This is a genomic window from Coprococcus aceti, assembly GCF_025567285.1.
Taxonomy (GTDB): domain Bacteria; phylum Bacillota; class Clostridia; order Lachnospirales; family Lachnospiraceae; genus Coprococcus; species Coprococcus aceti.
The window spans coordinates 1-57,671 of sequence record NZ_JAOQJT010000001.1 but is presented as its reverse complement, the minus strand read 5'-3'; the positions used below and the strand labels follow the sequence as shown (position 1 = coordinate 57,671).

47 protein-coding genes and 1 pseudogene (1 of these 48 running past the window's edge) are annotated in these 57,671 nt (G+C 44.2%); 33 read left to right on the top strand and 15 right to left on the bottom strand.

The features are described 5' to 3' along the window. The 3 genes from OCV54_RS00240 to OCV54_RS00230 all read left to right on the top strand — a co-directional run. A protein-coding gene (locus OCV54_RS00240) for a diguanylate cyclase (protein ID WP_055222260.1) crosses the window boundary here: on the top strand, positions 1 to 824 show its final stretch. Its footprint begins 1,246 nt before the window's first position; the window shows 824 of its 2,070 coding nt (coding positions 1,247-2,070); the start codon falls outside the window, past its left edge; it ends in the stop codon at positions 822 to 824. Between the two features lie 189 nt (positions 825 to 1,013). Then, the gene (locus OCV54_RS00235) at positions 1,014 to 2,171 is read left to right on the top strand and encodes an FprA family A-type flavoprotein (RefSeq protein ID WP_022217048.1); all 1,158 of its coding nucleotides are present in this window, start codon (positions 1,014 to 1,016) and stop codon (positions 2,169 to 2,171) included. 294 nt (positions 2,172 to 2,465) lie between these two features. Beyond that, complete coding sequence (locus tag OCV54_RS00230; protein ID WP_055222259.1) at positions 2,466 to 3,815, top strand: MATE family efflux transporter; 1,350 nt, start codon at positions 2,466 to 2,468, stop codon at positions 3,813 to 3,815. Positions 3,816 to 3,906: 91 nt separating this feature from the next. On the opposite strand, the gene OCV54_RS00225 is transcribed toward OCV54_RS00230, so the two are convergent. Together OCV54_RS00225 and OCV54_RS00220 are read right to left on the bottom strand one after the other, a co-directional pair. Continuing rightward, positions 3,907 to 4,809: a BRO-N domain-containing protein gene (locus OCV54_RS00225; RefSeq protein WP_082419705.1), complete on the bottom strand. Its 903-nt coding sequence runs from the start codon at positions 4,807 to 4,809 to the stop codon at positions 3,907 to 3,909. An 18-nt stretch (positions 4,810 to 4,827) separates the two neighbouring features. Next, the gene (locus tag OCV54_RS00220) at positions 4,828 to 5,478 is read right to left on the bottom strand and encodes a LexA family protein (protein ID WP_082431222.1); all 651 of its coding nucleotides are present in this window, start codon (positions 5,476 to 5,478) and stop codon (positions 4,828 to 4,830) included. 213 nt (positions 5,479 to 5,691) lie between these two features. Between OCV54_RS00220 and OCV54_RS00215 the strand changes: the two genes are divergently transcribed. The 3 genes from OCV54_RS00215 to OCV54_RS00205 all read left to right on the top strand — a co-directional run bounded on the left by OCV54_RS00215 (position 5,692) and on the right by OCV54_RS00205 (position 8,753). Then, on the top strand, positions 5,692 to 6,315 hold the full coding sequence (locus OCV54_RS00215) for a UBA domain-containing protein (protein ID WP_055222258.1): 624 nt from the start codon (positions 5,692 to 5,694) through the stop codon (positions 6,313 to 6,315). Between the two features lie 420 nt (positions 6,316 to 6,735). Next, positions 6,736 to 7,413, top strand: coding sequence for a response regulator transcription factor (locus OCV54_RS00210; RefSeq protein WP_055222256.1), 678 nt, complete (start codon positions 6,736 to 6,738; stop codon positions 7,411 to 7,413). 86 nt (positions 7,414 to 7,499) lie between these two features. Next, positions 7,500 to 8,753, top strand: coding sequence for a sensor histidine kinase (locus OCV54_RS00205; RefSeq protein WP_055222255.1), 1,254 nt, complete (start codon positions 7,500 to 7,502; stop codon positions 8,751 to 8,753). Between the two features lie 19 nt (positions 8,754 to 8,772). Here the strand turns inward: OCV54_RS00205 and OCV54_RS00200 are convergent, their stop codons facing one another. The 3 genes from OCV54_RS00200 to OCV54_RS00190 are packed head-to-tail and all read right to left on the bottom strand — an operon-like array spanning position 8,773 to position 11,957. Further along, the gene (locus tag OCV54_RS00200; RefSeq protein WP_015534560.1) at positions 8,773 to 9,402 is read right to left on the bottom strand and encodes a hypothetical protein; all 630 of its coding nucleotides are present in this window, start codon (positions 9,400 to 9,402) and stop codon (positions 8,773 to 8,775) included. 2 nt (positions 9,403 to 9,404) lie between these two features. Then, entirely contained in the window at positions 9,405 to 10,163 is a 759-nt protein-coding gene (locus OCV54_RS00195; protein ID WP_055222254.1) for an ATP-binding cassette domain-containing protein, read from the bottom strand. Positions 10,164 to 10,199: 36 nt separating this feature from the next. Beyond that, positions 10,200 to 11,957, bottom strand: coding sequence for a hypothetical protein (locus OCV54_RS00190; RefSeq protein WP_055222253.1), 1,758 nt, complete (start codon positions 11,955 to 11,957; stop codon positions 10,200 to 10,202). Between the two features lie 96 nt (positions 11,958 to 12,053). Between OCV54_RS00190 and OCV54_RS00185 the strand changes: the two genes are divergently transcribed. The 5 genes from OCV54_RS00185 to OCV54_RS00165 all read left to right on the top strand — a co-directional run bounded on the left by OCV54_RS00185 (position 12,054) and on the right by OCV54_RS00165 (position 17,289). Next, positions 12,054 to 12,797, top strand: a complete 744-nt coding sequence (locus tag OCV54_RS00185) for a LytR/AlgR family response regulator transcription factor (RefSeq protein WP_055222252.1) — start codon at positions 12,054 to 12,056, stop codon at positions 12,795 to 12,797. 3 nt (positions 12,798 to 12,800) lie between these two features. Further along, positions 12,801 to 14,090 (top strand): sensor histidine kinase, encoded by a 1,290-nt coding sequence (locus tag OCV54_RS00180; RefSeq protein WP_147341846.1) that lies wholly within the window; start codon positions 12,801 to 12,803, stop codon positions 14,088 to 14,090. 62 nt (positions 14,091 to 14,152) lie between these two features. Next, complete coding sequence (spoIIID, locus tag OCV54_RS00175; RefSeq protein ID WP_055222251.1) at positions 14,153 to 14,410, top strand: sporulation transcriptional regulator SpoIIID; 258 nt, start codon at positions 14,153 to 14,155, stop codon at positions 14,408 to 14,410. A 117-nt stretch (positions 14,411 to 14,527) separates the two neighbouring features. Continuing rightward, positions 14,528 to 15,580 (top strand): metallophosphoesterase family protein, encoded by a 1,053-nt coding sequence (locus OCV54_RS00170; RefSeq protein ID WP_055222250.1) that lies wholly within the window; start codon positions 14,528 to 14,530, stop codon positions 15,578 to 15,580. Next, positions 15,580 to 17,289, top strand: a complete 1,710-nt coding sequence (locus tag OCV54_RS00165) for an ATP-binding protein (protein WP_015534564.1) — start codon at positions 15,580 to 15,582, stop codon at positions 17,287 to 17,289. The genes OCV54_RS00170 and OCV54_RS00165 overlap by 1 nt, the downstream gene beginning before the upstream one ends. A gap of 105 nt (positions 17,290 to 17,394) precedes the next feature. On the opposite strand, the gene OCV54_RS00160 is transcribed toward OCV54_RS00165, so the two are convergent. From OCV54_RS00160 to murC, 4 genes are all read right to left on the bottom strand, one after another. Then, on the bottom strand, positions 17,395 to 18,594 hold the full coding sequence (locus tag OCV54_RS00160) for a ribose-phosphate pyrophosphokinase (protein ID WP_015534565.1): 1,200 nt from the start codon (positions 18,592 to 18,594) through the stop codon (positions 17,395 to 17,397). Positions 18,595 to 18,625: 31 nt separating this feature from the next. Continuing rightward, positions 18,626 to 19,627 carry an ATP-binding protein gene (locus OCV54_RS00155; protein WP_055222249.1) on the bottom strand — a complete coding sequence of 334 codons (1,002 nt, stop codon included), beginning with the start codon at positions 19,625 to 19,627 and terminating at the stop codon, positions 18,626 to 18,628. 12 nt (positions 19,628 to 19,639) lie between these two features. Further along, entirely contained in the window at positions 19,640 to 20,779 is a 1,140-nt protein-coding gene (locus OCV54_RS00150; RefSeq protein ID WP_055222474.1) for a DnaD domain protein, read from the bottom strand. 281 nt (positions 20,780 to 21,060) lie between these two features. Beyond that, complete coding sequence (gene murC / locus OCV54_RS00145) at positions 21,061 to 22,443, bottom strand: UDP-N-acetylmuramate--L-alanine ligase (RefSeq protein ID WP_055222248.1); 1,383 nt, start codon at positions 22,441 to 22,443, stop codon at positions 21,061 to 21,063. 201 nt (positions 22,444 to 22,644) lie between these two features. On the opposite strand from murC, the pseudogene OCV54_RS00140 reads away from it, so the two are divergent. The 12 genes and pseudogenes from OCV54_RS00140 (at position 22,645) to hydE (ending at position 39,734) form a co-directional block, all read left to right on the top strand. Then, a pseudogene (locus OCV54_RS00140) lies at positions 22,645 to 22,913 on the top strand (hypothetical protein). Between the two features lie 61 nt (positions 22,914 to 22,974). Then, positions 22,975 to 24,429 (top strand): 4Fe-4S dicluster domain-containing protein, encoded by a 1,455-nt coding sequence (locus tag OCV54_RS00135; RefSeq protein ID WP_015534570.1) that lies wholly within the window; start codon positions 22,975 to 22,977, stop codon positions 24,427 to 24,429. Between the two features lie 18 nt (positions 24,430 to 24,447). Beyond that, the gene (locus tag OCV54_RS00130) at positions 24,448 to 24,606 is read left to right on the top strand and encodes a hypothetical protein (protein ID WP_165852775.1); all 159 of its coding nucleotides are present in this window, start codon (positions 24,448 to 24,450) and stop codon (positions 24,604 to 24,606) included. 427 nt (positions 24,607 to 25,033) lie between these two features. Further along, positions 25,034 to 26,710: an AMP-binding protein gene (locus tag OCV54_RS00125; RefSeq protein ID WP_015534572.1), complete on the top strand. Its 1,677-nt coding sequence runs from the start codon at positions 25,034 to 25,036 to the stop codon at positions 26,708 to 26,710. Positions 26,711 to 26,732: 22 nt separating this feature from the next. Continuing rightward, positions 26,733 to 27,185 carry an acyl-CoA thioesterase gene (locus OCV54_RS00120; protein ID WP_055222247.1) on the top strand — a complete coding sequence of 151 codons (453 nt, stop codon included), beginning with the start codon at positions 26,733 to 26,735 and terminating at the stop codon, positions 27,183 to 27,185. Between the two features lie 221 nt (positions 27,186 to 27,406). Continuing rightward, positions 27,407 to 30,418 (top strand): bifunctional diguanylate cyclase/phosphodiesterase, encoded by a 3,012-nt coding sequence (locus tag OCV54_RS00115; protein WP_156327878.1) that lies wholly within the window; start codon positions 27,407 to 27,409, stop codon positions 30,416 to 30,418. A 694-nt stretch (positions 30,419 to 31,112) separates the two neighbouring features. Next, positions 31,113 to 33,086 (top strand): fibronectin type III domain-containing protein, encoded by a 1,974-nt coding sequence (locus OCV54_RS00110; protein WP_055222245.1) that lies wholly within the window; start codon positions 31,113 to 31,115, stop codon positions 33,084 to 33,086. A 4-nt stretch (positions 33,087 to 33,090) separates the two neighbouring features. Then, the gene (locus OCV54_RS00105; protein WP_055147424.1) at positions 33,091 to 34,044 is read left to right on the top strand and encodes a DUF4430 domain-containing protein; all 954 of its coding nucleotides are present in this window, start codon (positions 33,091 to 33,093) and stop codon (positions 34,042 to 34,044) included. A 59-nt stretch (positions 34,045 to 34,103) separates the two neighbouring features. Beyond that, entirely contained in the window at positions 34,104 to 34,985 is an 882-nt protein-coding gene (locus OCV54_RS00100) for an energy-coupling factor transporter transmembrane component T (RefSeq protein ID WP_242859614.1), read from the top strand. 13 nt (positions 34,986 to 34,998) lie between these two features. Continuing rightward, the gene (locus tag OCV54_RS00095; protein WP_055222244.1) at positions 34,999 to 37,836 is read left to right on the top strand and encodes an ATP-binding cassette domain-containing protein; all 2,838 of its coding nucleotides are present in this window, start codon (positions 34,999 to 35,001) and stop codon (positions 37,834 to 37,836) included. A 31-nt stretch (positions 37,837 to 37,867) separates the two neighbouring features. Next, positions 37,868 to 38,542: a YkgJ family cysteine cluster protein gene (locus tag OCV54_RS00090; protein WP_055222243.1), complete on the top strand. Its 675-nt coding sequence runs from the start codon at positions 37,868 to 37,870 to the stop codon at positions 38,540 to 38,542. A 103-nt stretch (positions 38,543 to 38,645) separates the two neighbouring features. After that, on the top strand, positions 38,646 to 39,734 hold the full coding sequence (gene hydE / locus OCV54_RS00085; protein ID WP_055222242.1) for a [FeFe] hydrogenase H-cluster radical SAM maturase HydE: 1,089 nt from the start codon (positions 38,646 to 38,648) through the stop codon (positions 39,732 to 39,734). 38 nt (positions 39,735 to 39,772) lie between these two features. Here hydE and OCV54_RS00080 read toward each other — a convergent pair whose 3' ends face one another. The 3 genes from OCV54_RS00080 to OCV54_RS00070 all read right to left on the bottom strand — a co-directional run bounded on the left by OCV54_RS00080 (position 39,773) and on the right by OCV54_RS00070 (position 42,644). Continuing rightward, positions 39,773 to 40,444 carry a YoaK family protein gene (locus tag OCV54_RS00080; protein WP_015534577.1) on the bottom strand — a complete coding sequence of 224 codons (672 nt, stop codon included), beginning with the start codon at positions 40,442 to 40,444 and terminating at the stop codon, positions 39,773 to 39,775. 84 nt (positions 40,445 to 40,528) lie between these two features. Next, the gene (locus OCV54_RS00075) at positions 40,529 to 41,896 is read right to left on the bottom strand and encodes a threonine/serine exporter family protein (RefSeq protein ID WP_055147433.1); all 1,368 of its coding nucleotides are present in this window, start codon (positions 41,894 to 41,896) and stop codon (positions 40,529 to 40,531) included. After that, on the bottom strand, positions 41,883 to 42,644 hold the full coding sequence (locus OCV54_RS00070; RefSeq protein WP_055147436.1) for a DUF4866 domain-containing protein: 762 nt from the start codon (positions 42,642 to 42,644) through the stop codon (positions 41,883 to 41,885). The genes OCV54_RS00075 and OCV54_RS00070 overlap by 14 nt, the downstream gene beginning before the upstream one ends. Positions 42,645 to 42,847: 203 nt before the next feature. Here OCV54_RS00070 and OCV54_RS00065 point away from each other — a divergent pair, with 203 nt between their 5' ends. The 6 genes from OCV54_RS00065 to OCV54_RS00040 all read left to right on the top strand — a co-directional run bounded on the left by OCV54_RS00065 (position 42,848) and on the right by OCV54_RS00040 (position 50,138). Continuing rightward, on the top strand, positions 42,848 to 43,738 hold the full coding sequence (locus tag OCV54_RS00065) for a LysR family transcriptional regulator (protein ID WP_055222241.1): 891 nt from the start codon (positions 42,848 to 42,850) through the stop codon (positions 43,736 to 43,738). Positions 43,739 to 43,742: 4 nt separating this feature from the next. After that, positions 43,743 to 44,795 (top strand): LysR family transcriptional regulator, encoded by a 1,053-nt coding sequence (locus OCV54_RS00060; RefSeq protein WP_055222240.1) that lies wholly within the window; start codon positions 43,743 to 43,745, stop codon positions 44,793 to 44,795. Positions 44,796 to 44,963: 168 nt separating this feature from the next. Then, entirely contained in the window at positions 44,964 to 47,228 is a 2,265-nt protein-coding gene (gene metE / locus OCV54_RS00055; protein ID WP_055222239.1) for a 5-methyltetrahydropteroyltriglutamate--homocysteine S-methyltransferase, read from the top strand. A gap of 254 nt (positions 47,229 to 47,482) precedes the next feature. Beyond that, positions 47,483 to 47,902, top strand: a complete 420-nt coding sequence (locus tag OCV54_RS00050; protein WP_308936791.1) for a GNAT family N-acetyltransferase — start codon at positions 47,483 to 47,485, stop codon at positions 47,900 to 47,902. Between the two features lie 175 nt (positions 47,903 to 48,077). Further along, entirely contained in the window at positions 48,078 to 49,442 is a 1,365-nt protein-coding gene (locus tag OCV54_RS00045; RefSeq protein WP_055222238.1) for an ATP-binding protein, read from the top strand. A 51-nt stretch (positions 49,443 to 49,493) separates the two neighbouring features. Next, the gene (locus tag OCV54_RS00040; RefSeq protein WP_015534583.1) at positions 49,494 to 50,138 is read left to right on the top strand and encodes a phosphoribosylanthranilate isomerase; all 645 of its coding nucleotides are present in this window, start codon (positions 49,494 to 49,496) and stop codon (positions 50,136 to 50,138) included. Positions 50,139 to 50,275: 137 nt separating this feature from the next. Here OCV54_RS00040 and OCV54_RS00035 read toward each other — a convergent pair whose 3' ends face one another. Next, a complete protein-coding gene (locus OCV54_RS00035; protein WP_055222237.1) occupies positions 50,276 to 53,644 on the bottom strand; it encodes a glycoside hydrolase family 2 TIM barrel-domain containing protein in 3,369 nt (1,122 codons plus the stop codon). 292 nt (positions 53,645 to 53,936) lie between these two features. Here OCV54_RS00035 and OCV54_RS00030 point away from each other — a divergent pair, with 292 nt between their 5' ends. After that, positions 53,937 to 54,791, top strand: a complete 855-nt coding sequence (locus OCV54_RS00030; RefSeq protein WP_055222236.1) for a helix-turn-helix domain-containing protein — start codon at positions 53,937 to 53,939, stop codon at positions 54,789 to 54,791. A 331-nt stretch (positions 54,792 to 55,122) separates the two neighbouring features. After that, positions 55,123 to 55,743, top strand: coding sequence for a flavodoxin family protein (locus tag OCV54_RS00025; protein WP_015534585.1), 621 nt, complete (start codon positions 55,123 to 55,125; stop codon positions 55,741 to 55,743). Between the two features lie 321 nt (positions 55,744 to 56,064). Here OCV54_RS00025 and OCV54_RS00020 read toward each other — a convergent pair whose 3' ends face one another. Then, complete coding sequence (locus OCV54_RS00020) at positions 56,065 to 56,406, bottom strand: helix-turn-helix domain-containing protein (protein ID WP_022217016.1); 342 nt, start codon at positions 56,404 to 56,406, stop codon at positions 56,065 to 56,067. Positions 56,407 to 56,694: 288 nt separating this feature from the next. On the opposite strand from OCV54_RS00020, the gene OCV54_RS00015 reads away from it, so the two are divergent. Next, the gene (locus tag OCV54_RS00015; protein WP_158564584.1) at positions 56,695 to 56,940 is read left to right on the top strand and encodes a hypothetical protein; all 246 of its coding nucleotides are present in this window, start codon (positions 56,695 to 56,697) and stop codon (positions 56,938 to 56,940) included. A gap of 13 nt (positions 56,941 to 56,953) precedes the next feature. Then, positions 56,954 to 57,205: a hypothetical protein gene (locus tag OCV54_RS00010; RefSeq protein WP_055222234.1), complete on the top strand. Its 252-nt coding sequence runs from the start codon at positions 56,954 to 56,956 to the stop codon at positions 57,203 to 57,205. 185 nt (positions 57,206 to 57,390) lie between these two features. Here the strand turns inward: OCV54_RS00010 and OCV54_RS00005 are convergent. After that, positions 57,391 to 57,671 (bottom strand): helix-turn-helix domain-containing protein (locus OCV54_RS00005; protein ID WP_156327877.1); only part of this gene is annotated, 281 nt, incomplete at its 5' end.

The window sequence follows — 57,671 nt, the reverse complement described above, 5'->3', positions numbered from 1 at the left end:
GAGCCGGCTCGACTCTCTCAGCAGCATACGATGAGGATGTATTTGCTGTGAAAGGCTATCCTCAGAGAATGCAGATCGTGTACAAGCAAGGCGTAGCGGATGATGGTGACGATACATACCATAGTATGTTTCCTCTTCTGGATGATGAGGCAGGCGGCAATATATTTTTATTTGCGCCATTTCATTTTGGAGAAAAGGCAGTTGGGTTCTGCTGTGTCGAAAATGGATATTACCTCATGGATAAGCAGCTTTGGTCAACTGTAATGAGCGAAGTGAATGTAGCCATGATAAACCTGTTCAACAAATGGAGGCTAGAGCAGATCAATCAGGAGCTTACGGCGATATCCATAAAGGATCCACTTACCCAGATATATAACAGGGAAGGTATGAGACAGATCGCCGCAAAGGCATTTGACAAGGCTGCGGGTCAGGGCAGGGCACTTCTCATAATGTTTGCCGATATGGACAAGCTCAAATATATAAATGACACTTATGGTCACGAGTACGGAGACAAAGCTATAAGGAGTGCCGCAAGAGCCATAGCAGGTGGAGGCGGAATAAGCAGTATTCCGGTTCGATACGGCGGAGATGAATTCGTATCCATATCTATATATGATGAGACGGAATCTCCTGAGGAAAGAAAGACGGCGATCCTTGAGAAAGCCAGGGAGATAGCTGCACAGGAGAAGCTTCCATTTGCCTTGGAGTTTAGTATAGGTTATGTTATAACAGCCCCGGATGGTGATAAAACCCTTGAGGAGTATGTGAGGGAAGCGGATCACAGCATGTATCAGGAGAAGATACAGAGAAGGGTAAGCAGATAATAATAAAAAATTATCAAAAAATGGAGAACCAGGTTTTATGTGCTGATTCTCTATTTTCATTTAGTATGTTATAATTAACTGTCATTATGATAGTTTGCGCAAGCACAGCTGTCGCAATGCTCATTTTATCATGTGGACACAACGTGGATTATTTATATTAGATAATTAGGATCAAAAGGAGGATATACAATGCTTAAGAATGTAACAGACACAGTATTTTATGTGGGTGTGGATGACAAGAACATAGACCTGTTCGAGAATCAGTACATCGTGCCAAACGGAATAGCGTACAACTCATATGTCATCATGGACGAGAAGATCGCTATCATGGACATGGTGGATGCAAAGTGTGCAGACCAGTGGTTTGCAAATGTGGCAGAGGTGCTTGGCGACAGAAAGCCGGATTATCTCATCATATCCCATCTTGAGCCGGATCATTCCGCCAATCTTGGTGATGTGCTTGCGAAGTATCCGGATATCAAGATCGTATCAAATGCCAAGCTTTTCGGAATGCTTCCAAATTTCTTCGAGGTTCCTGTGGCTGACAGAAGCGTGACAGTTGCGGAGGGACAGACACTCTCACTTGGAAGCCATACGCTCCAGTTCTTCATGGCTCCTATGGTCCACTGGCCTGAGGTTATGGTCACATATGAACAGAGTGAGAAGATACTCTTCTCAGCGGATGCATTTGGCAAGTTCGGCACTCTGGATACCGACGAGGACTGGGCATGCGAGGCGAGAAGATATTACTTCAATATAGTAGGAAAGTATGGAATGCCTGTACAGGCACTTCTGAAGAAGGCAGCAGGACTGGATATCCAGAAGATATGTGCACTCCACGGACCAATCCTCACAGAGAATCTTGAATATTACATCGGAAAATATCAGTTGTGGTCAACATACACACCTGAGGATGAGGGAATCTTCATCGCATACTGCAGTCTCCATGGCAACACAGAGAAGGCTGCAAAGAAACTGGCGGAGATACTTGAGGCAAAGGGTGCGCCAAAGGTTGCGATATCAGACCTCTCAAGGGATGATATGGCAGAGTGTATAGAGGATGCGTTCAGATACGACAGACTGGTTCTGGCAGCCCCAACATATGATGGCGGTGTGATGCCTGTCATGGCGGATTTCATCAACCACCTGAAGATGAAGGCGTACCAGAAGAGAAAAGTGGCATTCATTGAGAATGGTTCGTGGGCTCCAATGGCAGCCAAGCTCATGAAGGAACAGATGTCAGCGATGAAGGATATAGAGATCGTGGACGAGCACGTGACCATAAGGTCTGCGTTCAAGCAGTCGGATGTGGCAGCACTCGAGGCTTTGGCTGGAAAACTGTTATAAGAGATAAGGATAATAAACATAAAGTAAGTCTGAAACCGACTTACATACGTAGTTATTATTCATCTAACAGGTGAGTTGTCACAATAAAGTTGTTACACAGAGTTGCTATACATATCGTGAGCAGGGAATTTGAACCCGCCGGTCCTTAGGTGGCGCTGTGAGGCGGCACCTTAGTACCGCTGCAGGGCGAAATAAGCGGAAGCGACCCAGCGAATGATATGTATAGTAGCTCTGTGTTCAAAGATAGAATTGGCAACTCACCGTCCTATCAATAATGTAAGGAAGGTGTAAGACATGGCTAAGTCCATGGTTTCCGGTAAGCCCCTCAGTCTGATGCTGCAGTTTGCCACCCCGCTCTTGCTCGGCAATCTGCTCCAGCAGACGTACAACATAATAGATGCGGCTATTGTGGGGCAGATACTGGGAGATAAGGCTCTGGCGGGAGTTGGAGCAAGCAGCAGTATACAGTTTCTGGTTCTGGGATTCTGTATGGGCTGTTGCACAGGATTTGGTGTTCCTGTTGCAAAGTTTTTTGGTGCAAATAATCTGCACAAGATGAGAAAGTATATATTTAACGGCGCGGTGCTGACGGGCATCATAGCGTTGATGGTCACGATTGTATGTTCGGTGTGCTGTAATCAGATACTTCATCTGCTTTCGGTTCCGCAGGATATATATGACAAGGCATATGCTTATCTTATAGTTATATTCCTGGGAATTCCGTTCACACTCATGTACAACTATCTGTCAAGTGTGCTCAGGTCTCTGGGAGACAGCAGAACGCCGTTCATGTTTCTGGCGTTCTCGGCAATACTCAACATATTCCTTGACCTGTTCTGTATAGTTGTCCTCAAATGGGACTGCGCCGGTGCGGCTATAGCAACCATCACGGCACAGGCGGTGAGTGGAATATTGTGTCTTGTATATATCTTCAAGAAGGTTCAGATCATGCATCTTGAGGCGGAGGACAGGGAGATAAAGGGATCTGCAGTGAAGGAACTTCTCGTCATGGGAATTCCGACAGGCCTGCAGTTCTCTATAACAGCCATAGGAAGTATGGTCATGCAGTCCGCAAATAACAAGCTGGGCAGCGTGTACGTATCAGGCTTTACAGCCGGTATGAGGATAAAGCAGTTCACTATGTGTCCATTTGATGCATTTGCAACGGCGGCATCTGTGTTCTGCAGCCAGAACCTTGGCGCCGGACAGGCAAAGCGTATAAAGCAGGGCTTGTGGCAGGCGATTGCTGTTGCAGTTGGATACGGTATAGTCGCAGGACTTGTGATGATAATATTTGGAAGACCGCTCTCCATGATATTTGTCAAGAAGAGCGCAGTGGATGTGCTTGACGCATCTGCCAAGTATCTCAGATGTATGGGCTGCTTCTACTGGAGCCTTGGAATACTGAATGTTGCACGAATGGTGACACAGGGCCTGGGATATTCCGGCCGTGCCATATTCTCCGGCGTCACGGAGATGCTGGCAAGGATCATAGTCAGCCTTGGATTTGCCGGAACATTTGGATTCACGGCCATCTGTTTTGCTGACCAGACGGCGTGGGTCACGGCGACCATCTACATATTGCCGACATGTCTCTACTGCGTGAAGAAGTCCACGGCGAAGATTGCTGCGGGAACGGTGTGATATGGAAAAGATAAAAATGCGTATGAATAACCGAGACTGTTGTCTGAGGATTCATACGCATTTTATAGTTGTGACATATTCGGGTTATATATTACTTTTCCTTGCTGTCATCAAGCAGCTTGGGAGTGTTGGAGTTTAATGGGGATAGTATGCTGCGCCCTATCTGCTTTTCAAGGGATTCACGGGCATTTCTGGCAATATTGCCACCTTGGATGGTAGCATCTGTGGCCTCGGTTATACCTTGAGGATTAGTTGCCTTTGATATCTCAGTTGTTGATATTTCTGCAAGAGCATTCAGGACAAGCTCTGTGTTAGTCATATTGTCTCTGAGATTTTCTTTTTTCAGTCCCTTAAACTTTTTATATTCCTTCACTGTCTTTCCTGACCATGCGGCAGTAAGTATGTTTGTAAGAGAAGCATACTGTCTGGAATCGGTAATGCCGGCACGTCTCCACTCATTGGTCATATCTTTACGAATCTCTATCCCACGCATACGCTGGGCTATCCATTCTTCAGAATATCCTTTGTTGCGGTATGATTCTATAGCACGATCTATAGCAATCTGAGGATCAACTTCCTCGTCCAGACGTTGTTTGCCTACCATTGCCAGCCATTGCTTGAATGGCTCAGCCTTTTTTGACGGAATGGACTGGATAATTCTCAATAGCCCATGTGTGTTGGTTGCTTGGATTTTACGCATTTTACCATCAGCGGCTATCATTTGAATAGGGGTACAAATTGTACCCCAGTTAGCTGATAATTCTGGGTCGCGGGATCGTAACTTTTTTACATATTGTTTTGGGTCGGAACTATCGGTCAAAACGTCAATTACATCAATTATGGAAAAATACCATTCCTCCTCCTGTGAGTGCCATACTTTTCTGACTTTATCATCATATATAAATTCAAGTTCCTGTTCGCTTAACTCTGGTATATCTGATACCTCAACAGGAACAGTCGAGGAAGTATTCTCATCATATACATAAAAAAGCATAATAATCACTCCAATCCATTAAAATTTTGCCCTTAACTCCACTACCTTACCAATGATCTTGACAGGTTTATTTTTTATGGTTTCATCGTCAAAATAGAGCGGTGCATAGCTGGGGTTGGTGGAAATCAGTTCCAGTCCTTCTTTATATTTTCTCAGGCGTTTGCACACGGCGTATTCACCAGCTATTGTAGCAATAACAGTGTCCCCTGTGTCTGCATCATCCTGTTGACGGACAATTACAACGTCGCCGCTGCTGATCTTGGGTTCCATGCTATCCCCCTTTATTCTAAGAGCGTAGAATTCGCCAGTTTTAGCAAGACTTTCGGGTATTTCTTCTGTATCAATAATCTTTTCGGTTGAACAAAATGTTTTGTCACATGATATATAATCAAATACAGGAATTACATATGCCTCTGATTTCTTTTGGCTTCTTATGATATCTTTTTCTTCCAGAAGATCAGACCTAGAGCAATTGAAAATAGCACACATGTGGTCAATTTTGTCCATTCGGGGAGACTTTAGCCCGTTACACCAATTTGACACAGTTGCAGTGCTGACATTCATCTGCTTAGCAAAGGCAGCTTGAGTATATTGATATTTATTAAGAAAAAAGAAAAGATTCTTTGCAAATTGGTCATTCATTCTTCTTTCAAATTCTATATCGGACATAGTAATCAACCTCCTTTTGAACAAATTATACACTTAAAGCTAATTTAATACAATACAAAATAACTATAAGTTAACTTATAGTAAAAAATAACAGCGAGATAAAAAGGGGAACAAACTTTGACATATCCTTCTATTCATTATAAAATTAATCTGATTTTAATGTTTCTCATATCTTGGTTTAATCATCGATTAGTATAGTAACAACATCAGTTGATGATATCAGCAACAAGCAATCAGAAAGACGACAGATCGTCGGAAGATGATGTAACCAAGATAAAGAGAAAGGGTGTAATGATTATGGATAAACTTGAAAAGGTAGAAAAGTTAAGAGAAAAGACAGGCGTCAGCTATGAGGATGCGAAGAACGCTCTGGAGGCATGTGATTATGACCTGCTGGATGCGATCATTTATTTGGAGAAGCTGGACAAGGTGAAAGCTCCTGAGGTGGAGAGCTTCACCACGGGTGCAGAGCAGCAGAGCTCAACAGAGTTCGAGCAGGCACAGCAGACATATACAAATGACTGCAATAAAGTGACGTTTGGACAGATGATGGACAAATTTTTCAAATGGTGCGGCAAGGTGTTAAAGAAGAGTGTGGATAGCACATTCATAGTAGAACGCAGAGGCCAGACCATGATAAACGTTCCGGTGCTGGTGCTTGTGATCGCACTTATACTTGCATTCTGGGTAGTGCTTCCACTTCTTGTGGTAGGTCTCTTCTGTGAGTGCAGGTACCATTTTGAAGGAATCGGCGACATCAACGTAAACCTTAATAGCGCATGTGACAAAATGGCAGACTCAGTTGACAACCTTAAGTCCGACGTCAACAACAAGTAATCAGAAAGATATATAAAAACAATATCAACACAGAATAAAAAGCTATATGTAATAAAAACAACATATATATCAAGTTGGTATAAACTGAAAAAGAAAAATATTAAAAGTAAAAACAGACATAAAAAAGATGAAAACAGGAATATCTTTTACCGATATTCTGTTAATTACCAGCTGATATAGTTTGGTTTTGAGAATGTAATGTCTGTGAAATATACCTCTGCAATGGGTAGCTGTGGCGACTGAGCTTTGGTGCTTCTTGCCGAGGCAGAGACCACAAACGTCCTTATCGCGGTCGGCGCCGAGTGCAGATAGAAGCAAGCCAAAGCGAAGAAAGATAGGCGTAATTGCAGAGGTATATTTCACAGGCTTACTTAAAAACCAAACTATATCAGCGTCCGTCATAAAAGAAAGGAAAAAGATATGGCACAGAAGATTCTCATTGTGGAGGATGAAGAGAAAATTGCAAGATTTGTGGAGCTGGAGCTGCTGCATGAGGGATACGAGGCGGAGAAGGTATTTGATGGAAGAACAGGGTTGGACAAAGCTCTGTCCGGTGGCTTCGACCTCGTGGTGCTGGATGTGATGCTTCCGGGACTCAACGGTCTGGAGGTGCTTCGAAGAATCCGCAAGGAGAGTGATGTGCCGGTCATCATGCTGACCGCGAGAGATGCGGTCATGGACAAGGTATCTGGTCTTGATGCCGGTGCAGACGATTATCTCACCAAGCCATTTGCCATAGAGGAGCTGCTTGCCAGGATAAGGGTTGCGTTGAAGAGACGCGGAGTTGCGGAGGTTCACACACACAGGATAGAGATCCGTGGAGTGTGCATGGACACCGACAGGCATGAGGTTACAGTGTGCGGCGAGATAGTTGAGCTGACAAACAGGGAATTTGAGCTGCTGAGAACACTCATGGAGAACAAGGACATCGTTATGGACAGGGAAAAGCTGCTGAATGCGGTGTGCGGATATGATTATCTGGGAGAGACCAATATCATAGATGTGTATGTGAGGTATCTGAGAACAAAGATAGATGACAGATTTGGAGTTAAGCTGATCACCACTGTCAGAGGTGTCGGATATGTTATCAAAGAATGACCATTTTGGATGCCAGGATAGAGCAGATAGATATGTGACAAGCCAGCAACGCATGACACGGATACGCATAGATAGAGAGAAAATACATGGGAAAGAAAACTAACGAAAACAAAAGAATGTCATCGATAGCCAGAAGGATAAATATGAGCTTCTGGCTAAAAGAACTGGGCAATGTGATACTTATAGATATCGTCATTGCCTTTCTTATTGTAAGCGCATTTGCCGTGTGGGGAAGAAAGCAGCTTCCACAGGGCGTGGGCGGAATGAGATATTACGTTGAGAAAAATGAAGATGGCGGAGCGTATGAATATATAATAGAAGGGTCAGATGAGAAGAAGTACAGATATGACGTTAAGATCTTTTGGGATATCATAGAGCTTCCGGGCATTATATTGCTGGGGATGGAGACTATAGTGTTGTTTGTTGCGTTGTTCAGGACAGCGGATGTCAGAAGGAGATTAAAGCCGTTGAACGATCTGGCAGTTACGGCGGAAAAGCTCAGCAAAGAGCCGATGGATCACAATAAGATAGACGATCTGGAGAAGGCCATATCACACCTGTCTGCGGATGATGACGAGCAGGTTATACACACCGGAGACAAGGATCTCCAGAGCATAGAGATCGCGCTCAACAATCTGCTCAGAAATATGAAGGAAAATGAGAAACGTCAGATGAGATTCGTGTCGGATGCTTCCCACGAGCTCAGGACGCCTATTGCGGTGATCCAGGGATATGTGAATATGCTCGACCGATGGGGTAAGGAGGACGAACAGGTTCTGGAAGAGTCCATAGAGGCGCTGAAAAATGAATCCCAGCACATGAAGGAGCTTGTGGAACAGTTGTTATTCCTTGCAAGGGGCGACAGTGGAAGGCAGCACCTGAACATGGAGAAAACCGATCTCAACCGCATGGTAAGTGAAGTGTGGGAGGAGTCCATGATGATAGACGAGAGCCACAGATATGAGTTCCGTGGTACTGAGAATGAGGCGTGTGTGCTCGGCGATGTGGCGATGATCAAGCAGTCCGTCAGGATATTTGTCCAGAACGCGGCGAAGTATTCTGAACCCGGCACGGCCATAATACTTGGTGTAAAAGAGGAGCCCGGTTATGTCAGTTATATGATAGAGGACGAGGGAACCGGAATGAATCCGGGCGATCTGGCTCATATATTTGACAGATTTTACCGCTCGGATGAGGCCCGGAATAATGAGACCGGAGGCTCAGGTCTTGGCTTGTCCATCGCTAAATGGATAGTTGATGCCCACGGAGGTACCATACAAGTCATATCCAGAGCGGATATAGGATCAAGATTTGTTGTGAGATTCCCTAAAATTGCTTAAAAAGAGAGGTTGCATATATTTATTGGTAATCTGAGTATCTGTGGTTGCTGAACAATCCCAGAATACAGCCTGCACTTCCTAAAATTATGTATTCTTTCATAAAAGAGGCGAGAGTCTTAACTGAGTGAACATCAATATACCATGGTATGATAGCATTAAAGAGATTTCCTCCGCTAAGAGACAGGATGATCAGTGTAAATGATAAAATGATGGCTATGGTGATGTTCTTCGCTGTATATACTGTGCCGTAATATAAACCGCAGAAGCAATATATTATAATAAGATTTTTGGCTATAAATCTTTCTGGGTAGAGAATTGTCCTGAAGAACAACAACGATGTTATGGCACACATTAATAAAGACAGGTATAAAAATGGAATAATTGTTTCTACCCATTTTATTCTGTGGGCTATGTAAAAAAGTTCCCGGCTTGGGCTATATACAAACGGCATAAAGGTTATTGTATATAGCAGCATAACGCACACAGGATATGCTATGCAGTAACACTGCTGCAGTGCGTTTTCTTTATCCTGCAGATCAAGGGGTTTCATCATCATAAAGCCCGTAATAGCAGCTAAAACAGCTATAATTACACAGAGTATCATTCCCTTACGCAATATAAATAGTGAGTTATGTATTCTTTGCACCATAGTTACACTCCGTTCCTGTAAGACTTAAGAATATACATGTATCCATCTTCCAAAGTGGGATCAGCTGATGCAGGCTCTGAGGTATCAATAGAAGGGGAAGCCCAAAGCCTGGTCATGGCTGTTTTGATTCCGTCTGTAGTGTCTTTTGCAATTATATAGCCTTGATCGATAATTTCTATATAATCACACAAAAACTCCGCATCGTCTACGATGTGTGTGGATATAATAATTATCTTGTCATCACAATTGGTTTGTTTTATAAGATCCCTGAATCTGAGTCTTTCCTCAGGATCAAGACCTGCTGTCGGTTCATCGCATATTATTATAGGGGGATTGCCAAGAAAAGCCTGGGCGATTCCAACACGTCTCACCATTCCGCTAGACAGAGTATGAGCCTTTTTGTCAATATAACTTGATAAATTGACACTCTCTATAACTGATTCGATGTCTTCATCAAGACTACATGATGAAATACCCTTGGAAAATGCAATATAACGCATACATTCTCTTACGGTCATTCCGGGAAAAAGACCAAATTTCTGAGGCAGATACCCGATATCAACAGAATGTATATTTGCTCCGTTCAGGAGAATGCTTCCGGTAGCTGACGGATATAACCCAATAAGGGATCTCATGAATGTGGTTTTGCCGGCACCATTAGGACCGAGTAGTCCGTGTACTCCTGATTCAAAATTACAGTTTAAATTGTGAAGAATTGTGTTCCTTCCCAAAGTAGTTGTCATATTTTTTATTTCCAGCATAATAATCCCCCTTTATCTGAACGGATACAAGTTACTTTATTCTGTTGTTTCAGTGATGCCAAGTTCGTCGTATACATCTTCCTGAATCTTTTGAAGTTCCTCATCGGTGAGAATTGAATCAATATTGTACCAATTACCTGTCTGTATATAATTGGTGTAGTAAATATCCAAATTACCTGCAGCATCAAACATCACCATGTCAGAACCGTACATATATGCATTTCTGTGTATTGGTTGTATCAGGATTGTTTTCCCAATAAGGGAATAATCAGTTGCCTTTTCTTCAGGTGTATAGTTTATATATTTTTTTATCTGGCTTGTTATGTAGTGGTTTCGACTCGGATCGGTGTCCGCGCCAATATATGGGAAAATGTATCGCACATTATCAATAATCTGTTCGCTCCAAAATATGCCGGAAACAATGCTTAGCTGATCACTGAAACCACTGAACGTGTCACCGGACATGTTGAGATTGCTATACGTAGTAAAATCAGAGCATATGGATACTGTGAACCTGCTCAGATCCTTAGGAAGCTGGCAATATCCGTTTTGAAATAAGTCTCCATTCCCAGCAATTGGGTAATACGGGAAGTTCCCGGGAAGATATGCACCATTTTCCCCTGTGTAGCAAATATTATAGGATTTCCCTGTATATTTTATGTATACGGATGAGAGATCACCGGTTTCGTTGTATATGCATAGCTTATTTCCATTTCTGCTATAGCGGACAGCATGATCCTGGTCATCTGTTATGTATTTGATATCGTAATCTTTACAGAGTATAAAATGGTATTCAGGGAGACTGGTGTCTGATAGCTGCATATACATATCTGCGATCAAATTCTTCCTTATGTCAAAATGTATGTCATACTCTGTAACGTAAAAATCTATTTCCTTTGTTGGAGTAAGTAATTCCTGTTCATTTGCAAATAAATCCGAGGAATCATCTGCGTATCCAGGGTTACTGCCACTATATGGGATGTTGCAGATATAAATAAAGGAAAACGAGCATAACACCGAAAATATGGTGGCAAAAATCAAGGATAATTTCTTGTATCTGAAGAAATTTGTGATCAAATATACAGATATCAGACCAAATACTATATACAAAGGTTTGGCCAGGAAATGTATATTTACAGGAATTAAAGCTGCCTCATCTGGAATATAAGTAAGAGAAGCGCAGAATATGTTGGATATTTCCTGTATACTGCCGATTTTATCTTCCGTTGGAAATGTGAACTTACCTGATTGCAATATGGCAACTATGGTGAACCCAAATAAAGCAAGATAGGCAAGGATAGTATTGCTGATATACGATATGATGAGTCCGATAATAACAGCACAAGTGTTGACCATAAATACATGTGTGAAAATAGCCTTAATTGTATATATATAAAAGTCTGCAGAGGAAGAACCTGACAGTATACAAAGGCATATACATAGAACAAACATGCACATACATAATAAGCCGTTTATGATAGAGAGAATAAGCAGCTGCTGTGATTCCCTTTTAATTGATGACATAGTGTATGTGCTTATGCTCTCTACCACATTGTATTTTTTTACGATAGATATGAATTCAAAGGACAAGTACAAAAACAGAATATAATAATATATGGAATTTCCAAGCATCATATCTGTATGTTCAACTATATCAATGTAGTTGAATTCTCTAAGCAGACTGTCTTCAATGAATTTGTATACTGAGTATAAAATACAAAATATGATAGCAGCGATGGAAGGCCAAAAGCATTGTGGAGTTTTCCTGAATAGTATGTAATTCTGTTTAAGCATTGCTTTACCTCCTATCAATAATAAATTATAATTAGAAAAACTTAGTTGTACTAAGATTTACTCAAGATGTATTAATTGGTAAATGAAAGGCGGAAGATGTTAAAAGTTGCTATATGTGATGATGAGCAGAAGGATATAGACATTGCAGAAAAATGCATATTGGAGTATTCGTTTAAACACAATCTGGATATTGAATGCGCCAACTACAGGACGGGGCAGGAATTGCTGGACAAGCTGGAATCTGGTGAACATTATGATTTTTTTGTCTTTGATGTGGAAATGGAGAAGGAGGATGGAATATATATCGCCTCAATTATCCGAAAAAGATACGACAAAAATGCAATTATCATTTTTGTAAGCAATTACCCGGGACATATGGGACGGAGCTTTTCTGTGCATGCATATAATTATATTCAGAAACCTCTTAAATATATAGAGTTGGAACAAGTATTATCTCAGGTTTTGCGTGAGATAAGGGACATGGAGTTTAACAAGTTGATTGTGCCAGCGGCAGATGGAGAAAGAGTTGTTAATATATCTGATATTATGTATATAGAAACTTCGAGAAAATTTCAAAAGAGTGTAGATATTCATTCTGCAAAAGAGATTATACAGGTTACAGGAAATTTAAAAAAATGGTTTAACTTGTTAAAGGACAAAAGGTTTGTATACAGCTTTAAGGGGTATATTGTAAATATAGATCACATAGTTACCTTGAGAGGCGGGGAGCTTGTTTTGGATAATAACGAGATTATTCCGTTGTCAAGGAAATATGAGGAAGAGGTAAGGAAGAGTCTTATTAATACGGTTATATCAGATGTGGTGAGCATCAGAGGTTAAAGGGTGAGTTATTTAGTATTAATTTTTATATCAGCAATTATGGATGCTGTGACTGTAAAAGTTTATGTAGAGAAATGGCTTGGAAAGCCTCCGCTTAGAATATCGACAATGGCATATTGGGGTATATTTATTTTAACAGAGCTGGCTTCAAGAGGCGGACAGCTTTTCATGATAGATGTGTCACAGGAGAAAGCAATGGTCAGCCAGGTGTCCGCGCATATAGTTATCATGCTCGTATTTATTTGCCTATATGATTCCCGTATAGCTGAATGTATATCTGCGTTTATTATATGGGTATTGGGTTATCTGGTGAGCATCGGTTTATCTGATGTAGTGGTAATTACAACGGATCAGATGCTGTATGACGGTGGAATAACTCATCTGATCTCGGTGATGGATATGTATGCACAGTTTATTATGCTGCCTGTCCTGATCATAATACTGGTAGTGAGAAATTATGTATCAGGTAGATATTCATTTAAACAGTTGGTCATAGTGCTTATAACTCCAATGATAAGTTGTTATCTATACTTGATAATACCAGAACAGATCGTGCTTTTGTCAGGGTATGGATTTATATTTGTGCTGATAATTGTGCTGGTCTTAAATGTTTTGAATTATTATCTGTTTGATAACATGGTGGATAATTATAAATTGAAAAATCAGGTAACAATGCTTGGTTATCAGTTGGAGCATCAGTCGGATAAATATGACCAATTGGTTCTTTCTTATAAGAAAATTGGCAGTATGGTTCATGATACCCAAAAGCATATAAGCTATATAAGGTCATGCATAGAAGAGAAAGAATATGACAGGATAAGAACAGTATGTGATAGATATGAGGAAGAATTAAAAAATAAATATGTTGTTTCAAAAACAGGAAATCTTGTTATTGATACATTTGTGAACAGTGCGTATACATTTGCCCAAAACAATGGCGTGAAATTTCATACGGATTTTAAGTTCGATAAAAATTCAATAATGGTCTCTGACTATGATATGTGTATAATAATAGGAAATCTGCTGGATAACAGTATCAATGCATGTAAGAAACAGAAGGAAAAAGAGGGGGTATATATAAAGCTGGCAATAGTGCAGACAGATCGGCATTTGGTAATAGATGTGAAAAATAGCAGTACACAGTCTGACGTGGGCGGCAGTAAGGATATGACTCATGGATATGGTATACAAAATGTGAAAAATACCATGGACAAGTACAATGGAATAATGGAGATAAAGAATACATATGGGGAATATGAAACACTTGTGCTGATCCCCATAAATCAGGATTAAATGTACATAAACCGCATGTCCCCGCATAGACTGTAAAAACAGAATATGCGGGGGCTTTTTCTTTGAAGGATTATATAGAAGAGCGGGCAATCGAAGCGGCAAATTATATCATAGACACAAGGGCGACTGTGAGACAGACAGCGGACAAGATGGGTATAAGCAAATCAACGGTGCACAAGGATATAACGGAACGGCTGGTCCGTATAAGACCAATGCTGGCGGCCCAGGCCAGGGTGGTGTTGGATGCCAACAAGGCGGAGAGACATATAAGAGGGGGGCTTGCCACGAGGGAGAAGTATCTGCATGTCACAAAGTTTTAACATAGCTTATGTTGTATTTTTCTCTGATTTGGGTTAAACTTTTGATGATTGTATAATAGTGGACTAAGTGTGGGCTATTAGAAAATGGCAGTTTAACTATAGATTAGAGGTTAGGATATGAGATTTATTCATGTTTCGGATGTGCATTTGGGGATGATTCCTGACAAGGGAAAGCCTTGGAGCGATGTCCGTGCGAAAGAGATAGAAGAGACATTTGACAGGATCCTGGATATTGCGGAGGAGAGAAAGGTAGATCTGCTCCTCATTGCCGGCAATTTGTATCACAGTGCGCCGAAGGCTGCGGATCTTGCAAAGCTTGATGCCAGACTTGCAAAACTTACAAATACAAGAACGGTGATCATTGCGGGCAGTAGTGATTACATTGAAAGTGGATCTCCATCGGAGAATTATGAGTTCACATCGAACACAGTGCTTCTTCCGGCTGGGGAGTTCAGCAATGCGTATTTTGAAGATATAAATACCTGTGTGACCGGTTTCAGCTATGGACAGGCGGAATACACGGAGGATTTCTCAGAGGGGATAGATGCCCAGACGGAAGGCGCTGTCAATATACTTCTCATGCATGGAGGAGATGCCAGCCACGGTCCATTTAATTTCCGAAAGCTGGCTGACACAGGATTTGACTATGTGGCACTCGGACACCTGAGAAAGCCGAAGCACATGGTGAAGAACCGTATGGCATATCCGGGATCGCCGGAGCCTTTGTCACCTTCTGACACAGGAAAGCATGGCTTTATTTATGGACAGATAATAAACGGAGAGACAAGGATAAAGTGGGAGCCTGTTGCCTGCAGGAATTACATCAACCTTGGACTTGAGATAAAGCCGGAATATACTGACAGACAGATCGAGCATGCTGTTCTGAAACAGATCGATAAGATGGGAACGCAGAACATATATCGGGTTATCCTGAAGGGCCAGAAGGGGCGCGGAGTGAGACCTCAGTTTGATGATGTGTCTCAGGATTACAAGATATATGAGGTTGTGGATAATACGATGTTCGAGTACAATGCTGATGGTCTCAAGAGGGACAATGAGCACAATGTACTTGGAAGATTTATCGCTGAGTTGTCCGGTGAGGATGACGAGGTCAGCAAAAAGGCACTTGAATATGGTCTTGAGGCGATCATAGCAACTGGAGAAAAGTAATGTATATAAATAAACTTTTTTTGAAAGAATTTGGAAAATTCAATAACAAAGAAATAAAGCTGGACAAAGGCTTGAATGTGCTCTATGGAGAGCCCGGAGCCGGTAAGAGTACGATCAGGGATTTTGTGTCCGGTATACTGTATGGTATGAATAAAACCAAGGGTCTTGGAGCCCGGGGAGACAATTTTGCATTAAGAAAGCCATCCGGTGGAAATGGATATGCCGGAAAGGCACAGGTGACAAATGCTGGAAAGAGTCATCTTATGGAGAGAAATTTCAACATGTCCACGGACGGTGCAACGCTCACTGATATAGAGAGCGGGAAGGATGAGAGACTTGTGTCTAAGAATTCCTACAGAGGTGTCCTGTTTGATATGGACAAGAGCACATTTGTGGATGCAATGTGTGTTGATCCGCCGGAGGAGATGGGCGGAGATGACAAAGCTTTGTGTGACAGACTCGAGAAGTATCTTCAGAATATGAAGGAGACGGGCTGCAGCGGAATAAACAGAGCAGACGCAGTGGCGTATCTTGAGAACGAAAAGAAGAAATATGACAATCAGAAGTATCTGGTTCAGATAGAAGAGCTGGAAGCCCAGATGGATGAGCTGGGTGAAGTTGATAAGGAGCTTGAAGACATCCGAACTGCCAGACGTGAGGAGCTTGATGCTTATAATATGGAGATCGCACGTTTGAAGAGAGAGGCAAGGCAGCTTGTGAATGAAAAGGATGCTGAGATCCCTGACGATGATGAGGACAGGGAGCGAAGCAGAATATTCCTCGAGGTTGAAGCTATAGATGATGAGGACGAGCTGAAGGAGAAAAAGAAGCAGGAGAAGAAGGACAAGAAGCTGACGGACAATATATTTGTCATAATGGCAACAGGAATACTGGTTGTTGCAGTGGTCATGCTAGTGGTTCACCTTGTTGGTTTTCAGAAGTCCATACAGCAGCTATTCACGATATGTACGATTGCGTTTGTTGCTATAACCATCATAGATGGATTGTTCAGGAAAGGCGCATTTGACGGTGATAAGCTTCCGTCTGAGGAGGAGTTCAGGAGGACCATATATGAGATGGGAAGAGCAACTGAGTCGAGGACGGTTCGCGTTGAGATAGACAGAGCTTTTCAGGAGGAGCATGACAGGAAGCTTGATATGTTCAAGTTCCAGGAGCATGATGCCATAGAGAAGAGGGATGCCTACTATGAACTCAAGGAGAAGAGAGACGCCATATTTGCCGATTATGATGTGCTTGAGACTGAGAAGAAGGCCATAGATAAGGCTATCAATACCATAATGGACATATCGGAGGAGTTCTCAGGACTGTTTGCCGGTATAGACGGCAGAGTATCGGATATTCTTAGCGCACTCTCCGGTGGACAGTATCAGGAGGCAAAGCTCGATGATGAGATGCATGTTGCAGTGAAAAAGAATGACCATTTCTTCAGGGCGGAATTCCTGGGACATGAGGTCGTTCGGCAGGTGTATCTGGCTGTGCGGCTGGCTGTTGCAGAGATACTTAACAACGAGAAAATGCCACTTGTGCTGGACGATGTGATAGATGTGACCGATGAGAGTCAGCTCACGGGAGTGCTCAAGGCGATGAGTATGGTGAACACGGAGCAGACGATATTGCTTACATCCGATAAGGATCTGGTTAACAGACTTGAGGATATGCATATAGCATGCAATGTGGTGACATTGTAGAAAGTTTCTAATAATAAATAATTAAAAGACCTGCGGAAGCTTGCGATACATGGTATGTATCAGGTGAGCTTCCGTAGGTCTTTTTTGTAAGTCTATAATTGGATATTAGTAATTCTCGTAGTTATCTGAGATAGTGTGCTTCTCCTTGTACTCAGCAATTCTCGCACTGATTCTCTCTGATGGATCAAGAAGATCGCTGAGAGATGCATCGTGGTTGAGGTGATCGATAATGAGTGCAATGTACTTGCTCATGTCGGCTGATACATACCAGTCGCGGTCTGCAAGCTCAGGAAGCTGATAAGTGAGGTTGGTTGTGATGACCTTCTCAATGAGACCTTCCTCGTGACACTTGTCAAATACCTCAAGACCCTTGGTGAAGAGACCAAATGTAGCAAGTGCAAATACTCTCTTAGCCTTTCTTGCCTTGAGCTGCTTGGCAACATCTATCATACTCTCGCCTGATGCGATCATGTCGTCGATGATGATAACATCCTTGCCTTCAACTGAATCACCGAGGAACTCATGGGCAACGATAGGATTACGTCCGTCCACAACTCTTGAGTAATCTCTTCGCTTGTAGAACATACCTACATCTACACCGAGAAGGTTAGCGAAGTAGATAGCTCTGTGCATAGCACCCTCGTCAGGTGATATAACCATCATGTGGTCGTTATCTATCTCAAGATCAGGAGTTGATCTAAGAAGTGCCTTTACAAACTGGTAAGTAGGCTTTACGTTCTCGAAACCGCTCTTTGGAATAGCATTTACAACACGTGGGTCGTGAGCGTCAAATGTAACGATGTTGTCTACACCATACTGCTGAAGCTCCTGGAGCATAACTGCACAGTCGAGGGACTCGCGTCCTGATCTCTTGTGCTGACGGCTCTCATACAGGAAAGGCATGATGACAGTGATCTTTCTAGGCTTGTCTGTCATGGCAGAGATGATTCTCTTCAGATCAGCATAGTGATCGTCAGGAGACATTCTCTGAGTCTGGCCACCCATGGTGTATGTGCAGCTATAGTTTCCTACATCAAGCATGATATATATGTCTTTACCGCGGACTGACTCGTTGACAATACCCTTTGCCTCACCTGAACCAAATCTAGGGCAGTCTGCCTTGATAAGGTAAGAGTCCTTCTCGTAACCGTGGAATACGATGCTTGACTTGTTCTCGTTCTGACGGTTCTTTCTCCATTTTACGATATAAGAATCGACCTTCTCTCCGAGAGGTACAATGCTCTTATGAGCAATGATTCCTAAGCTTCCTACAGGTATTGTTTCCAACTTGCTATCGTCTGGCATAATAAAAATCCTCCTAATCTGCTTTCGTTGTCTACCTTTTGTTCCTGGCTATGCTTTTCATTCTTTTTACATAGCGGATGTTATCTCCGTAGAGATTGAAGATGAGATAGCTATCAACTATTCGTGACATGATACGCTCTGTATACCTGTTCTTGAATTCCTGCAGATCAAGATTGGTAGAAATGAGAGTAGACTGTCTCTTGATAGTTCTCGTATTTATAATCTCAAATAACTGAGACAGGACAAATGAGTTGGTGTACTCTGTGCCAAGATCGTCAATTATAAGAAAATCGCAGTTATATATGTAGTCATACAGCATCTTCTGATGCGGTTCATGACCACCCTTTATTATAATGTCCTGTAAGATATTATCAAATAAATTTATCGCCGACAAGTATAAAACTGTATAACCTTTGTCTAAAAGTTCCTTAGCGATACAATTTGTCAGGAAGGTTTTGCCTGTTCCGGTCTCTCCATATATAAGAATGCCCGGTCTGCTGTCCTGAAAATTCTCTGTGAACTGTCTTGATGCAGACAATATGCTCTGTGCATTCTGGTAAGGAGTGTAATTGTAGCCAGCAATGTGTTCATCTCTGTAGAAATCAGGATTGAAGCTGGCAAAATTCTCCGTCTCCAGCACCTTCTCTATGGTGGACTGCTGGTACAACTGGCTGATGACCATGTGTTTCAGACATGAACATGGCTTACCATCTACATATCCGCTGTCTCTGCATGCGGGGCAGTTGTATATCGGTGCCAGATAATCGTCAGGGTATCCGGTCTGTGCCATGAGCTGATGCTTCTCATCGCGGAGAGCGTGGTTCTTCGTGGAGAGTGCTTCTTCATCCACTTCCTGATGCAGTATCCTTGCCCTTGATGCCTGGACGGCACTGTGGGCGATGGCATCGTCGATCTCCTTTATACGAGGGATCCTGGCATATACCTCAGCTTTTCTGTTGTCCTGTCTGCGAAGATTGTCCTGCCTGATCCTGCTCAGTCGGGACAAAATATCATCATAATTTATATTGCCCATAATATGTATATATTACCTCTTGTCAAGATTGAGTTCATCTGCAAGCATCTGTTCCAGCTTGTCCAACTGGTTGGACATGTCTGTCTGCTTGAAGTTCGCAAATCCATTCGGATTCCTGGTGGCTGCAGGCTGCGCTGTGGCCGCTGATTTCTTCTTGAGGAACTCCTGATCGAGCAGTTCGACATCCCTAATGGATTGTACACCATTCTTATGCCAGTTTTCAAGAATTCCATTGACATATGCGAAGTTGGCGGATTGTGGCTTGGAGATTATGGCCTTCTCACATGCCAGAAGGATAAGATCCTCTGAGAAATTCATCTCACCTGTCCACGCGTCAATGTATGCGGTCTCTATGCTGGTAGGATTGCTTCTGCGTATTCCGAGTGCAGAGAAGACCTTTCTGTAAAATGGGTTGTAGGCGGAGCTGTCTGCCTTGGCCTTGTCAACCGTGTCGATTCCTTTTTCATACCATGCTATGGCTACGGTCTCCGCATATCTGAAGCTTGCCTTGCCCATGGTCAGACAGTATTCGATCAGATATTCGATGAGCTCCTGGGAGAAGCCAAGCTGGTCGTATATGTATATGAGACTTTCTGATTCAGGCATGGAAAGCGGTCTGCCAAAATATGCCTCTGTCTCAAACATAATATCAGAGAGAACCTCGTCCTCCTGTTTCTTCCTAAGAAATTCTGGTGTAACTGTTATCTTGTCAGGCAGAGTGCGCTCCGGCACCTCGGCCTTGTCTTCGTCTGCGATCGTCGCCGTGATCTCGCTGTTGTTATCGTCATCTCCGGTGGAATAATCCACGCCGAGAATAGAGAGGTCGTCAACTCCGCTGTCGGAGGAGCTGCCCTTGTCGTGAAGAGGGAGAAGAGTTATTCCTGTAAGCTCCTTCTTCTTGTTGTAGTTGAGCTTCATAACATCCTGGCTTATCCAGTATTTTATGGCTCTGCAAATATCCTTCTCTGTGAGATTAAAATGATCTGCTATGTTGGCGACAGACACGGGTTTACTGGAAGACATAAGTCTGACCAGATACAGATATACCTTAACAAACTCTCCGCTGGCGGAGGTCATGTAATAGTCTATAAAAAAGTTTGATATAGAGGAATATGTTTCGTTTTTTTCTGTTGTAATAGTAATGTAGCTCATGTCAAAAAACTCCTTGATCATACTCCTGAAATAGCGCATTTCCCTTAGCGCAAATGCATTATAACATGAACTTTTTGGAATGCAAACAGAACATACAGTCGGTTGGGAAAAATGGTGGGGATGTGGATAATGTGGATAATGTGGACGAAAAAGAGACATAAAAATACAAAAGTCATAGTTTAACAGGGCTTTGTAATATTTCTGTAAAAATTATGTCAACAAAAAAATATAAGCTCTGTGGGGAAAACTTTCCCACAGAGCTGTGTGGATAATGTGGATAACTAATTTTTTATCAGGTCATTTCCGATAGAATAGACGTTTCCGGCGCCCATAGTTATCAACAAATCATTTTTTTTGCAATTTTTTAAGAGATAATTTTCTATATCGTCGAAAGATGGAAGATAGAACGCATCAGTACCCGTCTCGGCGATCTTCTCGGCGAGTTGCTTTGCTGAGACAAGTCCGGTATCCTTCTCTCGGGCTGCATAAATATCTGCCACGATGACGTGGTCACATACCTTGAGTGCGTCTACAAACTCATCGAACAGAGCGTAGGTTCTTGAGTAAGTGTGTGGCTGGAATACGCACCACAGTTCGTTGTAGCTTGTGTTCTTTGCTGCCTTCAGTGTGGCTGCTATCTCAGTTGGATGGTGAGCGTAGTCATCCATGACTTTCACGTTGTCGAGGATGGTTCCTTTGTACTCAAAACGTCTCTCGGCACCGACACACTCTGACAGTCCCTGTTTGATGACATCTATGGAGATTCCAAGTTCAAGGGATGCCGCTATGGCTGACAGTGAGTTGTATACGTTGTGCTCACCGAATACCTTGAGTGTTATGTCAGTGATCTCTTTGCCGTCCACAACCAGTGTATAGGTTGGATGGCCGAAGTCATCGAATCGTATATTGTGTGCTGAATATTTGTTCTGTGCGCCCTTTCCAAATGTTACCACGCGGCACTCGAGGTCTCTGACAACGGTATCATAATACTTCATATCGCCGTTCACGATGACCAGGCCCTCCTTTGGAGTTTTGGTGGCAAATACATGGAATGACTCAGCGATCTCATCTATATCCTTGAAGAAATCAAGGTGGTCGGCATCCACGTTCAGTATGATACTGATAAAAGGCTTAAATGCGTGATAGCTGTTGGTGTACTCACATGCCTCTGTTACAAAGTATTCAGATTTGCCTACACGGATATTGCCGCCGATGCTGTCGAGGATTCCTCCCACTGATATGGTAGGATCAGTGTCCGCATCTATGAGGATGTAGGACAGCATGGAAGTCGTTGTTGTCTTGCCGTGGGTTCCACTGACGGCTATGGAATATTTGTAATTCTCCATGATCTGGCCGAGAAGCTGGGCTCTGGTGAGCATAGGAATGTTCTTCTCCACTGCGGCCTTGAACTCTTCATTGTCAGGATGTATGGCTGCTGTGTATACGACCAGATCTATGTTGTCTGTTATGTTAGATGCACACTGACCGATGTTGATAAGCGCTCCCATGTCGGCAAGCTGATCGGTGATTTCGGATGCTTTCATATCTGATCCGGTGACCTTGAATCCGGCCTTCAGAAGTATCTCTGCGAGACCGCTCATGCTTATTCCGCCTATTCCCATGAAATGGACGTTGATTGGCTTTGAAAAATTGATCTTGTACATTTGTATTTCGCCTTCCTTATATAAAAGATTGATTACTATATTTAAAAGTGTTTTTTATTATAGCATAACTGCCCTCAAATGAAAATAAATGGTTTTGGTCAATTGCATAGATTGTTATTGAACGAAAATTATGTTATAAATGGAGGTAGTGTGATGGAAGTTGATAATAAATCTATATCAATTGGTAAGAAGCCATGATAAATGTATTATGTACCAGACAACACAGAGAAATGTGGATATATGAATGCACGAAGTGCGGAACAAGATTTCTGAGCCTTTCCGTGGATGAGATGGAGGAATGTCCTGACTGTGCAGCAGAGTGGGATCCGGAGATCGGACCGGACGAGGTGATGGAAGCTGAGGAGAAAACTGCAAAGCTCATGCGGATCGTAGAGGGCGCAGAAGAGGTAGAGAAGATGGATGCATTGCTCAGCCTGGCTATAACGGGCGGAGATTATAACTGGATCTAAGAGGTATACATATTAGGTATACAGGGGCAAAGATCAATATAATATGAGTAGAGGTTAACATATGATTACAAATGACGCTACATTATTAAAGGTAAAGCACGAGGTGCTTTATGAGGTGGCAAAGCTTGCGTATGAAGGCAGGCTGGATGATGAGAGGGACAATCTTCCATATAAGATGGTTCCCGGTCCACAGCCATTTTTCAGATGTTGTATATACAGAGAGAGGGAGGTCATCAGACAGAGGATCAGACTTGCCGAGGGCAAAGCCCCTGGAACAGAGGATGATGGGAATGTAGTCCAGATCATCAACTCTGCCTGTGAAGGATGTCCTATTTCACGTTACGTAGTAACTGATAACTGCCAGAAGTGCATGGGAAGAGCGTGCCAGCAGGCGTGCCGTTTCGGTGCCATCAGCATGGGACGTGACAAGTCCTACATCGACCCATCAAAGTGTAAGGAGTGTGGACAGTGTGCCAAAGCATGTCCGTACAATGCCATTGCAGATCTGATGCGTCCATGTATCAAGAGCTGCCCGGTTGGTGCCATATCTGTGGCTGAGAATGGAACAGGTATTGCGGTCATAGACAAGGACAAATGTATAGACTGTGGTTCATGTATCCACAAGTGCCCATTTGGTGCGATCGGATCAAAGTCTTATATAGTAGATATAATAAATGACATGAGAGCCGGCAAGAAGGTATTTGCCATGTTCGCACCTGCCACATACGGACAGTTCGGTGCGGATATCACCATGGCGAGCTGGAGAACAGCCATGAAGAAGATAGGCTTCTACGATGCGGTGGATGTGGGACTTGGTGCCGACATGACAGCCATGGCAGAGGCAAAGGAATGGATGGAGGCCAAGGCAGAGGGCAGGAAGAAGACAACCTCATGCTGTCCTGCATTCAAGCTTCTGGTGGAGAAGCATTTCCCTGAGCTGGCAGACAGGGTATCTGAGACCGTATCACCTATGTGTGCAGTATCGAGATACATCAAGGAGAATTATGAGGATGCCGTGACAGTATTCATAGGCCCTTGTATCGGCAAGAAGGCGGAGAGCGCAGCCGGAGAGAAGGAATCTGCGGACTATGCGCTGACATACGGAGAGATCAGAGCCATGCTGAGAGCAAAGGATGTCAAGCTTGAGCCAGAGGCTGAAGATAACGACCAGTCCACACTGTTCGGCAAGAAATTTGCAAATGCAGGCGGAGTCACAGCGGCAGTCATAGAGAGCATGAAGGAGCTCGGCTGCGAGGACGAGGTTAAGGTGTGCAAATGCGATGGAATAGATGCATGTAAGAAGGCACTGACTCTCATGAAGTTCAACAGATTCCAGGATGACTTCATGGAAGGTATGGCGTGTGAAGGTGGCTGCGTGGGCGGCCCTTCAAGACACAGGGATCCGAACATGGCGATGCGTGACAGAAAGGCAGCCCTTGATAATTCTACAGATATCAACATCACAGAGAATCTTGAGAAGCAGGGAGCAGACAAGATTGATATGGTGAGAGATTAGTGCATGGAGGACAAAGACATGACAACAGTTTTGATATTTGTGATATGTGTGCTTATATTTGTGTGCGTATCGGTGGTTACGGCGATACTTGTATACAAGTCACAGATGCGTAAGAAGAAGCTTCAGTGGGACAGCCGGCAGCAGACACAGGATTCCAAGCAGGTACAGGATCAGTAGAGACTGTGATATATAATGAAATAATAAGAAAATTAAGACGTGCAGCGATGGAGATGAAACTGGACTTATCCGGGGGGATTCATTGCTGCACGCCTTATTTTTATGGATTGAGGGAAAAAACTGTGCAGTCAAAATGTAATACCAATATGTGAAAATAAATTAAAACTTTTATTTTTCTGTTGACATGACAAAGAGATATGATAATATATGGATGTAGTAATTGAAACTACATGTAAAGTTAATTGAAAACGCACATTAAAGTAATGTTTATTTTGATTGCTAGATAGAAATACGAACTTAGAAGACTTTTTATACTAAGTTAATACATAATGTGATAAAAAACGGCATGTATCGCCGGCGTTAAAAGGCGGAAAAGCCGTTTTACCATATATATTATCAGAACTTATAGTTTATGGAGGAAATTAACATGTCAACAGAAATGAGACCAGAGCAGGGAATAGCAGGAAAGTTTGTGAGGTCAGCTCTTGATGAGAATGGAGTTCTCAGCAAGATTGAGTTCACCAACAGCGAGAATTTCAACTTCGCATACGACGTAATGGATGCTCTGGCAGAGAGGAAGCCTGATCAGACAGCGCTCATCTATGTATCAAAGGATAGAACGATCGAGAAGAAATTCACATTCCAGGATATCAAGGATTATTCCAACAGGGCAGCCAATTACTTCAAGAGCCTGGGCATCAGGAAGGGTGACAAGGTAATGCTCGTGTTAAAGAGACATTATCAGTATTGGTTCACCATGATGGCTCTCCACAAGATCGGTGCCATAGCTATACCGGCGACAAATATATTAAAGGCAACAGATTATCAGTATAGAATTGAGGCAGCAGGCGTATCAGCGGTTGTGTGTACATCAGATGACGGAATCACGGCGTCCATAGATACATTTGCTGATGACAAGCTGACAAAGATCGTTGTAAATCATCCAGTAGAAGGCTGGAACTTCTTCGATGAGGGAATCATGGAGTGCAGCACCGAGTTTCCAAGACCTACAGGCGAGGATGCTGTAGGAGGAAAGGATGATATACTGTTCGTCATGTTCACATCGGGAACAACAGAGCATCCAAAGATGGTTGCACACAATCATCTGTATCCACTTGGACATTACATCACAGCAAAATACTGGCACTGCAACAAACCTGGTGAGGTTCATCTCACAGTTTCAGATACAGGCTGGGGTAAGGCTCTCTGGGGCAAGCTCTACGGACAGTGGCTGTGCGAGGCATGCGTATTCGTATTTGACTTTGATACATTCAGTGCGGACACTATATTCAAGCTTATAGAGAAGTACAATATCTCAACATTCTGTGCACCTCCAACACTGTACAGAATCCTTATCCGTATGGATATGAGTAAGTACAACCTCTCATCCCTCAGATACTGTACAACAGCGGGTGAGGCACTTAACCCTGAGGTATTTGACGTATTCAAGGAGAAGACAGGATTCACTATATATGAAGGATTTGGTCAGACAGAGACGACTCTTACCATTGGTAACCTTGAGAATACTACTCCAAGACCGGGATCAATGGGTAAGGCAAGCCCAATGTATGACGTGAGGATCATGAAGGCAGACGGAACATTTGCTGCACCTGGTGAGACAGGTGAGATCGTCATCAACATCGCAGACGGTGCGCCGGACGGACTGTTCATGGAGTACTACAGGGATCCACAGAGAACAGCCGAGGTTATGCATGACGGCTTCTATCACACAGGTGATACGGCTTACCAGGATGAGGATGGATATTTCTGGTTCGTTGGACGTGTGGATGATATCATCAAGGTTGCAGGCTACAGAGTAGGACCTTTCGAGATAGAGAATGAGATCATGAGAATACCTTATGTCCTTGAGTGTGCAGTTACATCAGTACCTGACAGCACAAGAGGTCAGGCAATAAAGGCCACTATCGTTCTCACAGAGGGTACAGTTGGCGATGAGAACCTCAAGAAGGAGCTCAAGAGATACTTTAAAGAGAACATCGCAAGCTACAAGAGACCTAGAGTTATCGAGTTCGTTGATGAGATGCCAAAGACCATCAGCGGCAAGGTAAGACGTGTTGAGATCAAGGAAAAGGACTGGAAGTAAGTCAGAAATCAGGTGAAGAAAAATGATAGATATGAGTAAGATCAAGCCATATGATAGATCGGTTTATTATTATGAGACGGACAGGATGCAGATAGTACACCACTCCAATTACATCAGATGGATCGAGGAGGCAAGGCTGGACTGGATGAAGCAGATAGGCTGGGATTACAAGTCTATAGAGGATGACGGATATATAATTCCTGTGCTTGGTGTGACGGCTGAGTATAAGAGTATGTGCCACTTCGGCGATGATGTGCTGATACATGTCAGTCTTTCGGAGTATACAGGTGTCCGTGTAGGGTTTTCATATGAGATCGTGGACAAGAAGACAGGCGAGCTTAGAACACTTTGCACAAGCTCACATTGTCTGCTGGATGGCAACAACAAGCTTGTGTTCATCAGAAAGGCATATCCTGAGCATGATAAGCTGTTTAAGGAGCTGCTTGAGGATTACAAGAAAAGTCAGAGCAAATAAACAGAGCTGTTGTCTGGTGTATAAATAATTTAATATTGTATTAATTGATGGTTATTAATAGCTGGTAAAATTGTTTGTGTAACTTTTTTATCAGCTATTTTTATCTATTTAGACATGTAATTAGTTAAAACATCCTTTTTATATTATGGCGTAAATGCTATAATGGAAACGGTTGCGTGGGAATATATGGCAGGCTGGATGCTGCTGCAAGGAGGGATCTTTTGAAAGAAGTATCACTTGATAAACAATACTACAAAGAACATATACAGAACATATTATATGATAATTATGTGAAACTGGCGCTGGTCAACATTGATACTGGGGAGTATGTGAGTGTTATCAGTGTGGACAAGAATGCAGATAATTATAAAAGTACCTCTGACGTATCTTCCTATTTTAAAGATAACAAGGGACTGGACTGCTGTCATCCTGATGAAGTCAGAGAATTTGCATATATGTGTGATATGAAGCATGTCAAAGCACTCATAGAAGCCGGAGCCAGATCCATCGTGCGTAATTTCAGGTTCAGATTGAGACTTGGCGAGGACTATGAGTGGGTTTCCATGGATATAGAAGCTGAGAAAGAGCCGAGAGAGGACGGACAATGGGTTGTGTTCGGCATGAGGGCAGTCAGCCTTGACACCCTGGTGCTGGAGGATAGTCTCAGGACACTGACAAGGGTATACAGGCGTATATTCAGGATTGATGTGACGCACAATATTTGCGAGACATTGAGAGGCGGATATATAAGAAGCAGAGATGAGGTTAAGCATGACTGCCTTGGAGATTACATGAAAGACATGACTATGGGTGGTGAGATATTCCCTGACGATGTGGACAGGGTAAGAAAGTGCCTGTCTCCTGAGTTCCTCATAAAATATTTTGCAAATGGACATGACAGATTTACCATTAGATATAAGCGTAAAATGGATATGGTGTACAGATGGGTGATGACAGAGGTCATACCTACTGCTGACTATAGAGATGACAATAAGGTATTCTATCTTTATACGAGGGATATACATGAGGAGTATTCTGAGAGCATAGAGAAACAGGAGCTGTTGGAATTTTACAGTTACAAGGATACACTCACTCGTCTCGGCAATAGAAATGCATTTAACATTCTGTGCGACGCGTATGCAGACCGAAATGATAAGCGGTCGGTCGGATTCGTATTCAACGATGTGAACAAATTGAAGTATGTGAATGATCATTATGGACATAAAGAAGGAGATCTATATCTTCAGAGGGTATCGCAGATGTTGGCACAGCATTTTGGCGAAAATGCATGTTACAGGATAAGTGGCGATGAATTTGTTGTCATCATTATGGATATTGCTGAGCAGTCGTTTAACTCAATGATCGCCAGATATAAAGAGGTAATTGATGAGCAGGAGGAGGCTCCGGTTGCGTTCGGCGCAGTCTGGAAGGCTGAGGCTGATTCCATAGACAAGATAATGAACGAAGCCGAAAGACTGATGTATGAGGATAAGAAGAGATTCTATTCGAAGCATCCTGAGGTCAAGAGGCGCGAGAGCGTGGAGAATGAGGCGAATATAGCTGTAGGAACTACAAAGGATGGAGTCCCGCATTACAGGAATCTTGGAAAGACAGACAGGATATTTGATGCCCTTGCAGCTACAACACTCAGAAATTATATATTTATGGATGATCTCGATACGAATGTTACAAAATGGTCTGCAAGTGCGGTGGATTACTTTGGGCTTCCGGGGCAATACATATATGATACACAGAAAGTGTGGGAGAAGCTTATACATCCAGATGACAGAGCAATATTTGAACAGGATATTACAGAGGTATTTGCGGGGCGCAAAAAGTATCATGATGTAGAATATAGAATGAGAAACAAAAATGGTGAATATGTGGTCTGCACCTGCAGAGGTTTCATCACCAAGAAAGAAAATGGTGATCCGGAGTTCTTTGTGGGCACTGTCATAAACCACGGTGTCATAGATGGGGTTGATCCGGTGACTAACCTGCACAATCAGCATGAGTATACCAAGTATATATCAATACATTTGAGAAACAAGCAGACGATGAGCATTCTGGCAATAGGAATATCCATGTTCAACAGTATCAATATGATGTATGGATATGCATATGGCAATGCTGTTCTTAAGGATTTTGCCACAAAGCTCAAAAATGTTGTCGGTGGAAAGGGACTCGTGTTCAGACTTGACGGTGCAAAATTTGCGATTTGTTCAAACGTGTATACCAAACAGGAACTCAAAGAGGTATACAGACATGTACAGAATCTTGCACTTGACAATGTAGGTCTGAATGGCACATCGATCCCGCTTAAATTGTACGGAGGTGGTCTGATATATGACCATGTAGGAGCCGATGAGGACGTGATAAAGAGCAGTGTGGAATATGCCCTGGAGAGATCCAAGGAGGATCATCATGGTGAACTTGTATTCTTCAATGAGGAGATCAAGGACAATGATAGAATGAGACTGCAGCTGTACAGCACAATACACAAATGTGTGGCAAACAACATGGAAGGCTTTTTCATGTGCTATCAGCCTATAGCAAATTCCGAGACAGGACACATAGTAGGTATGGAGGCTCTTCTCAGATGGAAACACAAGGAATTTGGAGTGGTTCCACCGGGAATATTTATACCGTGGCTTGAGATGGAGCCGTGTTTCTTTGAACTTGGCAACTGGATAATAGAGCAGGCACTCACGGATGGTATGGAGGTTCGCAAGATCAGACCTGATTTTGTGGTGAATGTCAATATATCAGCGACTCAGCTTGAGAATCATGGATTCAGGCAGGCTGTTGTGGATATATTAAAAAAGACGAAGTTCCCTCCTGAGTATTTGTGCATAGAGCTCACAGAGAGATGTAAGAATATGGATATAGCATTTCTGAAAAATGAGCTGGAATATTTCAGGAAACTTGGAATAAAGATCGCTATCGATGATTTTGGAACGGGAAATGCTACCCTAAATCTGCTCACGGAATTACCGATAGATGAGCTTAAGGTCGATATGTCATTTGTCAGGGGAATACAGGAGAGCAAGCCTAATCAGGTCCTTGTACAGGCGGTTGTGTCCTGTGCACATCAACTCGGATACAAGAGCTGCATTGAAGGTGTCGAGGACAAGGCACTGTTCGATTACCTTCATAGGTATGGTTCCACTTACTATCAGGGATATCATTTCTCCAGACCGGTTTGTCTGGAGGATTTTAAGAAGCTTTTGTGACAGACGACCCGCTTGGTAATATATACATCCGCAATCACGCTTGACTTACTGCACTTCGATTGGGTGCTATCTGCATGGTGCTCCGACCGCCAAAAGGGCGTCGGCGGATCTGCGCACCAGCAAGCACCATCGAAGCACAGACGTCTGCGCTAACGATTGTCGGATATATATATTACCAAGCGGGTCTTACGTTGTGTGAGGAAGGATATTTGCGTTATATGCGGTTCCAGCAGCGATAAGGGCGTTGCTGCTTACACCTCGGCAGGAAGCATCGAAGCTTTGTAGTCCGCGCTACCGATTGCAGATATCACAGTACCCCCTCTTCTGGGAATTGGTGTTATTTTAGGTGCTTTTTTGCAAAAAAGATAAAATTTTGTGCTATTTGACTTGATTGCTTCAGGTTGACATAGAACATGAGCGTTGATAAGATTGGGGTAATTGTGACAATATAATATGTTGGGTGTATAGTCCCGGAGAATTCCGGCGAATGAGACATACCACACACATTGCGGACTGGGCGTATAAGGAAGCTTATGGTGCCTGGGAGGATGTTGTAAACGAGGTGTGCTCAGTAAGAAGAGAAGTGCGGTGAGAATCCGTCGCAACAGCCATTACTGTATGCAGAGCATAGACTCTGGCAAGTCAGATCGCTTGCTATATATCCATTCGGAATAATGTGAAAGGAGACACGATTATGAAGAGAAGAATTTTTGCTGTGTGTATGGCGATGTGCACGATGGCAATGGTTATGTTCACGGGAACAACAGGAAATGCTGTGAACGTGTATGCGGCGGCTGATGTAACGGATTCTACGATATATGCAGAGTCGGATGGTGTAACAGATTCTACGATATACACAGTGCCAGACGATATGACGAATCCAGCAGTATCTACAGCGACGAATGACGAGACGGATCCGGTGACAGGAACTGCGACAGAGGAAACTGCAGATGTGGCTGCAGTTGATTACACACAGGCCCTTGGCAATACTCTTGTATATCTGCGGAAGACTGCGGATGATCCACAGTATGAGGCTGAGTGGAATGTGATGACTCTTGCCAGATGCGGTTATGAGGATGAGGCATGGTATGGAAAATACTATGACAATATTGCGAAATATGTTCAGTCATGTGTTGAGGAGACAGGTTCTCTGAAGCTCGATAAAAAGCAGTATAAGGGTACGGATAATTCCAGGGTAATACTGGCCTTAACTGCGATTGGCGCTGATGCCACAGATGTTGGTGGATACAATCTGCTTGAGCCATTGGCCGATATGAATTATGTAACAACACAGGGAATCAATGGCCCGGTGTTTGCGTTGATTGCATTTGACACGGTAGGTTATGATATTCCGAAGCTTCCAGATGGAAGTGACGGTGTTCAGACGACAAGGGAAGGGCTTGTTGAATATATCCTTGGACGGGAGCTTTCTAGCGGTGGTTGGGCATTTTCTGGTAGTAATGCTGACCCGGATATGACAGGTATGACAATTCAGGCACTTGCGCCGTATTACAAGTCTAACACAGAGGTTAAGACGGCGGTTGACAGGGCGCTTGATGTAATGTCAGGGCTGCAGAAGGCTGATGGTGGATTTGCTTCATGGGGAACTGTGAATTCTGAGAGCTGTGCGCAGGTGATATGTGGATTGCTTGATATAGGCAGGGATGCCGGAACAGATGAGGCATTTGTCAAAAATGGACATTCTGTGCTGGATGCTTTGATGGAATTCTATGTTGCAAGTGCCGGTGGATTTGCGCATGCGGCAAATCAGAATGGAGAACTGGTTGTAAATGGAATGGCATCGCAGCAGGCTGGATATGCGCTGACTGCCTATGACAGATTCAAAAAAGGTAGGAACACTCTGTATGATATGTCGGATGCGAAAAAGCCATTATTTATAAGTGTGAAACTCAGCACCAGCTCATTTGTGTACGACGGCAAGGCCAAGAAGCCGGGCGTGACGGTGAAGATCGGTGACAGAGAGCTTAAGAATGGTGTGGATTACACCATTTCATATCAGAACAATGTCAATATTGGCAATTCGGCAAAGGTAGTGGTGACCGGCAAGGGAATATTCAAGGGCTCAGCCAGCAAGACATTTGTCATAAAGATGGCTGCGCCGGCTAAGACGAGTGTGTCGGCGGGTAATGGAGCAGCAGGCATAACAGTAAAGTGGAAGAAAGCGGCACGGGCTGACAGATATGTGGTGCTCAGAAAGGTTGGAAATGCAAAGAATTGGACGACTGTGGCCACCACAAAATCTCTGAGCTACACTGACCGGAAGGTCGCAAATGGCAAGAAATATATCTATGCAGTTAAGCCTGTTGGAAGTGGCGGGGAGGCTGCGTATACGACCCAGACAATATACAGGGTCAATCAGGAAAAGATAACAAAGATAAAGTCAACGGTGAAGAAAAAGTGCACTGTGACTTATAAAAAAAATGCGAGTGCTTCGGGTTACAGGGTGATGTATTCCACGGATAAGACATTTAAAAAGAATGTCAAGGTGTACAGGGCATCGGTAAACAAGAAGACAAATGTGACGTTGAGCGGACTCAAGGCGGGAAAGCGGTATTATGTCAGAGTTCAGGGATTCAAGAAGGTTGGAAAGACTTATTATTACGGAGCATGGAGCAAGACTGTAAACGTTGTGATCCGAAAGAAGTAGGCATATGGATAAGATCAAAGAATTTGTAAAAAAATATAAGAAACACATAAGCGGAGCTGTGATTGTTCTGCTGATCCTGGTGTGGGCTTTCTGGTATGGGGGGAATGCGCCGGGAGCCAGAGGCTTCAAGCTGGAAAAGACCGAAGAGGGACTCACAACTGAAGCTGTAGGCGGTGCGGAACTGACGGAGACAACGAAGAGTGCGACAGAGGAAAATACTGATGCAGGGAATGACAGGAAAAAGAAATCAGACAGTTCTGTAACCGATATCTCCTCAGAGACTCATTCGGATTCTGATACATCGGAAACAGAATATCAGACTTCCGCTGAGAGCACATCGGAGAATGTGACGGAGCGAAATTCTGAGACTACCACGGAGAAGAAGACGGAGGCTACTACAAAGAAGAATACCACCACGGAGTCTCAAAAAACAACGGAGAATAAGCCGGGGACCACGGCGACTACGGAAAAGCGGAAACCGGATAAGACAACTGCTGATTCTTCTGCCACGACAAAGGCAACCACAGAGAATACAACTGAGGCGCCGAAGAAAACCTACAGCTGCACTATATCAATAGGATGTTCCACAATATTTGACAATCTGGAACTGCTAAGACCGGAGAAAAAGGACTATGTGCCTGATGATGGCGTCATTCTGGGAACTGTGACAGCCACATTTGAAGAGGGGGACACAGTATTCGAAGTGCTTAAGTCGGTGTGCAGGGATTATGGTATACAGCTTGAATATTCATGGACACCTATGTACGGAAGCTATTATATAGAAGGAATTCACAATCTGTATGAATTTGACTGTGGTGATGGCTCAGGCTGGATGTACTCGGTAAATGGCTGGTTCCCGAATTATGGCTGTTCAAGCTATGAACTCAAGCAGGGAGATGTGATAAAATGGCTCTATACATGTGACCTGGGAGCAGATGTTGGATCCGAGATGCATTGACAGATTCGCTGAGACATGGGTACTGGACATAGTGATTGATAGGAGATAAAAATATAATTGTGAAAAGACAGGATTCATTTTCCACATATCACCCTATAGTCAATCTGGTATACTTTATATTCACTATAGGATATGCCCTGGCATTTACCCATCCGGTTTGCCTGGGCATGTCTTTTATAGGGGCATTTGTGTATTCGGTATTGCTTAGGGGATATGATGGCTTCAGGACTAATATAAAATATATGATCCCACTTATATTGCTGACGGCGCTCATCAACCCGGCGTTCAGCCATCAGGGAGTGACGATACTCACATATTTTCCGTCTGGAAATCCGTTGACATTGGAGTCTATAATGTATGGAATCATGGCTGCGTTTATGCTGGTGACAGTGATATGCTGGTTTTCGTGCTTTAACTGCGTTATATCATCGGACAAGATGGTGTATCTGTTCGGCAAGGCGGCGCCAGTGTTGTCACTGATACTTTCCATGACACTGAGGTTTATTCCGGACATATCAGGACAGTTTGGAAAGGTGTACAGAGCTCAGAGGGCATCTGGATACAAACCAAAAGGTTCGCATTTTGTGAGAATTAGAACGGGCTGCCATGTGTTTTCTGCCGTTGTAACCTGGGCTCTTGAACGGGCGCTTGTCACTGCAGACAGTATGAGATCAAGGGGATATGGACTTTCCGGAAGATCTGCATATTCACTGTATATATTTAGAAAAAGTGATACTAAAGCGCTTGCATTTATACTTGTGTGTGGATTGTATGTGCTGGCCGGCAGTGTGTGCGGAGGATTTGCGTTCTGGTATTATCCGTCTATAAGAGGAAGTATAAGTGGTACACTTACTGTAAGTATGTATGTAGTGTATGTATGTCTTATATGTGTTCCAATATATATGCAGGCAAAAGAAAATTTTAAGATTCGCAAAATGTGACGAAGGAGAAGCGGTGAATATATTAGATATAAAAGAACTGACATTTGCATATCCCGATAGCAATGATGATTCGGGCGAGAGATATTTGCCTGATGCATTGAAAAATGTGACACTATCAGTGGGACAGGGGGAATTCGTGGTCATATTGGGAAGTTCCGGATGTGGAAAGACCACACTTCTTAGGCAGTTGAAGACAAGTATCGCTCCTCACGGAAGATCGTCCGGGAAGATAGAGTTCAAAGGAAGAAGCCTGGAGGAGATGGATGACCGGACATCAGCAAGGCAGATCGGATTTGTACAGCAGGATGTCGATGCACAGCTTGTCACTGATAAAGTGTGGCATGAGCTGGCATTTGGATTGGAGAGTCTGGGATACGATAATGGATATATCAGACGACGCGTTGCGGAGATGTGTTCATTCTTCGGGTTATCCGGGATATTCCACAGGCGTGTCGCAGAGCTGTCTGGCGGACAGAAGCAGATGGTGAATCTTGCGTCGGTCATGGCTCTGTCTCCGGAGGTGCTGATACTGGATGAACCAACCAGCCAGCTCGATCCGATAGCTGCGAATGAATTCATAGCATGTCTTGTGAGAATCAACAGGGAGCTTGGCACGACCATCATCATGACTGAGCATAGGCTGGAGGAGGTGCTTCCGGTGTGCAGCAGAGCGGTGGTCATGGATGAAGGCACAGTGCTGTGTCAGGGAACTGTCAAGGAGGTAGCTGCCACCCTGAAAAATGAAGGACAGGGGTTAAAGGAAAAAGGTATAAACAGAAATGGATTGTATCTCTCCATGCCGGCGGCTGTCCAGGTGTATCTGGGGCTTGATGGCTCGGATGAATCTCCGGTGACCGTAGCGGAGGGGCGAAACTGGTTGTCACAGTTTGACAGTAAGTACAGGGAATCGGGGCATGAGGTTGCGCCTGGGTATGTGCTGGTGGATGAAGGGGATGCCAGGGAGGCAGATGGTCAGAAAACTGACCATGGTGCTGTAGAAACTACAAGAAAAATTGCGAATCGTCAGGACAAGTCCTGGGCAGTCAGGATAGATGAGGTTCACTTCAGATACGACAAGGGTTCGCAGGAAGTACTTCGCGGTCTGGATCTTGACATATACGATAATGAGATACTTATGATAAATGGAAGCAACGGATGCGGTAAGTCGACGTTGCTCTCCCTGATAGCGGGGGTAAATAAGCCGTACCGTGGAAGAATAAAGATAAAACAGGGTAAAAGTGTGGGCATGCTCCCACAGAACCCGGAGCTTCTTTTCACAAGACGTTCTGTACGGGAAGAACTGGTGGACGCAAGTGACAGAAAAAAGCTGGTGGACATAGTGAGGTTCTGTAAGTTGGAGCATTTGATGGACAGACATCCTTACGATCTGTCAGGAGGAGAGAAGCAGAGGCTGGCACTTGCAAAGGTACTTCTGTATGATCCTGATATTCTGCTCATGGATGAGCCGACAAAGGGGCTTGATAATGGGTTTAAGGCAGAACTCAAGTGTATGCTCAGAGATCTGCAGCGACATGGCAAGACCATAGTGGTGGTGAGCCATGATGTGGAATTCTGCGCTGTGGCGGGAGACCGTATAGCGCTGCTGTTCGATGGGGAGCTTGCCACAGTGAACGGCGTACAGGAATATCTGGCGGGCAATAATTTCTTCACCACTGCGGCGGCAAGGATCTCCCAGGGGATACTTCATGGTGCTGTTACTGTGACCGACATATTGAGGGCATATGGCGTTTCTGACAGCGAAGCCGGAGGGGAAGGCAGCTCTGGTGGTGACTCACGTGAGCCCAGATGTGAAGATGCAGATGTGGATGATGATAACAGGATTCCTGACGCTGAAATAACCAGAGATATTGTGCTGACGAAGGAGCGGGAGACGGACCCCCTGAAATGGTGGCAGATACTCACGATATCTGTCACGTCGGTGATCATCATATTCTGCTTCTGGCAGACCATGGCTCAGTCCAATCTGGCAGATCTTGTGCAGAGAGGGATGACCATCACGTCAAAGGGATGGAAATATCTGGCTATGTATGGAGTGATGATATGTGCCATAGCGGGGCTGCTCCTTGCTATAAGACCTGTCACCAAAAAGAAGAACGAGGATATCGTCATGGAAGCTGCCGGTCACAGATCCGTCAGGAGAACGATATTAAGTATAGTGGCTATGCTCGTTGTGATTCCACTTACGATATGGTTTGGATGCGAGAGACTTGGAGACAAAAAATATTATTTTATATCTCTGCTGATTATAATAGAGGCAATGATCCCGTTCTTCGTATCATTTGAGGGAAGAAAGCCCAAGGTAAGGGATATAGTCATATTGGCGGTTATGTGTGCTCTGGCCGTCACGGGCAGGGTGGCATTCTTCATGCTCCCGAACTTCAGCCCGACCATGGCCATAGTGATCATATCCGGAGTGGCATTTGGCTGCGAAGGAGGATTTGTGGTCGGCGCAATGTCCATGTTCGTGTCTAATTTTCTGATGGGGCAGGGCCCGTGGACTCCGTGGCAGATGTTTGCCATGGGACTGGTGGGGTTCATGGCGGGACTCTTCTTCTCCAAAAGCGGAGTGCGGACAAAGAACACGACAAAGCTTGGACTGTGCATATTCGGTGCACTTATCTGTATCCTGATATACGGCGGAATAATGAATCCGGCGTCGGTGATAATCTGGCAGCCGGCTGTGAACAGGAGCATGATCATAGCGTCATATGTGACGGGATTCCCATTTGACGTGGTGCATGGAACTGCAACGGTGATATTCCTGTGGCTACTGGCAATACCATTTCTTGAGAAGCTTGACAGGGTGCGGATCAAGTATGGTGTTCTGTAGACAAATAATAAAATGATTGAGGATTACTGCTATGATAAGAAATGAGAAACTGGAAGATATCTCAGATGGAAGATTATACGATGCAAATGATATGGTGAAGGCGTACTGCGATGAGTGCAAGGGGTGCCATGCCTGCTGCACAGGGATGGGGAGTTCCATCATCCTTGATCCACTGGACGTGATGAGACTTTGTAAGGAGACCGGAAAGAACTTTACACAGCTGCTTGAAAAGGAGCTTGAGGTCAATGTGGTGGATGGTCTGGTGCTTCCAAATATAAGGATGACGGCGGATAAGTGCCCATTCTTAAACGATGATGGCAGATGCAGCATCCATAGCGCGAGACCTGGCTTTTGCAGACTCTTTCCACTTGGCAGATATTACACCGATGACGGATTCAGATACATCCTGCAGATACATGAGTGTGAGCGCGCGGGCAGGACTAAGGTCAAGGTGTCGAAATGGATAGATACAGAGGACTTGCCGCGGTACACGAAATATATAAATGACTGGCACAAGTTCCAGAAGGACATGCAGAGAAACCTGATCGAGTATATGCGCGCTGGCGAGGATGAGACAGCGAGAAATCAGACCATGCTGGTGCTGCAGGTTATGTATGTGGGAATGTATGATGCGGAGAAGGATTTCTATGATCAGTTTGATGCCAGACTTGCGCACATTAGGAGTCTGCTGTGTATGACGGAGTAGAAAGGGATGGAATGGAGTATCTGGATGTAACTTTGTTTACCTTGTATCGGAAATCACTTGATCATACAGAGTTATAAATGTAAAAACAGGGTATAGAGTTTATATGGAAAAAGTTAGAGATATCATAGATAAGACATTTGAATATGGACAGGGCAGAGGTGAACTGCCGGGAGTCAATGAGCTGGGTGAAGCTATAAGAATTTTGTCGGATTCAGAGAACCCTCAGAGCTCTCAGGATGATCTCACTGACTTTGAGTATCTCAGAAGGAAAGCTTACGATCTGGCTCACCAGAGGTTTGGCAACAGGATATATATAAGAGGACTTATCGAGTTTACGAACATTTGCAAGAATGATTGCTACTACTGCGGTATCAGAAAGAGCAACATCCACGTTGACAGATACCGTCTGACAAAGGATCAGATTCTGGCTTGCGCCGATGAGGGATATGTGCTGGGATTTCGCACATTTGTGCTTCAGGGAGGCGAGGACGGAGGCTTTTCGGATGAGGCTATAGCTGACATAGTGAGGTACATCAAGGAGAGATATCCGGACTGTGCTGTCACGCTGTCATTTGGCGAGCATCCATATGAGACTTACAGGCTGTGGCGGATGGCTGGGGCGGACAGATATCTTCTGAGACATGAGACCGCGGACAGGGTGCATTATGAAAGATTACACCCGGATTCGATGAGCTATGACAACAGAGTTCGATGTCTGTACGATCTTAAAAGTCTTGGATATCAGGTGGGAAGCGGATTCATGGTGGGATCGCCGTATCAGACGCCGGTGAATCTGGCCGAGGATCTGCATTTCCTTGCGAAGCTGCAACCACAGATGATAGGAATCGGGCCGTATGTTCCTCACAAGGAGACGCCATTTGCGAAGATGAAGCAGGGAACGGTCAGGCAGACGTTGGTGATGATAAGCCTGCTGAGACTGATGTTCCCGAAGGCACTCATACCATCCACCACATCTCTCGGAACGATAGCGGCGGATGGCAGGGAGCGTGGGTTTATGCACGGTGCGAATGTGGTCATGCCGAATCTGTCTCCTGTGTCTGTCCGAAAGAAATACGAGCTCTACGACAACAAGATATGCACGGGGGAGGAATCGGCTCAGTGCCGCGGCTGCCTTGACAGGCGCGCAGAGGCGTTCGGATTCCAGGTAGTTGTCGATAGAGGAGACTACTGATCTGCGTCTGCTCCTTGAGGACTCGCGTAAGCTTATTTTTACTCTCTCTCTTCCTTGATGAACATGAACAGAAAGCTCACGAACAGCAGACAGCAGGAGAACCAGATGGTCCTCATATCAAATATACGGATGAAGTGACCGCCCACAGCGGCACCGATTCCGAATAGCAGGATGATCGCCCAGTAGCATAGGGATTTGAACAGTGTGTTCCTGTCCTTTGTTCTGAAGTATGCACACAGGGCATCTGTGCCGCTTCGGATATTTCCAATGCACATGGTGCTGGCAAATGCGTAGCCGTTGACCTTCCTGAATGCCTGAACCTGCATGGCACATGAAAATGAAACCATGGCATTTGCGAGAAGATTGAGTTTTATGGGAAGAAATCCCACGATAAGAAGCAGAAAAATCTCACACAATACAACGATCTGTCTCCAGTGAAACTGCTGCATATTCTGAAATTTCTGTTTTATACACTCGGCAGCAGCAATTCCAAGCGCAAAAAATAATAGAGGAACGGCATAGTGTACACACATTCTCCAGTTTCGGTCTACAAGATTCTGACCGAGAAGAACTATGTTGCCTGTCTGTGCATTTGCAAATACCTTTCCTCTGAATATATAGGTATATGCATCCTGCAGGCCTCCTGATACTGACAGGAAGGCCGCGGTGATGAAAGATTCTGACATTTGTCTATGTGGATAAAACTTCATGGTTCATATACTCCTTGGTTGTAGATTTGACATTCAGGCGCTGATCCCATCTGGGGGACGGAGGTGCCTGTCCCCATTTGGGGATCAGGTGCAGTACCTGAAGGTTTTGTCCGTCAGGATCCTTGCAAATATCAGTCCAAGTGGCAGGGCTATGATGATCATGATGGCAGCTGCAAACCAGGACACGGCATCGGAAAGTGACATGATTCCAAAGTTGTATATTGCCCGGTAAAGATAAAGTCCTGGAACCATGATGACTATAGATGGGACTGTCAGTGAGATTCGCGGATAACCATTGGTGCTTTTGATGAATGAAGCGAGCAGTCCGGCTGTGAGGGCTCCGGCAAATGCGGCGGCAGCTGCAGGAATGCCGGCAAGATCTACCAGTTCAAGACGGAGAGTGTTGGCTATGGCACCGATGGCAGCGGCTGTGGCGGCCATGTGTATGGAGCTGTTGAACATGATGGAGAATCCGAACACACCACAGAAGCTGGCAATCAATCTGAATACCAGATGAAGTCCTGGTGTTATGTCGAGTGCTACAAAATCCTGTGGGTGAAGCTTCAGCAGAAGCGCCATGATCCATGCGAACATCGTTGCCACAAGCACAATGATGATCGAGTATGTAAGCCTCTCAAGTCCTGATCTCAGATCCAGCTTTGAAAGGTCTATGCCGCTGGTGATGAATGGAAAACCCGGTATGATGAACAGCATTGAGCAGATATATCCGGCTTCGTGGAAGGCGGGTATATGGAATGCCAGTTCAGCGGCCTTTAGCAGCAGTGCGTACACAAGACAAGCGGCTGACACGGATACCGCTATGTTCATATATAAAGTAAAATGGTGTTTGATAAGCTTTGTCCTTATGAGGTTTCCAATTCCAGCTGCGACAAATGCCAGCATCATTTCTACAGGCCCGCCGCCTAGAAGAAATGTGAAGGCACAGCAAGCGAGGGCAGAGGCAAGTCCGAGACGGAGAGGAGAGTACAAGGTATGTATTTTTTCTATCTCATCAAGTCTCTGATGGATTTCCTCACCGGTCAGATGCGCCTCTTCATTTGGAAAATTGTCAACAAACTGCTCCATTCTGTAGAGTTTTGAGGTGTTCACGCCTGTATTGGCGATGCACAGGGACTGTGATACACAGTCGTGACCGTCAAAACAGTTGAATTCTATGGACATGAGTCCGACATCGACGGTACATGTGACGCCCAGTTCCTTGGAAAGCCTGTTCATGGAAGTACGGACACGCCATGCACCTGTTCCGCATGAGAGCATGATAAGACCGACTCTGCCTATGACAGAAGCCTTTTCAATCAGACCTGCCTTGCATATGAGTACATTGCTGTCGGCACTGGCGTAGTCATGCCATGGGATCTCCATGTGATTTTTCTCCATAATGTCTATGTACGATTCTGCATTTGCGTTTTTTGCATTCTTACTTTTCCGCATATATGATCGCCTCGGCTTTCGCAACGTGTCTTTCCAGATTCTTCATGAGCAGTGAATCCGGCAGGAATATTCCAAGCTCGTCATATCGCATGCCTTGTTTGCCCAAAGTATCCTGACCGTAGAATACAAATGCCATGGGAAGATTCTTCTCCAGTTCAACCATGATATCCCACACAGCACAGTATGCCTCAGCTTCGGTCTCCTTGAGCTTTACCGTGTCCGGCAGCTCCCTGATGAGCAGGACTCCGGTGCACTCTTCAAGGATCTTCTGCCCGACTTCCATGTTGTCAGAAGTGTATTCATGGCTGTATCTGTACGCCTTTGCAAGATACATATTCTCGTTGTGTGTCATATGTGTGTATATATCGTGAAAGTGCTGATAATCCTTTTCTCTTACAGAGTTTCTGAATTCAGGCAGAAGTTCGCCGTGCTCACCGGTCATGATGACAGGATTGGTCTTGCCATCGGCGTTGAAGCGATATGGGATGAGGTAGGAATTTCTTAGCAGATCGAACATTGTATTGTTGCAGATGGACATGAGGAATGCCGACATATCTCTGTCCAGATAAGCTGAGAGCAGTGATTTTGTAAATTCTTCCGGTGAAAGATTGCAGTCGAAGTCATCATTGCAGAACAGGTAATTACAGAATGTGTCCATGAGCTTTTCACATGCCCAGGGATCCCTGAGGATCTTTTCAAATAATATTTCTGATTTTTCTTCCCTTGGGAAAATGGTCTTTCCTTCCATAGATATGCGCATCCTTTCATATGATAAATGCTGTCTTGTCATTTAAATCTGGTTAGATTATACTATTGGAGTAGCAATAAGTGAAAATCATAATTGATATGGCAGCGATAATAAAATGATATGTTGGGGATGCTGCATGGAAAATAATTTTAAGAAAGGGAGTATAGCAGACATGTAATATAGTCTGTGGCTAACAATAGATTATGAACGTTAATTTCGAGTATTATAAGATATTTTATTATGTTGCGAGATATCATAACTTTACCAAAGCCGCAAAGGTTCTTGGAAACAGTCAGCCAAATGTGACCAGGGCGATGAACTGCCTGGAGCAGCAGCTTGGAAGGATACTATTTGTCAGGACAAACAGGGGTGTACAGCTCACAAGAGACGCGGAACAGCTCTATTCATATGTGGAGGCTGCAATGTCACAGCTTCTGACGGCGGAGGATGAGCTGGCAGATGGTGAGAATCTCACTCACGGAAGTATAACGATAGGTGTCAGTGAGACGGCGTTAAATATATATCTGCTGGACAGACTGCGGGCATTTCACATGGCGTATCCGGGTATAAATCTCAAGATATACAACCATTCTACACCTCAGGCTGTGGATGAAGTGAAGAATGGAAGTATAGACTTTGCAGTAGTTACAACTCCGGCTGATGTGGAGGCTCCTCTCAAGAAGATCGTGCTGCAGTCATATCGTGAGATACTTATCGGCGGAACGACATTTTCTTCACTTAAAAAGCAAAAACTGTCCATTGCGGAGATGAGGAACTATCCTATGATCTGTCTAGGCAGGGAGACTATGACATTCAGATTCTACGACAGAATATTCAGGGAGCATGGCGTGGAGCTTGCGCCGGACACGGAGGCGGCCACCACGGATCAGATACTGCCACTTGTGAAGTGTGAGCTTGGACTTGCATTTATACCGGAACTGATGGCGAGGGAGGCAGTAAAGAACAAAGAGGTTGTAAAGCTTTCACTTGAGGAAAAGCTTCCGGACAGGAATGTATGTCTTGTGTATGACTGCCTGCACCCGCTGAATGAGGCAGCAAAGCAGTTCAAGAAAATAATAGTAGAAAGCAGGTGAGAATATGACACTTCAGCAGCTTAGATATGTGGTGATGGTTGCGGATACGGGCACGATCACCGAGGCAGCGAACCGGCTGTATATATCCCAGCCAAGCCTGACAAATGCCATCCATGAGCTGGAAAAAGAGATGGGGATAAATATATTCAACAGGTCAAATAAGGGAATAAGTCCGTCCATAGAGGGCGAGGTCTTCCTCGGCTATGCGAGACAGGTGCTTGAGCAGGCGAAGGTCCTTGAGGACAAATACAAGGGGGACGATGGCGGCAAGAAGAGCTTCTGCGTGTCCACCCAGCATTATTCATTTGCGGTAAATGCATTTGTTGACCTGATAAAGAGGTATGGACAGGACGAATATGATTTCAGCATAAGGGAGACACAGACCTATGAGATCATAGATGATGTCGCCAGGATGAGAAGCGAGATCGGAATATTGTTCATGAATGACTTCAATGAGAAGGTGCTGAACAAGATCCTCAGAGCAAATGACCTGGAATTTCATGAGCTGTTCGTGGCAAAGCCTCACGTGTTCATAAGCAGAAATCACCCTTTGGCGAAGAACAGCATTATAACGAACGAGGAACTGGAGGCATATCCATATCTGTCATTTGAGCAGGGAGAGCACAACTCTTTTTACTTCTCGGAGGAAATATTCTCTACGACGGAGCGAAAGAAGAATATAAGAGTCAGGGATAGAGCGACACTGTTCAATCTGCTGATAGGCCTGAATGGATATACTGTGTGCAGCGGTGTCATAGATGAAAAGCTGAACGGCAAGGACATTATATCGGTGCCACTTGCGGATGAGAGCGATATGAGGATAGGGTATATCGTCCACAGGAAGGCGATCCTCAGCAGACTTGGAAACACCTATCTCGGTGCGTTGGCAAATTATCTCACGGCTGGCAGTGACGAGCCGGAAGATTCAGTAAAAACTCCTCAGAGAAAGCTCCAGCGCAGAGGGCGCTTCAATGAGATGAGGGATGACGGAGAGCCTGCCTGTGGAGATGTGACGGAGAAGGCTGCGGAACATATGAGAAGGGTTAAAGCCACATAGCTGACATAGAAAAAAGACATAGAAATAGCGTGGGTATAGCATAAAACTATATCCACGCTATATTTTTATGTATTATACAAGCGAACCAGAGCTTCATATAATGTCAACAACAAACAAGAAAATAACACTGGTCTATGAGATATGCCAGTGAGTGAGCAGGAGGATATGATGAAGACATCGGTTATAGGATTTCCAAGGGTGGGAACATTAAGAGAGTTAAAATTTGCATCTGAAAAATATTTCAGACATGAGATAACGGCGCAGGAGCTTACAGGAATTGCAGCGGATCTCAGACACATACACTGGATGACACAGGTGGCAGCAGGGATAGGCTTTATTCCGTGCAACGACTTTTCATTTTACGATATAGTGCTTGATACAGCAGTTCTTCTCGGAATTGTGCCAAGGAGATACAGAGAGCTAAATGTCTCAAAGCTTGACACGTACTTTGCCATGGCAAGGGGGTATCAGGGAGAATCCGGGGATGTGAAGGCTCTTGCGATGAAGAAGTGGTTTAACACAAACTATCATTACATAGTTCCGGAGATAGAGGATGACACGGTGATAAGCCTTGACTGCGAGAAACTTACAGGTGAATACGAGGAGGCCAAGGCGCTGGGGATCAAGACAAAGCCTGTGGTTATAGGACCATACACAATGCTTAAGCTCTGCAGATATGTGGGATCAAAGAATGCAGAAGACTTTGCTGATGATGTGGCAGAGGCTTACAGACAGCTCATCGCCGAGTGCGATGAAGAGAATGTGGAGTGGCTGCAATTTGATGAACCATCATTGGTGAGAGATATGGATGACGATGATAAGGCACTTTTCCACAGGGTGTATGAGAGGGTATTTGCAGATCGTGCAGACTGTAAGATACTTCTCCAGACATACTTCGGTGATGTGAGGGATGTGTATGAAGATATCATAAATATGCCATTTGCCGGAATAGGCCTTGATTTTATAGAGGGCAAACAGACCGGTCAGCTTATAGACAGATACGGCTTCCCTGGGGATAAGGTACTTTTTGCCGGCCTGGTAAATGGCAAAAATATATGGAGAAATCATTACGACAAGACTCTCAATGTAGTAGGGCAGCTCCGCGATAAGAAGATAGATGTGGTTCTGTCTACATCATGCTCACTGCTTCATGTGCCATACACACTTAAGCAAGAGACGAAGCTATCACAGGACTATCTGAGGTTCTTTGCATTTGCAGAGGAGAAACTTATTGAACTCTCGGAGCTTGCGGCACTTGCCGAGAGTTATAACTATACAGAGCTTGAGGCATACCACAAGAATCAGGAGTTATTTGCGGGAACAAGAGACTGCAACAGCGACGAGGTGAGACAGAGGCTTGCGGCAGTGACTGAGGCAGATTATGCAAGACTTCCGAAGAGAAGCGAGAGGCAGGCACTTCAGAAGAAGGAATTTGGGCTTCCTGAGCTTCCGACAACCACTATAGGTTCATTCCCACAGACTAAGGATGTGAAGTCACAGAGAGCACAGCTCAGAAAGGGAGAGATATCTGAGCAGGAATATGTGGACTTTGTAAAGGGAAAGATAAAGGAATGTGTAAAGTGGCAGGAGGACATCGGACTGGATGTGCTAGTGCATGGCGAGTATGAACGAAATGACATGGTTGAATATTTCGGTGAGGCACTTGGCGGATTCCTGTTCACTGAGAAAGCATGGGTACAGTCATATGGAACGAGATGCGTAAAGCCGCCTGTGATATGGGGTGACGTATACCGCAAAAAGCCGATCACGGTTGATTGGTCTGTATATGCGCAGTCGCTCACAGACAAGATCATGAAGGGAATGTTGACCGGTCCGGTGACGATACTCAACTGGTCATTCCCAAGGGAGGATATATCAATCAAGGAATCTATATCACAGATAGCGCTTGCGATCAGAGATGAGGTGCTGGATCTGGAGGCGCATGGAATAAAGATGATACAGATAGATGAGGCTGCACTCAGAGAAAAGCTTCCACTCAGAAAATCTGATTGGTATACGGAGTACCTTGATTTTGCGATACCTGCATTCCGTCTGACACACAGCGGTGTGAAGGCTGAGACACAGATACACACGCATATGTGCTACAGTGAATTTACGGATATCATACCTGCCATAGATGATATGGACGCGGATGTGATCACATTTGAGGCGTCAAGATCCGATCTGCAGATCCTGGATTCTCTCAGGGAGAACAACTTTGAGACAGAGGTGGGACCTGGCGTATATGATATTCACTCTCCAAGAGTTCCGTCGGTGGCAGAGATCGTGAAGGCGGTAAATGTCATGCTCACGAAGATAGGCAGGGATAAGCTCTGGATCAATCCGGACTGCGGTCTTAAGACCAGAGGTGTGCCTGAGACTGACGCCAGCCTCAGAAATATGGTTGAGGCTGCCAGACAGGTGAGAAAATAATATATAAAATGCTTGACAAATTCACATAAATATTACGCAAGTCAGTCATAATGATGATCTGGTTATACGGCTGGAGAAAGAGGATGAATACCGGGAAGTCAAGAATCTGGTGCGGGACAGTTTCTGGAATGTGTATCGTCCCGGCTGCCTGGAACACTATGTGCTCAATCAGCTGAGAAAAGACAGTGCATTTGTCCCGGAACTGGATTTAGTTATGCTGCAAAAAAGGAGAACTCATCGGCCAGAATATGTTTATGAGAGCAGAAATAACTGCGGATGACGGAAGAAGTATTCAGGTTATGACGATGGGCCCTATATGCATAAAGAATGAACTTAAACGTAAGGGCTATGGAAAGATACTGCTAGATTATTCGTTGCAGAAAGCTGCAGAGCTCGGCTGCGGAGCACTATGCTTTGAGGGGAATATTGATTTCTATGGCAAAAGCGGATTCAGACCGGCAAGCGAGTTTGGCATTCGCTATCATGGACTTGATGAGGGGGAGGATGCATCGTTTTTCCTCTGCAAGGAGCTGATTTCCGGATATCTTGATGGAGTCACGGGTGAGTACGCTCCGCCAGAAGGATATTTCGTGGACGAAAAGGCTGTGGAAGAATTCGACAGGCAGTTTCTATATAAAGAGAAAAAGACACTGCCCGGACAGATATTTTCATAAGGAGGACCCGCCGTAAAATAAAAGAAAATTGTTACTAAAGCTCGCAAAGTTGCATAATCTGCCGAAAAAAGGTTGGAAAAGTTGCAAAAATCACCGCGAAAAGGTTGGAAAAGTTGCAAAAAATTGATATCATAGGGATAGAAAAGTTGCAAATGCAGTGTGTGGGGGTGATTTTATGCTGGAAAGATCGGCAAAAAATTATATAGATTCATGGATTCAGAGCGGCAGGGATGCTTTGCTCATAACTGGAGCAAGACAGATCGGTAAGACATATCTTATAAAAGAATGCCTCAGGGAAAGTGGAGTGCCATATGTGGAATTAAATTTTATTGACCAGCCGGAGCTTGTAACATTGTTTGACGGTGCCAGAGATGCAAAGGATCTGCTTATGAGACTTAGCCTGGTGACAAAACAGCCTCTTGAGAAAGGCCGTACGATCATATTTCTGGATGAGGTGCAGGAGTTTAAAGATATAGTGACAAGAGTGAAGTTTCTGGTGGAAGATGGAAGCTACAGGTATATCATGAGCGGTTCGCTTTTGGGCGTAGAGCTGAATGATCTCAGATCTGCGCCGGTTGGATACCTGCGTGTATGTGATATGTATCCGATGGATCTGCACGAATTTATGGTTTCTGTTGGTGTGAATCAGAATGTGATCGACACACTGAAGGAATGCTTTACGCAGAGGCTGCCTGTTGATTCGTTTGTACATGAAAAAATGCTTGATGTATTTAATCTGTATCTTATCGTGGGCGGAATGCCGGAGGCGGTCAATACCTATGTGGAGACAAATGATCTTGCGAAGGTAGCGGAGGTACATGAAAAGATAGTTAAATTGTACAGAAGTGATTTCACAAAGTATGAGACAAGATACAAGCTGAAACTGCAGGAGATATATGATGTTATGCCGGGACAGCTTGATCAGAAAAATAAACGATTCCAGATCAATAGTATAGGTAAAGGCCTCAGTTATGATAGGGTTGCAAATGATTTTCTGTGGCTTAAGGATGCTGGGGTTGCGATACCGGTCTACAATATAAGTGAGCCGAAACTTCCGCTTGTGATCAGTGAGAATAGGAATCTCTTTAAACTATTTTTCTCCGATGTAGGGCTGCTGACAAGTAGGTATTCGGATCAGGTGAAAATGGCGATACTGAATAAAGAAAAGTCTATAAACAATGGTGCGCTATTTGAAAATGTGGTTTCCCAGGAACTACTCAGCAAAGGTCATAAAGAATATTATTTTAACAGCAAAAAGCAGGGTGAGCTTGATTTTGTAATAGAACTGAATGGTAAAGTAGTTCCACTGGAGATAAAATCGGGTAAGGATTACAAACGACACTCTGCGCTGTGCAATGTCTTGGCTGATGAAAATTACGGAATAGAATATGCATATGTTTTTTCGGAGAGAAACGTAGAGGTCAGCGGCAAAAAAGTATATTTGCCAATATATATGATGATGTTTCTGGAAAACGAAAAGATGGCTGACACGATATATAAACTTGACCTATCAGGGTTGACGTTCGATAAGGATATGTAGCATCAGTTTTCGCCTGTTGACGAGCCGATGTTAAAAAATAGGAGAGACAGCATGAAGATAAAGATGTGCGGAATCACGACCCCGGCCGATGTGGCCGCGGTGAATGAGGTGAGACCTGATTATATAGGAATGGTGATGTATTTCCCAAAGTCAAAGAGAAATGTCAGCGTGGAGACTGCGCGCAGGTTGCTTGAAGAACTGAGGAAAGATGTGAAGAAGGTTGCAGTGGTGGTATCCCCGGATGCGGAGCAGATAGCGGAGATAGGTGAGCTGGGATTTGATGTGATACAGATTCATGGACAGACCAGCGATGAGCTTATAGAGAGTGCGCATTTGCCTGTGTGGAAGGCGTTCAATGTGAAGGATATGGATATGTACCCACATTATCAAAGCCTTTCGAATGTTGCAGGTTATGTGTTCGATGCCGGTGAACCTGGAAGTGGCAAGACATTTGACTGGAACAGTTTGACGGATATCGACAGAGATGGAAGGCTGTTTGTGCTTGCCGGAGGTCTCACGCCGGACAATGTGCGGCGGGCGATAGAGCAGGTGCATCCTGACGTAGTCGATGTGTCATCTGGCATAGAGTACGATGTGGTAGGTGGCGTCCAAAAATCGGGCAAGGATCCGGAGAAGATGCGCCGGATGAAGAGGAATACCGCTGCTTGGCAGATTTCGGGTAAATCTGATAATTGATTCTCGCTAATCACAGTCAAAATGGTGAAAAAGATACAAAATTGTATCTAAATACTCATATAAGCGGAAAAAAGGACAAAGTTTGGAGGCTTTGTCCTTTTTCATGAGATAAACTTAATTTAGCGATAATTTTGTATCTATTTCACATGCATGGTAAATCCAAATTCCCACTCATCCTCGTCAAATCTGTATTTCTCATCAAGCTCGGGGCCGCAGCTGTTGGAGCCGATTCCGTTCTGGCGATAGTCTATGCACAGGACGGACTTGTCACTCTCTGGCAGCTCGTAGTTGTGGGTTGCCACTGTGAGTTCCTCTGCGGTGTAAGGCGAGGCGTTCATTGAAAATGGCACAGCGGATGTCACGGTTATGCTGTGGGCGGACATATCTGTTTTGATGTCGTTTTCCATCAGACTGCCGATCTGGACATAGCTACAGTCAAAGTGGCTTCCATTTTCCTGTGGCATGATATAGTCCTCGTGCATCTCGTCAATGGATGCAGAAAATGAGCCATGCCAGCTTGCATGGTGCTTGTCTGCGTAGCTTTCATATGGACCCATACCGATATAATTTACATTTCGCATATCTTCTCTCAAAATCATCCTCACGCCAAATCTTGGGAGCATAGGGAATTCAGCATTTTTCTTTACATGCATTTTTGATTTTATAGTTCCTTCAGGTGTTATTATCCATTCAGCGTTTATCCTCAGAACAGGCTGTACCGTTGGTGCTGAGAGGCTTGACGTGCACGATATCACGGCACATCCATCTTTTATAATGCAGCCAGTCTCATATGTCCTTTCGGATATCATGTCATAGTGGGCTCTTAACCACTCGTTCTTTATATTTCTGTCATTGTCCGTAGGTGCGCGCCAGATAGTCTTGTCGCACGGTGCAGATAGAAGTTCCTGACCATCAACCACAATGTCCGTAAAGTTTCCTGTATTTCTGTCAAATATATATTCAAAATTACTTCCGCTGACAACAAATTCTGTGTCGCTTTCCGATACATGAAGATGGGCAGAAGCTGTATCCTGAGTAGTCAGATATTGTTCCGCCAAATTCTGCGCCTTGTCCAAAGACGATGCTTTATCCAGGACCTTGTCTGCGTTCTGTTTTTGTGTGGCAAGTTCTATCTCGTCAAATCCCAACACATCACCTTCCTTGACAAATGCACTGTCACAAGCTGCCTTATATATCACACGGAGAAACAAGCTGTGTGTAATAATATCTTTTGTGCAATCGGCGACATCTGAACATTCAACAACACTTGAACAATCGGTAATATCCGAGCTGTCAGAAATGTCAGAATGACTTGATGCATATAAGTCTGACGATGACTTCTGTATATTTGTAACAGGGCTCAGGCTGATAGTTCCGACACTGTGAGGAGCTATGGAAGGCGTGTCGATATCCCCGGATGCGGCAACCTGACCATCTCGCATAACCTCGTAGCTCATTGTGAGGTTGTCCCTGATGTCAGTGAAATCCATGTAGTTGTGCAGAGTCAAAACTCCATTTGTCTCATCATATCCAGTGATCCTTACCGGGCGGTTGATGTTCTTGAATTCAGGAAGTCCTGTGTGTGGTCTGCGGTCCGGATACACCAGACCATCCATACAGAAGTTGCCGTCGTGGATAGTCTCACCGCTGTCTCCACCGTAGGCGTATATATCCTTGCCGTTTGCCGCCTTGCCCCTGTATATGGCGTGGTCGCACCACTCCCATACAAAACCGCCACAGGTGGTCTCGTGGCTGTCGAAGAACTGGAAGTAGTCCTCCAGATCTCCAGGGCCGTTGCCCATGGCATGACAATATTCGCAGAGAATGTATGGCTTGTCACCGCCGTTTTCTATATAATCAGCCATTTCAGATATGGATGGGTACATGCGGCTGTAGAGATCCAGATTGCTGTAGTCGTATTTGCGCTTGCCGTCTGTATACTGTGCACTCTCGTAGTGGGTGAGACGGGAGCTGTCATAGGACTTGACCCATGCCAGAGCTTCCTCGAATGTCACTCCGTACGCACTCTCATTTCCCATGGACCAGATGACTACGCTGGCACGGTTCTTGTCCCTGATGACGCAGCGTTTGATGCGGTCAAGAATGGATTCGCAGAACTCAGGATTGTTGGCGATCGGCTCATTCCACCTTGCTGCCTTGTTGTCCCAGCTGTTATCTGCATAGTAAAGCTCGCTTGGCCCGTGGGCTTCAATATCAGCCTCATCTATCACATAGAATCCATATTCGTCACAGAGTTCATAGAAATAAGGAGCATTTGGATAGTGGCTTGTCCTTATGGCGTTGACGTTGTGCTGCTTCATCAGCGACATATCCTTGATGATCTGTTCTCTGCTGATGGTAAATCCGGTTACAGGGTCGGAATCATGTCTGTTCACTCCGTGGAACTTGATCGGCATGCCGTTGATGTATACGACCTTGTTCTCTATGGTTATCTCCCTGATTCCTATCCTGTCAGTGATGACCTCTCCGGCACATCTGATGATGACAGTGTAGAGGAATGGTCTTTCTGCATTCCACAGCACAGGGGAGTCGATCGACAAAGTAATGCTGCTGGAGCTGGCTGCGGTTTTGCTTTCGTCTGCATTGGTATTGGCATCGCTCTGAGCGGAAATTTCACATTTTACACAGCCTGATGAACATATGCTGCCATCGGCGTCCAGAATAGTAACTTCAATATCAACATTTGAATCAGCGCCTTTATCAACCACTGTTTCCGATTTTGATGAAAAACGGTCTTCAACGCAGGAATATTTTGTAAATGCTGTGAAGTCTATGGTTACATCTGCCTTAGTTGGCTCCGTTATATCGTCACAGCTGGTCTTTATGAAATAGTCGTATACAGCACCCTCAGAGCGTTTCAGGATATATACATCCCTGAAAATACCGCTCATGCGGAACTTATCCTGATCCTCAAGATAGCTTCCGTCGCACCATTTGAGGATCAGCACGCAGAGCCTGTTGGAGCCGTTTCTTATGAATTCGGTTATGTCAAATTCACTGGTCGAATGGGATACCTGGCTGTAGCCAACATACCTGCCGTTGAGCCATACATAGAAACAGGAATCTACACCCTCAAAGTTCAAGTGCGCGAGTGGCGCGTCCTTGTTCTGATCGTAGTCGAAGTCGGTCACATATGCTCCGCATGGGTTGTCCTTTGGAACATAAGGTGGGTCAAATGCAAATGGATACCTGACATTGGTATACTGATGATAGTCGTATCCGTGCATCTGCCATACTGATGGAACCGGAATATCATCGAAACCGGATATATCATATCCCTCACTGTAGAATTCGTCTTGAAGCTTGTAAATGCTGTCGTAGTAGCGGAACTTCCAGGTTCCATTCAGAAACTGTACTCTGTCCGAGAGATCCCTTGCATCAAGGGATGTGCTGTATGCCTTCCCAGCAGGAATATAGTAATTCCTATTCGGCATGGTGTTCTCATGCAGAATATGCAGATTTTCGTAGTGACGCGGAATGATCATAACAATACCTCCTGTGGTTAATTTAATATATAAAACGTTGTATATTCGTAGTTTGTTAGATATATTATAAGATAATGTCACATGAAAAGTCCATACATATAATGAGACAAAATATGCACATTCTAGTTTTATAAGGCGGATACGCCGCACCCTGCAAGTCCGCTTGCAGGGTGAAGTCTCTGAACAGACAAAAGAAAAGTATAAAGCATACAGGATGTGCCTGCACACGCTTCAAAATAGTGTAAAAATAGTGAGATAATAGTGTAATTTGCCATATAGAAAGGAGCCACACATGTATACAAACTCAGCATATCTTCACAACTCACTGCTCGACATTGTGGACAAGAGCAGACCGCTCATAGTCACAAGCTGCGGAACGTACAAGCTGTATACACAGAAAGAGTTTACAACCTACAGACCTAAGGGGCGTAAGGATTATCAGCTCATATATGTGGCGGCGGGAAAGGCACATTTTGAGATAGATGGGCAGGATGTGATCGCCTGTCCCGGAAGCATGGTGATATACAGGCCGAGACAGATGCAACGGTATGTGTATTACGGAGACGAACACACGGAGGTGTTCTGGGTGCATTTCACCGGGGGAGAGGTGAAGCAGACACTCAGGCGATACGGAATAAATGACGATGTGAATATGTTCTATGGTGGAGACCATGCTGAGTACAGAATTTTGTTCAGGCAAATGATACAGGAGCTACAGCTCTGCCGGGATGACTATGAGGAGATGTTGGAATACATATTCAGACAGATGCTTATCTTAGCTCACAGGCAGCAGGGGCAGGATGATTCCAAAACTGTGTCGGCCATGGCAGAGGAGATGGACCGTGCGGCGGCATATTTTAGTGAGCATTATAACGAGGGAATACTTGTGGAGGACTATGCAAGCATGCACAACATGAGCGTGAGCTGGTTCATACGGAACTTTAGACAGCGCATCGGAACCACGCCCACACAGTACATCATGTCAAAGCGTATAGCTAACGCCCAGATGCTTCTCGAGAGCTCGGACTACAACATGACAGAGATAGCAAAGATAGTTGGATACGATAATCCGCTTTACTTTAGCCGGGTGTTTAAAAAAGAAAAAGGAATGTCTCCTATGGAGTACAGGAAGTCGCTCAGACATTGACAAATAACTGGAAAAAATTTATCAATAAGTGTATATATAATATAGAAGAAACTGCCATGTGTGTGTGGCGGTGGAAATTAACATGTAGGGATAAAACGTGAGCAGCAATTTATACAAATCAATATTATTTGTAATTTTGGCTATAGTATTTGTGGTGGCTAAGCTGATAAAAAAGTCAGTGTATTCCCTGGGCATGATGGTATTCTGTGTCAGCGTTTTGCTTGTACTGGCGATAATATTTTTAGTCAAATATATAAAAGAAAAGAGAACTGCTGATAAGTAATCGACAGTTACATATAAATAGTGGTGTAAATGATTGGAGGAACTGAATATGAAGGTTTTAATGTTGAATGGAAGCGCGAAGCCGCAGGGCAATACATACCGTGCACTTTACGAGGTAGGCGAGCAGCTCAAGAAAGAGGGAATAGACTATGAGATATTCCAGATCGGAGCAGCTCCACTGAGAGACTGCATAGGCTGTGGACAGTGTACGGAAAAAGGCTGTGTGTTTGATGACGATAAGGTAAATGAGTTCGTTGCCAAGGCAAAGGAAGCAGACGGACTGGTATTTGGAACACCTGTATACTATGCTCATCCAAGCGGACGTGTGCAGTCATTCCTTGACAGAGTATTCTACAGCAGCGGCCGTGCATTTGCATTCAAGCCGGGTGCATCTGTGGCAGTTGCAAGACGTGGCGGAACATCAGCATCATTCGATGTGATGAATAAATACTTTGGAATATCACAGATGCCGGTGGCTGGCTCTACATACTGGAATCTTGTACACGGACGCGTGCCTGGAGAGGCTGAGCTGGATGCGGAGGGTATGCAGACCATGAGGAATCTTGCTAAGAACCTTGCATGGATGCTCAAATGCTTTGAAGCCGGCAAGGCAGCAGGTGTTGCACTCCCTGACACGGAGAGAGGCAACCAGACGAACTTTATAAGATAAATTAGTAAAGATTATAATATCGTGAAGCAAATGACAAAGATTGAGTTTAACCTAAATCAGAACATAGTGTTAATGGTAGAAAGAGAGATTACATATGTAATCTCTTGAACTATAGTCAAGGTATGGAAATGGTAAGTATTCTACTGCTAACACTTTTTAAAATATAAATGCGTTTGATTCAAAGGAGATTTGGTTTGTGTTTGTTATTGCTGATAATGTGGCATCCGACAATGATCTGGTGATTCATGTAATTGCGTTTATATTGTGCTTATGATAAATAGAATATGTCAAAATGATAAGCGAGCTGTGGCCTTGTAAAGATCACAGCTCGTCGTCCGTCTCGATATAATCCGGCCGGTTATTGTTCATGGTTTCCTGGCTGGAGATGGTTCTCTGGCGCTTTTCCTGCCGGTAGGCATTAGGCGACATTCCGGTGGTCTTGCGGAAGATCTTGTGGAAAGCCTCGGCGGACTGGTAGCCGCATGAAAATGCAATACTTTCTATAGAAAGCTCAGATATGGTAAGCATATGCTGGGCTTTTGTTATGCGGAAATTCTGCAGGTATTTCACAGGACTCATCCCGGTGTACTGCTTGAACAGGTCGGAGAAATAGCTTCTGTTGATTCCAACGTAGTCAGACAGCTCCTCCACCTTCATTGGCATATAGAGATGTCGTTGTAACTGAACATATTAGCAAAATAATTTGTTGACATCAATATAGATATACTACATTATTGAATTACAAACTAGGTTGATCTGAACTTATATATAATTAAAGAGGGGGATAAAACACAATGAAAAAATAAGACTAATTCTGGTAATGTTGGCTATACAAAGAAAAGGGGATTGCCAGTTAATAAAAATAATAACTTGGTGAAAAGGACGTGGCAAAAGGGATTTGGTTATTCTTCAGGCACTGGAAACAGTAACTATATGTGGACATATTCAACTTTGAAGAAACAAATTGACAGTGGAAATCCGTGTATGTTTTCTATTGCAAATGGATACTATTATAATCATACTGTTGCAGTGGTAGGTTATAAGGAATATAAGAATATGAGAACGGGAAAGGTGTATACGTTTTTGGTGGTCCACGATGGCTGGAGTACCACAACAAGATACATAGCAATGAAAAATACTGGTGCGAGCTATGTCGCGTGTCAAACATCGATAAAGGTTCCGTCAAAAAAGAAGTAGAGGAGAAGAAAATATGAATATGGCAATTGTTGTGGCTGCCATCGGAGTTGTGGCAGTCCTTGTATCAATAGTTGGTATAGCGACTAAAAAGATGCCTTTGGTGATTACGGCAATGGCATTATTAGGTATTTGCATAATAGTTACGGGGGTAGAATTGTATAATGCACAAATGTGGCAGGAAATAGCTGTTGGGGCATTTGCTGTAGGGGGATTGTGCGTATGTGCATCTATTATTATGATGATAATTAGGTGGAAAAGAAAGTAGGAATTTGTAATATGTGTCAGCACTTATATTCTGGAATATCACAGATGACGATCACAGGCTCACCATATTGGAGAATTTTGCGCACAGACGCCTGCTGATTTTTAGAAGAATATGCTGATGGCATTGATTTACTTTTGGTTAGCATACAGTAATAATGTCTGGTGCCTTTGCCACTGGAGATAATTTTAAAAATCATCATCTGTATCAATATAATCCGGCCGGTTGTTGTTCATGGTCTCCTGGCTGGAGATGGTTCTCTGGCGTTTCTCCTGCCGGTAGGCATTAGGCGACATGCCGGTGGTCTTGCGGAAAATCTTGTGGAAAGCCTCGGCGGACTGGTAGCCGCATGAAAATGCAATACTTTCTATAGAAAGCTCAGATATGGTAAGCATATGCTGGGCTTTTGTTATGCGGAAATTCTGCAGGTATTTCACAGGACTCATCCCGGTGTACTGCTTGAACAGGT

Bases quoted from the DNA above. Each gene is read 5' to 3' on its own strand.
- OCV54_RS00235 (WP_022217048.1), top strand. From the start codon at position 1,014: ATGCTTAAGAATGTAACAGACACAGTATTTTATGTGGGTGTGGATGAC.
- OCV54_RS00230 (WP_055222259.1), top strand. From the start codon at position 2,466: ATGGCTAAGTCCATGGTTTCCGGTAAGCCCCTCAGTCTGATGCTGCAG.
- OCV54_RS00225 (WP_082419705.1), bottom strand. From the start codon at position 4,809: ATGCTTTTTTATGTATATGATGAGAATACTTCCTCGACTGTTCCTGTT.
- OCV54_RS00220 (WP_082431222.1), bottom strand. From the start codon at position 5,478: ATGTCCGATATAGAATTTGAAAGAAGAATGAATGACCAATTTGCAAAG.
- OCV54_RS00215 (WP_055222258.1), top strand. From the start codon at position 5,692: ATGATATCAGCAACAAGCAATCAGAAAGACGACAGATCGTCGGAAGAT.
- OCV54_RS00210 (WP_055222256.1), top strand. From the start codon at position 6,736: ATGGCACAGAAGATTCTCATTGTGGAGGATGAAGAGAAAATTGCAAGA.
- OCV54_RS00205 (WP_055222255.1), top strand. From the start codon at position 7,500: ATGGGAAAGAAAACTAACGAAAACAAAAGAATGTCATCGATAGCCAGA.
- OCV54_RS00200 (WP_015534560.1), bottom strand. From the start codon at position 9,402: ATGGTGCAAAGAATACATAACTCACTATTTATATTGCGTAAGGGAATG.
- OCV54_RS00195 (WP_055222254.1), bottom strand. From the start codon at position 10,163: ATGCTGGAAATAAAAAATATGACAACTACTTTGGGAAGGAACACAATT.
- OCV54_RS00190 (WP_055222253.1), bottom strand. From the start codon at position 11,957: ATGCTTAAACAGAATTACATACTATTCAGGAAAACTCCACAATGCTTT.
- OCV54_RS00185 (WP_055222252.1), top strand. From the start codon at position 12,054: ATGTTAAAAGTTGCTATATGTGATGATGAGCAGAAGGATATAGACATT.
- OCV54_RS00170 (WP_055222250.1), top strand. From the start codon at position 14,528: ATGAGATTTATTCATGTTTCGGATGTGCATTTGGGGATGATTCCTGAC.
- OCV54_RS00165 (WP_015534564.1), top strand. From the start codon at position 15,580: ATGTATATAAATAAACTTTTTTTGAAAGAATTTGGAAAATTCAATAAC.
- OCV54_RS00160 (WP_015534565.1), bottom strand. From the start codon at position 18,594: ATGCCAGACGATAGCAAGTTGGAAACAATACCTGTAGGAAGCTTAGGA.
- OCV54_RS00155 (WP_055222249.1), bottom strand. From the start codon at position 19,627: ATGGGCAATATAAATTATGATGATATTTTGTCCCGACTGAGCAGGATC.
- OCV54_RS00150 (WP_055222474.1), bottom strand. From the start codon at position 20,779: ATGAGCTACATTACTATTACAACAGAAAAAAACGAAACATATTCCTCT.
- murC (WP_055222248.1), bottom strand. From the start codon at position 22,443: ATGTACAAGATCAATTTTTCAAAGCCAATCAACGTCCATTTCATGGGA.
- OCV54_RS00135 (WP_015534570.1), top strand. From the start codon at position 22,975: ATGATTACAAATGACGCTACATTATTAAAGGTAAAGCACGAGGTGCTT.
- OCV54_RS00130 (WP_165852775.1), top strand. From the start codon at position 24,448: ATGACAACAGTTTTGATATTTGTGATATGTGTGCTTATATTTGTGTGC.
- OCV54_RS00125 (WP_015534572.1), top strand. From the start codon at position 25,034: ATGTCAACAGAAATGAGACCAGAGCAGGGAATAGCAGGAAAGTTTGTG.
- OCV54_RS00120 (WP_055222247.1), top strand. From the start codon at position 26,733: ATGATAGATATGAGTAAGATCAAGCCATATGATAGATCGGTTTATTAT.
- OCV54_RS00110 (WP_055222245.1), top strand. From the start codon at position 31,113: ATGAAGAGAAGAATTTTTGCTGTGTGTATGGCGATGTGCACGATGGCA.
- OCV54_RS00105 (WP_055147424.1), top strand. From the start codon at position 33,091: ATGGATAAGATCAAAGAATTTGTAAAAAAATATAAGAAACACATAAGC.
- OCV54_RS00090 (WP_055222243.1), top strand. From the start codon at position 37,868: ATGATAAGAAATGAGAAACTGGAAGATATCTCAGATGGAAGATTATAC.
- hydE (WP_055222242.1), top strand. From the start codon at position 38,646: ATGGAAAAAGTTAGAGATATCATAGATAAGACATTTGAATATGGACAG.
- OCV54_RS00080 (WP_015534577.1), bottom strand. From the start codon at position 40,444: ATGAAGTTTTATCCACATAGACAAATGTCAGAATCTTTCATCACCGCG.
- OCV54_RS00075 (WP_055147433.1), bottom strand. From the start codon at position 41,896: ATGCGGAAAAGTAAGAATGCAAAAAACGCAAATGCAGAATCGTACATA.
- OCV54_RS00070 (WP_055147436.1), bottom strand. From the start codon at position 42,644: ATGGAAGGAAAGACCATTTTCCCAAGGGAAGAAAAATCAGAAATATTA.
- OCV54_RS00065 (WP_055222241.1), top strand. From the start codon at position 42,848: ATGAACGTTAATTTCGAGTATTATAAGATATTTTATTATGTTGCGAGA.
- OCV54_RS00060 (WP_055222240.1), top strand. From the start codon at position 43,743: ATGACACTTCAGCAGCTTAGATATGTGGTGATGGTTGCGGATACGGGC.
- metE (WP_055222239.1), top strand. From the start codon at position 44,964: ATGAAGACATCGGTTATAGGATTTCCAAGGGTGGGAACATTAAGAGAG.
- OCV54_RS00050 (WP_308936791.1), top strand. From the start codon at position 47,483: ATGAGAGCAGAAATAACTGCGGATGACGGAAGAAGTATTCAGGTTATG.
- OCV54_RS00045 (WP_055222238.1), top strand. From the start codon at position 48,078: ATGCTGGAAAGATCGGCAAAAAATTATATAGATTCATGGATTCAGAGC.
- OCV54_RS00040 (WP_015534583.1), top strand. From the start codon at position 49,494: ATGAAGATAAAGATGTGCGGAATCACGACCCCGGCCGATGTGGCCGCG.
- OCV54_RS00035 (WP_055222237.1), bottom strand. From the start codon at position 53,644: ATGATCATTCCGCGTCACTACGAAAATCTGCATATTCTGCATGAGAAC.
- OCV54_RS00030 (WP_055222236.1), top strand. From the start codon at position 53,937: ATGTATACAAACTCAGCATATCTTCACAACTCACTGCTCGACATTGTG.
- OCV54_RS00025 (WP_015534585.1), top strand. From the start codon at position 55,123: ATGAAGGTTTTAATGTTGAATGGAAGCGCGAAGCCGCAGGGCAATACA.
- OCV54_RS00020 (WP_022217016.1), bottom strand. From the start codon at position 56,406: ATGCCAATGAAGGTGGAGGAGCTGTCTGACTACGTTGGAATCAACAGA.
- OCV54_RS00010 (WP_055222234.1), top strand. From the start codon at position 56,954: ATGAATATGGCAATTGTTGTGGCTGCCATCGGAGTTGTGGCAGTCCTT.